The organism is Segatella maculosa OT 289 (assembly GCF_000243015.1).
In the GTDB taxonomy this organism is placed as follows: Bacteria; Bacteroidota; Bacteroidia; order Bacteroidales; family Bacteroidaceae; genus Prevotella; species Prevotella maculosa.
Map to the genome: position 1 here is coordinate 230,687 of NZ_JH594501.1, position 57,671 is coordinate 288,357.

The following is a 57,671-nucleotide window of genomic DNA, read 5'->3' on the forward strand; positions in this document are numbered from 1 at the left end:
TTGCGCCGGCCGTACCTTTTCTGACGAGTGCCTCGGCCTTTGTGAGGAGGATGTCGGCGTAGCGGAAGATGGGAAGGTCGTTGCTTTGGTTGCGGCCGTTCTTGTAATCGTCGTCGATGACGAAGAACTTCACGGAGCGATAGCCCTGCCGCCAGCCTTCAAGGTCGTCGCCGACGTCGAGGTTTTTCCAGTCGAGCGTGGTGTGGGCTGCGTCGGTATAGCGCAGCGTGATGCTCTTTGTGAGGAACAACGGATTGCCTGCTCGGTCTTTTGCCAGCTGACTTGTGGGGAGCAACGTGGTGGGGTCGTAGACGTAGACCTGCCCGCCGATGACGCAGTTGTTGCGCTCGTCGCCGGGAAGCGAGAAGAGATTGGCAAACTCGGGGGTCATGGTCATGTAGGCACCGCCCGAGTTTGAGAGCTTCATTCCATAGTAAGAGGGGTTCAGGCTCTTGATGTCTTTGTAGGAATTGGCGCGGCCGTACTGCATGCCCTGTGCGGTATAGGTGTCGTAGGGCATGGCGTAGATGAAGTCTTCGACGTTGAGCGCGCTGTTATTGGGGCCGAACTTGAAGCGGTAGGGCATGGAGCCGAGGTTGAACTTTCCGCTGTTGATGAGCTCGTCGCACACGCTGATGCAGGCGTCGAGCTTCTCGTTCACGGCCGTTGCCGCGTCGTATTGGTCGACTGAGGCAGCCGTATAGACGGCCCAGTTGATGTAGAGCTTGGCCAAGAGTGCCTGCGCCATGTACTTGTTGGGCTTGCCGTAGTTCTCTCCGCCCACTTCGGTTGAGAGCCGGGGAATGATGTCGAGCAGTTCTTTCTCGATGTAACGGGCCACATCGGCGCGTGGCTGGCGGTCGCGAATGTCGATGCCTTCGACCGTGGGGTCGATGATTGGCGCGTCTCCCCAGCAATCCATCATAATGAACTCGAAGTAGGCGCGCATGGCCCGGGCCGGAGTTTTGTATTTATCATCGGCATTACTGGTGATGACTTCGTTGGCTTTGACACAGCCTTCGCCAAGAACCGTCATCCAATCGATGGTGTTGTCTTCGTAGGTAAAGTTGTGCAGGCTGGGATGGGAGTAAGCTCCCGCGTCGATCCAGCCTCCCGAATAGGAGACGGCAGTCTGTTCGTCGCTCGACAGGCTCATCGCTTCGTAATAACGGCGGCCGAGCATATCGCGCAACTGGTTGTAGATGCCGGCCATCTTGGCCTCGATTGCAATCTTACTGTTTGGATAATGGGTGTATTGCGACTTTACGGGCACGTCCAAGTCCGTGCAACTCGTTGCAAACGCGACCATGCCGGCCGCAACCATAAGCTTTATGTTTGTTTTCATCTTAGAATTCCTTTCGTTATATTAGAAGTTCAGCTTTGCACCCATCATGAAAGTGCGCGTGTGGGGATAGTTGCTCCAACGGTAATCCACGCCGGGATCGATGCCGCCGAGATTCACTTCGGGGTCGAGTCCCTTGTAGCCGGTGAGCGTAAAGACGTTGTTGCAGGTCATGTAGAGCTGCAACGACTGCAGCCACCCGTTGAAGTAGCGGAAGGTATAGCCCAAGGTGAGGCTCTGCAAGCGCAGGTAATCGCCCTTTTCGAGGAAGCGAGTGGACGGCACATTCGAATAGGTATCGGTGTAAGGACGGTCATAAATATATTCCTTCAATACGTTTCTGCCACCCGAGAATACGTCGGGAGCCGTGTAATGTGCCCGCGATCCGTTGTAAATCTTGTTGCCGAAGACACCCGTGAAGAACATCGTCAGCGACCAATCCTTGTAGTTCAGGGTGTTGTTCCAGCCGAGGTTCAGTTTCGGTTGCGCGTTGCCTACGACCGTCCGGTCCTTATATACGGGGGCTGTCGTGACCTCTCCCGTGCGCTCGTTGGTCTTTGCGTCGTGCACATAGTAAGTGGCTTTGCCCGCATCATTGTAGCCGGCGAACTCATACATGTAGAACGTACCGATGGGTTGTCCCTCCATGACACGCTGCGTGTAGCCGTTTGCCGACACACCGGCCACCATCGGGTCGCCTTGCTCGAAGACGTCCGTGTGGTATTTCTCGTTAGACAGTCTGTCTACCTTGTTGCTGTTGTGCGCGAGGTTCAGCGTCGTGTTCCATTCAAAGTCCTTGGTTTTCACGGGAATGGCATTGAGCGTGAACTCCACGCCCTTGTTGGCGATTTCTCCGACGTTGGCCTGAATGCTGCCAAACGGGTAGATGAACGACGAAACAGGGTAGGCCCAAATCAGGTCTTTGGTCTTCTTGTGATAGAACTCCAGCGAACCGTTGAGCCGTCCGCCAAGGACTGCGTAGTCGATACCGAGGTTGAACATGCCCGTTGTCTCCCACTTCAGGTCTTCATTGGCCAATTTCGTGGCACCCAACGACACATAGGTCACGCCATTGCTTTGGAAATAGGAGCCGGTTGCACCATACGTGGCCACGGCCGAGTAGGCTCCGAAGCCCAAGGCATTGCCACTGACACCGTAACCGAGGCGGAGTTTCAGGTTAGAAAAGATGCTTTGGTTTTTCATAAAAGCCTCTTCGGTGATGTTCCATGCCGCACTCACCGAGGGGAAAGTGCCCCAACGGTGGTCTTTACCGAACACGGAAGAGCCGTCACGACGCAGGGTTGCCTGAAGCATATAGCGGCTGTTGAACGAATACCCCGCACGTCCATAGAACGAAATATTGCGCACCGTCTCCTTCGTTCCGCTGTTCACGGCCTTCATTCCGTCTATTTGTCCGGCGTAAGTGAGGTTGTTCCATTTCAGCGTGTCATCGAAGAAGTTGTGCACGGAGAGCCCGAAGCCATCGTTGCTGTTGCGCTCTTCCCACGAATAACCGGCCATCAGGGAGAGCTTGTGTACCTTGTTGAAGGTCTTGTCGTAGTTGGCATAGGTTTCAAAAGTCTGCGAATTGCCGAAGTAGGTGTTGCGGTCGGCCTTGCCATAATAGGCACTCAGGCCCGGCAACTGCGAGTTGTGCGAGTCGTATGCACTGTAAGTGTGTTGGAAGTTGTCATAGGAATAGTTCATGTTCAGGAGTAAGCCGTCGATGATGTGCAGAGTTGCCTTGCCGATGAACTGATTGCGCTTCCAGAAGGTCTCGGAAGTGTCTTCTGAGATGAGCGACATCGGGTTGAAGTTATGCGAGCCCGATCCCCAAGTCCAGTTGCCGTTGGCATCGGTCACCTCGTTTGTCGGGTTAAAATAATTCATTGCATCGAGCACCGAGGCCCCTTCGTTGTCCATCTTCACGCCACGGTGCATGCCATACATCATGTTGGCACCGACAGAAAGGTCAAGCCGGTCTTTCAATACCTTGGTCGAAAGCAGCGAACGAACGTTCAGGCGATACATGTTGCTGCCTTTGATGACACCTTCGCGGTTCATATAGTTCACGCTGCCCATGTAGTTGGTCTTCTTCGACCCGCCGTTGATGGCAACATTGTGGTTGTGACTAAATCCCGTGCGCAGCACTTCTTGCTGCCAATCGGTGTCTCCGCCGCCGTCATAAGCGTAGCTGAGCCCGTTCTTGGTAACGAAATCGCGAATGTCTTGTGCCGAAGCTACGTCCAAAGTCTTCGATATTCGGTCGAAACCTACATAGCCGTTGTAACTCACATTCGTGCGTTCGCCACCGTTCTTTCCGCTCTTTGTGGTGATGATGATGACGCCATTGGCAGCTTTCGAACCGTAGATTGCCGTGGCCGTTGCGTCGCGTAGCACGTCGATGCTCTCGATATCGTCGGGCGCAACCATGGATATGTCCACGCCGGGAATGCCGTCTACCACATAATAGGGCTGCATAGCCGCACCACTACGCAGCGATGAGGCCCCTCGCAGCGTGATACTCGGGCTTCCGTTCGGGTCGCCTGTGGAGGTAACCACCAGACCTGCGACCTTACCTTGCAGCATATTGGCTGCATCGGTGAAGACTCCTTTGTTAAGGTCGTCCGACTTGATGGTCGTAATGGACGAAGTAACGTCTTTACGGCGCATCGTTCCGTAGCCAACCACAACCACTTCGTTCAGTGTCTTGTTGTCTTCTTCGAGCACGACCATTGTCTTATCGCCGGCCCTGACTTCCTTCGGGTTGAAACCCACGTAGGAAATCTTCAAACGTGCCCCGGGTTTCACGTTCAGCGTGTAGTTACCGTTGATGTCGGTAACGGTTCCGTTGCTCGTTCCCACTTCAACCACGCTCACACCTATCAGCGGTTCGCCCCCGGAATCCTTGACGGTGCCCGTGACTTTGCTTTGTGCGAATGCAATGGTACCGATAAACAGAAGCACGACCGCAGCGACAATACGCTTGCAGTTGCTTCGAAATGAATCTTGTACGTTGTGCATAATTGTTAGTTATTAAGTTATAAATATGTTGGTTTCAATGTTTTCACATGTCGAACACGTCCAATCGGCAGTCAGTGACGTTCTCCGTGGCCACCAATTGCCCCCGGTTGTCAAAGAAGGGTGTGTCGCGACACGGGCGAAGGTCGGCTACATTGGTCTTGAAACCGACTTTCAGTCGCACGTTATTGAAGTAAACATGGCTCACTTTTCCCGGCTCATCACCACCCACAAAACAGCCGTTCTCACTCGTGGCTGTGATGTTATTGAAGAAAATACGCTCCACCTTGCCGCACCTTCCCTGCGTCTCGCCCTTCGGAAAACGCCAGTTTGCATCTTTATGATTGCCGTTTGCACGTGGATAAGCAGTCACATAAATGGGCTCGGCCTTGCCCCACCACACGTCACTCCACAGGCGAAGGTCCATCTGAATGTTGCTGAATGTGACGTCACTCACGGTTCCTTCGTCGCGATTCTGAATGCCCAAGCCACGGTTACTGCCCGTGATGATGCAGTTGTCAAAGCTCACATGATGAATGGAATCCATGTTCTCGCTGCCGATTTTGATGGCACACGAGCGTGAACGCATCACGCAATTGGTAACGACAATATCGTGGCAACTGCCATATTCGGCAAACTCGCGCCGGTTTTTCAGGCAGATGCAGTCGTCACCCGACGTGATGTAACAGTTCGAAATGCGTATGTTGCGCGAATGGTCAAGGTCTATTCCGTCGCCGTTCCTTATTTTCAAGTTGTTCAAAAGCTGAATACCATCAATCACGGCTCCGTCACATCCGACAAGATGCACCGTCCAATAAGCCCCTTCTTTAATGGTGACATCACGAATAGTGAGGTGTCTCACGTCGATAAGTGTCAGTACATGGGGTCGTGGGTCGAACGTCGTGACGGGCTTCAAATCGTAACTGTCCGCGAGTTCACGGCCCATGAAGCGAATGCCATTGCCATGGATTGTGCCCTTACCCGTGACGGATAGGTTCACGGCATGCTTGGCCCAAAGCCACAACATGCCCTCGCCTTGGTTCTCGCCAAAGGCACTCAGCCGATAGACATGCGCGTCGGGGCGGGCTTTCAGCACGGCCGTTGCCTCTAAATGCAGGTCGATGTTCGACTTCAGTTCTATGGGACCGGCCATGAATTCATGCCTTCCCGGCAGCACCACCCGACCGCCTCCTTCGGCCGAACAGCGGTCGATGGCCCGCTGAATGGCTGCAGCATCATCGGTGATGCCGTCGCCTTTCGCTCCGAATGCCATCACATTATAGGTCTGTGCATGCAGTGTCAGTACCGACAGCAGTGCGATTGCCAGCATGTTTCGTCTAAGATGCATTATAGGTTTAGTTGATTGTTCAGACCACAAAGATAGCTTTTTTTTGAAACATTCGTCATTTTTCACACAAAAAAGTGTCGCTCGGCCACTTTTAACAGTTGGTTTTGGCACTGCGGAAGGATAATTGGGGGAGGATAAGCAGCCCGTTACCGACAATCCATGCTGTGGTTTTTGGTCCATGTCCCACTTGTTCCCAATCCATTAGCTTTCCCCTGCGTCTTAATATCTTCCAAAATAAAGGATAAAATGCCGGAAAATCATTATCTTTGTCAGCGTTATGACACCGAAAGAATATGCTTTTGACGCGGTAAACCTGCTGAAAACGCTCATCAAAACACCGTCTGTCAGCCGCGAAGAACAGGCTACGGCCGACATCGTTTCCCATGCTATTGAGGACTTGGGCCTCGCAGTTCGTCGTGAAGGAAACAATGTTTGGGCCCTCGATCCGGGCTTTATTGCCTCGCGCCCTACGCTGCTTCTCAATGCGCATCTCGACACCGTGAAGCCCGTCAGCACGTGGCATCGCGACCCGTTCACGCCCGTTTTGGAGGGCGAAAAGCTCTACGGTTTGGGCAGCAACGACTGTGGTGGCGGACTGGTTTCGCTGCTTCAGGTGTTCCGTCACTATGCTTTTCGGCCGCGAAACTTCAACCTTGTCTATCTTGCTTCGGCCGAAGAGGAAGTCTCGGGCAGCAATGGCATCAGCCTTGCCCTGCCGCTTTTGCCCCCGATCTCGGTGGCCATCGTGGGCGAACCCACGGGAATGCAGCCTGCTATTGCCGAGAGAGGGCTCATGGTGCTCGACCTTATTGCCCACGGAAAGAGCGGTCATGCGGCACGAAACGAGGGTATCAACGCCATTAACGAGGCACTCGACGACCTCGTGTGGCTGCGCGATTACCGCTTCGAACGGGTAAGTGAGTTGCTCGGACCGGTGAAAATGACGGTCACAGTGGTCCATTCCGGCACGCAACATAACGTGATTCCCGACCGCTTAACGGCCCTTATTGATGTGCGAACCAACGAACTTTACCGCAATGAAGAGGTGTTTGAGGCCATTCAAAAGCACTGCCGGAGCGAGGTCAAAGCCCATTCCTTCCGACTTCATTCCTCGCATATCGACCCCGAACATCCGCTCGTGCGCCGTTGCATCCGCATGGGAATGACACCCTTCGGCAGCCCCACTTTGAGCGACCAAGCCCTCATGTCGTTTCCCTCTTTCAAGCTCGGACCGGGACAGTCGGCCCGTTCTCATTCGGCCGACGAGTTCATTCTAATCTCCGAAATCGAGCAGGCTATCACGCAATATATCGCATTGTTGGACGGTATTTCCTTTTGACAGGCCTGCAAGGGCAGCCTCGTCAAGAGCCCGACGCTTATTTTCTGCGGATATTCCACATCGGTGTCTCGCCTCCACCAATGAGAACATCGATGTTGGCCCCGTTCTTCTTTTCGATAACATCCCATGCACGGAGCTGTATAAACTGTGCCGGAGAGAGGTTCAGTTCGGTCATATATGCCTTGTCGGCCACTGCTTTATTGCGCTCGGCCTTGGCTCTTGCCAGCTCCATCTCGGCACGTTTCTCCTGTGTTTGCTTGGCTTGAATGCTCGCAGCGGTCTTGTTCATCTCCTCCAACTGCTCTTTATTGGGCATCACCCGGTCGGTAATGACCTGCTGAATGTCTATCGGAAAGTTGGCTTTTCGCGACAATGAGGCGACATACTGGCGCATCGACTGCTTGATTCTATTGTCGAATTCGGCCAGAACTTCGCGATTACTCATCAGATCGAAGGGCGAACAGGAAGACACATACTCGCGAACTTTATTGCGAAAGTAGGGCTCTATGAAGTTTTCGAACCATTGTTCGCCATAGTTTCTCAGCAGGTCGGGAGTCTGACCCTTCTTCACTTGAATGATCATATACATGTTTACATCGAGCGGTGTGTTGTCGTTTGACAGCAAATCATCAAACTGAAACTGCATTTTCTGGGGCAGAATATTGAAATACACGGCCGTTGTCGTGGGCGCAATCAGCGTGATGGCGTTCACAGGTTCATCGTCTACACGTGTGTTGCCAAAGAAGATAGGCTTCATTTTCAAGGCCGCTTCCTCGTCATAAGAGGGGTTTACGAATGAAAAGAAGAAGATGCTCACGATGAGAATGCCTGCGAGTGCCATCGCCGGCAGCCATAGTTTCTTGGGAATGTTCATGTTGTATAAAATCAAGTCGTTACTTCCTTCACGTTGGTTACCGGGTTTTTGTTGCATATTCATAGGGGATAAGCTGTTGATATTGGTTTTCTTTTCATGTTAGCGGCTGCGGTTCGTCTCCGCATCTTCCTGCAAATATAATGATTTCTCACAACATCTGCAACGAATTCTCGCAAAACCGTGTTTTTCCTTTCCAGCCTGATAAATCCTTTATTCCCCAATCGGTCATTTTAGAAAAGGATAATGGCACGATTGCCAATGACGAATGGGGGATTAAACACCGTTTTTTTCGACCGTTTTTTTGCCTGATTTTTTGTTCAAATGTCGTGTAAATTAATGTTAAACAATAAAAAGTTTAAATTAATTAACAAATGGAGAGCTTGATAATCAGTTGGTTATGTTTCTAAAGAACAAAGAACAAGAAAAAAGAAAGACGAAGAAAAAGAAGTAGAAAGCGTCGCCGTCGTCGCCGTTTTTCCTCAAGTTGATTTTTATTTTCGTCGCCGTCGGCATTTCTGCTTTTGGCTGTAAGAAACATTGCCGGCCGTATCGGTCAAAAAAAAATCCGCGAAAGTCTTGCAATCGCTTGCAGAATTTTGTATCTTTGCATGCAGACGGAACCGAAAAACATTTTCTTGGGGTCGTATGCAAGGTCGGTCGGGAGAAACAAGACAGCGCAAGCGAGCCAATAAGGCTGAGATAGCAAACTTAAATGGCTGAATTTGCAGCGTAAAATGGCTGAGATTACGTTGCAAAATAGCTGAAACAATGCTGCGAAATGACTGATATTGCACAGTCGGTGAACGGTTGAACTCGCACCAAGGTCGCCGGACAGCACGGTCACGCCACAAAATTGCAGCAAGATGGTCGGTTTATTTGTGCCCAAAAACACCAATGCAGAAAAGAACACCAAGAACAACGACCGCAAGACAGACCGTCATGGTGAAGACCGAAGCCACGGAATGCTCGCTGATGAGCCTCAATAGGGGTGCCCAATGAATGTTTGCCATCAGTAGATTTTGCATGATGAGAAGACAAAGATAGCAAAAAAGATAGAAACTCTTGCCTATTCGCCCCTTTTGCACTATCTTTGCAGAAGATAGGCTGCACTCGGCAATCCGAAAGCAAGCTTCCATTGCACTCGTTTGTACTATCTTTGCAACGCAATAAGCATCATGGCAGAAGATTTCGACATAAGAGAAGAAACGCTATCCACGGCCGAAAAGGAATTTGAGAACGCGCTTCGACCGCTGAGATTCAAGGATTTCAACGGACAGAAAAATGTGGTTGAGAACCTTGAAATATTCGTCGAAGCAGCAAAATACCGCGGCGAACCCCTCGACCACACGCTACTTTACGGTCCGCCGGGGCTGGGGAAAACCACGTTGAGCAACATCATTGCCAACGAACTCGGTGTGGGTTTCAAGATTACCAGCGGTCCCGTGCTCGACAAACCGGGCGACCTTGCGGGCATATTGACCTCGCTCGAACCCAATGATGTGCTCTTTATCGATGAGATTCATCGCCTTTCTCCCGTCGTGGAAGAGTATCTTTACTCCGCCATGGAGGACTATCGCATCGACATTATGATTGACAAAGGCCCCTCGGCACGGTCGATTCAGCTTGATTTGAACCCCTTTACGCTTGTCGGAGCCACAACACGTAGCGGCATGCTTACGGCTCCGTTGCGAGCCCGTTTCGGCATCAATATGCACTTGGAATACTATGATCCCGAAACATTGAAGCGCATTATCCGACGCTCGGCCATGCTTTTAAAAGTGCCGGTTGAGGAGGATGCCGCCATCGAAATCAGCAGACGGAGTCGCGGAACGCCCCGTATTGCCAACGCATTGCTGCGCCGTGTGCGCGATTTTGCACAGGTAAAGGGCAACGGAACCATCACGAATGAGATTGCACACATCGGACTTCAGTCGCTCAACATCGATCAATACGGCCTCGATGAGATTGACAATAAAATCCTACTCACGATTATCGATAAGTTCAGAGGGGGGCCTGTGGGCGTCAGTACCATTGCAACAGCCATCGGAGAAGATGCCGGTACCGTCGAAGAAGTCTACGAACCGTTCCTCATCATGGAGGGTTTCATCAAGCGAACCCCACGCGGTCGCATGGCAACCCCATTGGCCTACGAGCATCTTGGCCGTAATTCTTATGCGGGAAACGTGATGCAGCCCGACTTGTTTGAGCAATAAAAGCCCCCAAAGCCTCTCCCCCAACTCCTCCCCAAAGAGGGAGGGGAGTAAAAAGCCTTGGAAATTGGAGACTGATAGGCTAAATCTGAATATTATTCAGCATATGTAGGGCGATAATTTTATGGGTCATAGAATATAATATATCTGTATATAAATGATAATACACATGTAAATGACTCACAGTAGTGGATATAAGAGGAAAATATATCACTCCCCTCTCTCTTCGGAGAGGGGTTGGGGGTGAGGCTTTTCCTTGCATTTTTCAATCTAATTGCGTAACTTACGCAACGTAAAATCCGCAATATCACTGAAATGAAGACCATCAATAACCCCTTTATCACCTATGGATACAAAGGTAGCCGCTACTTTTGTGACCGCGAGAACGAGAGCCGTCAGCTTATCGAAGCACTGCAGAATGAGCGCAATGTGACCCTGATTGCACCGCGACGCGTAGGGAAGACGGGCCTCATCAAGCATGTTTTCGATCAGATAGAGCGGCAGGACAAGCACGCAAAATGCTTTTATATCGACATTTTCGCTACGAAAAACCTCGAACAAATGGTGCAACTCATGGCGCGAAACATTCTCGGAAGGCTCGACACTACGTCGCAATCGGCACTCAAAAGGCTGCAAACGTTCTTCGGAAGCCTGCGCCCCACGGTGAGTTTCGACCAACTTACCGGGCTTCCCACGGTGTCTCTTGATATCCGACCCAATGAAGAAGCGCAGACCCTGAAGCGTATTTTCGACTATATGCAGCAGTCGAACCACCGCTGTTACGTGGCTATTGACGAGTTTCAACAGATACTTTCCTACAATCATCAAGGCATCGAGGCCACCTTGCGCTCGTATATTCAGTTCCTACCCAATGTTTATTTCATCTTTGCGGGCAGCATGCAGCACCTCATGGAAGAGATGTTCACCTCGGCCAACCGCCCGTTCTTCCAGAGTTCGCAAATCATGTTGCTCCGCAATGTGCCTACCGAGAAATACCTTTCCTTTACCAATCGCTTTCTAAAAGCACAGAAACGGACCGTCAGCAAAGCGGATTTTGATTACCTATATCATAAGGTAGACGGCATCACATGGTATGTCCAAGCCATCTTGAACCGGGCTTATCAATACCAAGAAACGGCGATTTCGGCCGATTTCATCGATAAAATCATCTATGAACTCGTTAACGAACAAGAGTCGGTCTACGAAAATTACTATGCCTCGCTGACCGAAATACAAGCCAAACTCATTGCTGCTGTGGCCAAGGAGGATATTGTTGCGGCCCCGCTTGCCCATGAATTCATTGCCAAATATGGGTTGAAGGCCACGAGTTCGGTGCGCACGGCCCTGAATGCACTCATCGATCGGCAGTTCATCTACCGCAAACCCGAAGGTTATATGGTCTACGACAGGTTCTTCGGCCTGTGGCTTGCGCGGTTATAGAAGCCTCACCCCAGCCCCTCTCCAAGGAGAGGGGAGTAAATCGTCTGCAAATTGTAGTTTTAATTGACTGTAACGCGTATGAAAAAAATGTTTTATAGTCTGGCAATGATAGGGCTGTTCTTTGTCAGTAGTTGTGGTTCAATTCAGCAAAGTGAGGGAATAGGGAAGGCCGATTCTATTCATGTGGAATACTGTGGAATGGGAGGAACAACACGATATGTCATTGATCACAGCGACACGCTCACGATATTGCATGGTGTTTTCTTTCATGATACCCTTGGGAACGATTGCCCTCATCTCTTTGAACCTGTCAGAAAGGTTGCTCCTAACGATATTCCGGTCATTCAACGATTGGCGCGTCAGCTCTTTGTGGAATGCTCAAAGCCAGATACTTTGTGGACAAAACCCTACAAATATGGTAGTACTGACTGGCCCATTCTCTCCGTTCATGTGTTTAAGAAAGGGAAGGAAAAGGTTTATTATTACGAAACCGGCGAGGAAAAAGATGGCATTGTCTATTCTACATCAGTGCAAATCAAATATTCTCCGGCCTTCCTTGAATTCACACATCGGCTGAACAAGAGCTTTCAACCATGAGACTGCAAGAACAACGGTCTTAGTCGGTCCATCTCTTCAGTAATCTTGCCAACTGATTTTCCCCATTTTGCGCATCAATTTTGCCATGACGGTATGTAGGGACGCACGGTCCGTGCGTCCGCTCAAGGTGAATTGGAAGCAAACATGCAGGGTTATCGGGGCGGACGCACGAGCCGTGCGTCCCTACATGCCACGCAACAATCAACTTGTCCACTTGTTTACTCGTCAACTGTCAACTATAACATGAGTGGACACACGGGCCGTGGGTCCCTACCAGCATTCAACTGAAAATCAACGGCTTGCAGACTGCATTTCAATCTCACCCATTTTAGCGTGCAAAATAGGTGAGATTAGCGTCTAATAGGGCTGAGATTGCACGGTGAAATGGGCGAGATTGGACAATCAACCCACCACCATCACAGTGTTCAGGCGCAGATAGTCTTCGCTAAGGTAGAGGAAACCACCGAAACGGTTGGCCGTTCCCCATGCATTCTTCGCGATAAAATAGCGTCGGCCCTGCTTATCGTGGGCCAATCCCACGAGTTCAAGGGCGTGGTCGTCGGTAGTTTGCAGGCTTTCGAAGGCTTGTTGGCGTTGTTGTTGCGTGACAGGATGCCCTACTTCGGCCGTTCCGGCAGCGAAATCGAAGCCGGGCGAGGTGATATCTCCCTCCCAATAGACGGCTCTTCCGCTGCGCAAGCGACCCACAATGAACTGTATCAGCGTGTCGAGCGGCAGGTTGAGCACGCGGTCGGCATTGAGGTTGTCGGGCACTTCGAGCACAAATTGAGTGCCAAAAGCATGGTGGGTGAAACTCGTTATGGCCTGATATTCACCGCTACGGCACACACTATGTGCGAATTCCCGGGGCGTATAGTCGGCCCCAAGCATGTGAACTTGCTTGCCGGGAAGGTAACCTATGGCGGCATCGAGAATGGCATTGGCCCTTTGATCGAGGGCCGTAAGCGAACGAGAAGCACGGGCGGCCTGCTCCAATCGGCGGACAATGACGTTGTAGTTGGCCGATTCGGCATGATAGGAGTCGTAGGGACAGGCGCCATAAGTCTCCAGCAAGGCGAGCAGACGGGTGCCCATGCCACGCAGGTTGATGGGACTCGTGCCACGTGACAGGTAAGAACGGCGCACGCTCTCGGTGAGCAAGCAGCGTGCCATGTAGTCGATGCTTAGATTGACCGAGTCGCCTTGCTTCAGATGATTGGTCTCGATGGTGGCCAACATGGCGTAAGCCCAGCAGAGCGGACTGCGGTCTTGCTGCTTCACGGGCGTGGTTTTGAGCAGCAAGTCGGTCGTGAACGGGTTACCGGTTGCGCTTTCCAAGTGGCTCGCTTCGGCCTTCCGGGGTCGCGAACAGGCCGAAACGAGCAGGCAGGCGCCTATCGAGAGGACAAGAATTTTCTTCATATCCCGCAAAGTTACAAAGAAATTGATTAATTTTGCAGCCATGAAAGGGAATTTATCCGATTATGAGGTGATGGCTCCGGTGGGCTCCCGGGAGAGCCTTATGGCAGCCATTCAGGCCGGAGCCGACTCCGTTTACTTCGGAATAGGCCGGTTGAACATGCGTTCGCACTCGGCCAACCACTTCACCATCGCCGATTTGCGCGAGATAGCGGCCACTTGCAGCGCGCAAAATATCAAGACTTATCTGACGGTGAACACCGTTATCTATGACAACGACATGGCCGCGATGCGCGAAATCATCGATGCGGCCAAAGAAGCAGGCATCACGGCGGTCATTGCCAGCGATGTTGCCGTGATGGTCTACTGCAACGAGGTGGGAGAAGAGGTGCACCTCTCCACACAACTCAACATTTCGAACGTTGAAGCCCTGAAGTTCTACAGCCGATTTGCCGATGTGAGCGTGCTTGCCCGCGAGCTGAACATGGACCAAGTGAAGGAAATTCACGAGCAAATCGGGCGACAACACATCTGCGGCCCTATGGGAAAGCCCGTTCGTATTGAGATGTTCTGCCACGGAGCACTGTGTATGGCCGTGAGCGGGAAGTGCTATTTGAGTCTTGCCGACGCCAATCGGTCGGCTAACCGCGGCGAATGTGTGCAGATATGTCGCCGCTCTTACACGGTGACCGACACCGAAACGGGCAACCAATTAGAGGTGGACAACAAATATATCATGAGTCCGAAGGATTTGAAGACCGTGCGTTTCATCGATAAGATGATGGAAGCGGGCGTCAGGGTGTTCAAGATTGAGGGCCGTGCACGTGGACCGGAATATGTATATACCGTTGTTCGATGCTACAAAGAGGCCATCGAAGCGGTGCTCAATGGCTCGTTCACCGAGGCGAAAAAGGACGAATGGGACGCTCGTTTGGCCACCGTTTTCAACCGTGGCTTCTGGGATGGCTACTATCAAGGACAGAAACTGGGCGAGTGGAACAAGCATTACGGTAGCGTGGCCACTGAAAAGAAGGTGCTCGTCGGCAAGATCGTGAAGTATTTCTCAAAGCTCAATGTGGCCGAAGTGGCCGTTGAAGCAACCCATTTTAATAAAGGAGAGAAGTTACTTATCACGGGGCCGACCACGGGCGTGATGTATCTCACGGCCGATGAAATCCGTTTCGACCTTCAACCCGTTGAGAAAGCGGAGCAAGGCACAAGGGTTTCGATTCCGGTTACGGGGAAAGTGAGGCCGAATGACAAGATTTTTAAACTAAAACAAACCACGCAAGCATGACACCCCCAACAGCCTCTCCCCCAACCCCTCCCCGAAGAGGGAGGGGAGTAGAATGACTTACGTTCGCGGTAAGTTGTAAATAGAGATATTAAAACGATTAAATTAAATAATAAAAGAACGGTTTTCTCCTTTCAAGGCATATTACTCTCCTCCCTCTTCGGGGAGGGATTGGGAGAGAGGCTGCCGGGGTTTGGCTTTCAATTTAATTTTTATGACGATCAACGAAGCACAAGATGAAGTAATAGAACAGTTCGACGAGTTCACAGATTGGATGGACAAGTATCAGATGCTCATCGATTTGGGCAACGAACTGCAACCGCTCGACGAGCAATATAAGAACGACAGCAACCTCATAGACGGCTGCCAGAGTCGTGTTTGGATACAGTGTGACATGAAAGATGGGCTGCTTTGCTTCACGGCCGACAGCGATGCACTCATCGTGAAAGGCATCATTGCCCTGCTGATACAGGTGCTCAGCGGGCATACCGCACAGGAAATCCTCGATGCCGACCTGTATTTTATCGACCGAATAGGGCTGCGCGAGCACCTCAGTCCCACGCGTAGCAACGGACTATTGGCCATGGTGAAGCGCATCAAGGCCTATGCTTTGGTGTATAACCAATGAGAAAGCTGCGCACGATAGAGATGAACAGGCTCTCACCGGCCGAGTTCAAGCAAGCAAAAAAGCTGCCGTTGGTGGTCGTTCTGGACGATGTTCGCAGCCTGTATAACGTGGGAAGCGTGTTCCGTTCGGGTGATGCTTTCCGCATAGAAGGCCTATATCTCTGTGGAATTACAGCCACTCCACCGAACGCAGAGATACATAAAACGGCGTTAGGAGGCGAGGATAGCGTTGCATGGCGATATTTCCAGCGCACCGAAGAGGCTGTCCTTGCTTTGAAAGCTGACGGTTATTTTGTCTATAGTGTAGAGCAAGTGGAGGGCAGTATGATGTTGCAAGACCTCACGATTGACCCGAAGTTGGGTGCCAAGGGCTATGCCGTTATCTTGGGAAATGAGGTGAAAGGCGTTAAACAAGAGGTGGTTGACATGAGCGACGGCTGCCTTGAAATCCCGCAGTTCGGCACAAAACACAGCCTCAACGTGAGCACCACGGCCGGCATTGTCATGTGGGAATTCGCACGAAAGATGCTGATGGGGAGGGTGTGAAGGCTTTTTCAAGAGCCAAGTGTTGTATGCTCTCGCTTAAAAGAAAGTGAAAAAGAATTAAGAGAGAGCGTTGTTTGTGGTAATATGTTGCTTATATTTGTCTTTTTGTGTAAGTTTGCAGATACCCCAAAAGATGACCCTATGGAACTCTCTCATATCTCACAAGATTATTTGTTGGCTGTAAAAGACATCAAGAAAGCCATTTTGAAAAGCCGATATCAGGCTGCCAAACATGCCAACAAGGAACTTCTGACCCTTTATTATTCGGTTGGCGGTTACATTTCAATGCATAGTAGGGAGGCCTGTTGGGGGAGTAATGCCATCAATACGATTGCATCTGACGATTTGGTAGGCTTGATAGATGGCTGTTTTAACAAATTCCGTCAGACAGTATCTGACGATTTTCCTCTTGAAGCGTTCTTCATGGTCGGCTTTTCCCACCATATTGCCATTTTGGCGAACGTAAAACAAGTTGATGAACGCCTGTTTTATATTCGTAAATGTGCAGAAGAATTCTGGAGTTTTCGTACGCTTAAATATAAATTGACAGAAGAACTTTACCGCAAAAAGGGTTCCATTAGACAGACAAACTTTGAGGATACGCTTCGTGATGAGGACTTTAAGCAACGGGCTTTACGCTCATTCAAGGATGAATATCTGCTTGATTTCATTAATATAGAGGAGCCTGAAGAACCCGATGAGCGTGTTATAGAGAACGAAATCATATTAAATATCAAGAACTTCATCATGGCTTTCGGGAGTGATTTTGCCTTTATCGGCAACCAATATCACATAGAGGTGGACGGTCACGACTACTATATTGATTTGCTTTTCTACTCACGAAAGTTGCGAAGTCTCATTGCCTTTGAACTGAAACGTGGGGCTTTTAGGCCCGAATATACAGGGAAGTTGAACTTTTATTTATCTGCCTTAGACGAGTATGTGAAGTTACCCGATGAGAATCCGTCTATAGGTATCGTTCTTTGTAAGTCAAAAAGCGAGAAGATCGTAGAACTTTCATTTCGTGATACGTCTAAACCTATGGGCGTAGCCAGCTTCCGTACCTCTAAAGAACTGCCGAGAATGCTGCGTGAAGTCTTGCCGGATATGGAAGAAATCAGAAGACTTTTATAGCTACGAACTTTCATATCAATATACAAGGAAGATGAAAGTTACTATTCTACCCCTAAAAACAAGCACAATGAAAAAGATGAATTTACTACCGTTGTGGGCAGCATTGCTCCTCTTCTCTTGCCACAGCAACGGACAAACTGAAACGAAAAACAAAGCAATGTCTATGGAAATCAACGACACCACCCGCTATGTGAGGCCCGATGATGCGCGGCTTCGCACGATGCTTACGCAAGAACAATATGACGTGACGCAGCATGCTGCCACCGAACGGCCCTTTACCAATGCCTACGATCACGAGTTCCGACCGGGCATTTACGTGGATATCACCACGGGACAGCCCCTCTTCATCTCTACCGATAAATATGATTCGGGTTGCGGTTGGCCTGCTTTTTCGCGGCCGATAGATGAGAACCTGCTTACGATGCACGTCGATCAGACGCATGGCATGACGCGTACTGAAGTGCGAAGCAAGCTTGGTAATGCGCATTTGGGACACGTCTTCAACGACGGACCGCGTGAGAAAGGCGGCCAACGCTATTGCATCAACAGTGCTTCCCTGCGCTTCGTGCCCGAGGAACAGATGCAGAAAGCGGGCTATGGTGCCTACTTGAAGATGCTTCACCCGCTGAAGGAAATCTATCTTGCGGGTGGTTGTTTTTGGGGAACAGAGCACTATTTCAAGCAAGTTGAGGGCATTAAGGAAACCGAAGTGGGCTATGCCAACGGTCATACCGAGCGTCCTTCATACGAAGAAGTATGCACAGATGGAACGGGATTCGCTGAAACTGTCCATGTGAAATACGACCCAAAGGTCATCAGTTTGGCTTTTCTTCTCGACCTTTATTTCAAAGCTATCGACCCAACATCATTGAACAAGCAAGGCAACGACCGCGGAACACAATACCGAACAGGCATCTATTACGTCGATAAAAACGACCTCCCGACCATCAATAAAGTGTTTATTGAGCAGCAAAAGAAGTTCGGTAGTCCGATAAGAGTCGAGGTAAAGCCGCTCAAGAACTTCTATACGGCCGAGGAATATCATCAGGATTATCTCGATAAACACCCCAGTGGCTATTGCCATCTGCCTCAAAAATTGTTCGAAGAAGCCCGTAAAGCAAAGATGAAAAAATAAAAAACAGGGGCCGGGATGGCAACCGGAAGAGGCCTGCTCCTTGCTTTATTCCACTTCATTTCCTACATGTGAGGAGGAAAGCCCTAAAAGAAGATAAAAAAGAACAAATCCTTATGCCATTCCAAAAGATTGAACTACTTTTGCAGGATAAATCGAATTACGAAGCATGAGTCTGACAAATATCGTAGGAAAGCTCTTCCTTCCGCGACAAAAGGATTTGGAACGCTATGCCAATGAGAGCGTGAGTATGCAGCAAAAGGTGCTGAGACGACTCGTTGAACATGGCAGGCAGACCGAATACGGACGCAGGTTCGGCATGCAAACCGGCAATTATGATGATTTTGCACGCCGCATTCCCCTGAACACTTACGAGGAACTTAAAGGCGACATTGACCGCATGCGCCACGGAGAAGCCAACGTGTTGTGGCCGGGACGCGTGAGATGGTTTGCCAAATCTTCAGGAACAACCAACGATAAAAGCAAGTTTATCCCCATTACAAAGGCCGGATTGGACCACATACACTATGCAGGAGGCATGGATGTTGTGGCGCTTTACCTGCGCAATACCCCTGAAAGTCGTCTCTTTGATGGGCGAAGTTTAATCCTTGGGGGCAGCCATTCTCCGAACTATAATGTGGCAGATTCGCTCGTTGGAGACTTGAGTTCGATACTCATAGAACATATAAATCCGTTGGCAAATCTCGTGAGAGTGCCAAAGAAAAAGACTGCCCTCTTGAGCGATTTCGAACTGAAACGCGACCGCATCGCACGTGAATGTCTTCACAAAAACGTTACGAATATCTCGGGAGTCCCCAGTTGGATGCTGAGCGTTTTGGTGCGTATCATGGAGCTATCTGGCAAGAAACACCTTGAAGAAGTGTGGCCCAACCTCGAAGTTTTCTTCCATGGAGGCATCGCTTTTACGCCTTATCGGTCGCAATACGAACAGCTGATTACGAGCCCAAAGATGCATTATATGGAGACATATAACGCCAGTGAAGGGTTCTTCGGCATTCAAAACGACCCGCAAGACAAGAGCCTTTTGCTCATGTCGGACTATGATGTGTTCTATGAATTCATTCCCATGGACACGTTCGACAGCAAGCATCCGACGGTCGTTCCGCTGGAAGGCGTGCAGAAAGGCGTCAACTATGCGATGGTCATCACGACAAGTTGCGGCCTGTGGCGCTATGTTATCGGCGATACCGTGCGCTTCACGAGCACGAATCCCTATAAGTTTGTCATCACAGGGCGCACGAAATACTTCATCAATGCCTTTGGCGAGGAACTCATCATGGACAATGCAGAGCAGGGATTAGCCTATGCTTGCCACGCAACAGGGGCCGAAATCAGCGACTATACGGCTGCACCTGTCTACATGGATAGCCGTGCCAAGTGTCGCCATCAATGGCTCATTGAGTTCGCAAAGGAGCCGGATTCAATCGAAAGATTTGCAGCATTGCTTGATAAAAGACTGCAGGAAGTGAACAGCGATTATGAGGCCAAGCGTTTCCATGACATCACCTTGCAGCCTCTCGAGGTCATCAAAGCACGGCCGGGGCAGTTCAACGACTGGCTGAAAGCCAAGGGAAAGCTTGGCGGACAGCATAAGATTCCGAGGTTGAGTAACAGCCGGAAGGTGATAGAAGAGGTGATGGAGGCCTCCCACAGCCCCTCCAAAGGAAGGGAACGCCTATCGGATTGAGACTTATCTCACGAAAGAAAACAAGAGAGATATGTGGAAATACATAAAGAAAATAACGCTGTCAGTAAACCGTTTGCTATTCAATTCCATTGCTATAGCAAGGGTTAAGGAACCCCAAAACGCAGCCCGAGTAAACCGTTCGCTGTTTATTCTCCCCTCCTTGAGAGGGATTGGGGGAGGCTTCTCCTTGGTTTTGGGATTTGTTTTGATGGTTTTCTCCTCTTGCGCCCGCATGGGCAATCCCGACGGAGGCTGGTATGACGAGAAACCGCCAAGGGTTATCGGAGCAAGTCCGGCCGACAAGGGCGTAAATGTAGGCACACGGAAAGTGAAAATCAACTTCGATGAGTTCATCAAAATAGACAATGCGAGCGAGAATGTCATTGTTTCTCCACCGCAATTACAGGCACCTGAGATCAAAGCCGCAGGCAAAAATATCGAAATAAAGCTGCTGGATTCGCTCAAAGCCAACACCACTTATACGATTGATTTCAGCGATGCCATCAGCGACAATAATGAAGGTAACCCGCTCGGCAACTACACTTACAGCTTCTCTACGGGTGCAGTAATCGACACGATGGAGGTGTCTGGCTACGTTGTTGCAGCCGAAAACCTCGAACCGGTCAAGGGCATTCTCGTGGGACTTTATGCAAACACGGCCGATTCGGCATTCCAAAAGCAACCCATGTTGCGTGTCGGAAGGACCGACAGTCGCGGACATTTCGTCATCAAAGGCGTGAAACAAGGCAGCTATCGCGTGTATGCTTTGAAGGATATGGACGGAAATTATCGCTTTAGTCAGAAGGGTGAGACCATCGGTTTCAGCCATGATATCATCACAACGTCGGTGAAAGACGACACAAGACAGGACACCTTGTGGACCGATTCCCTGCATATTGCCGACATCAAGCGCGTGGGTTACAAGCATTTCCTGCCCGATGACGTGACGCTTTGTGCCTTTACCGAGACGCTCACCAACCGCTATTTGCAAGGCGTCACCCGCAATGAAGCCAATCATTTCACTGTGAAATTCAGCTATGGTAACGCCGAATTGCCTCGCATAAAGGGCCTGAATTTCAATGAAAACAATGCATTCGTGGTCATTCCGAACGTCAGAAAAGACAGCATCGACTATTGGTTGCGCGACACGGCGTTGGTCAATCAAGACACGTTGCGCATGGAACTGTCTTACCTGATGACCGATTCTTTGGGCCAACTCGTGCAGCATACCGACACGATGGAGGTGCTTTCAAAGCAGCCCTACGAGCGAAGAATGAAACAACAGAAGGCCGCTTACGAGAAATGGCAGAAGAAACAGGAGAAAGCCAAGAAGAAAGGAGACCCTTTTGAGACGGAGATGCCACGCGAACCTTTGGCCATCAACGTCAAATCTTCAACCGATTTCGACCCCGACAAGAACGTGCAGATACAGTTCAACACGCCACTTGCCACCGCAGACACAACCAAGATACACCTCTATACAAAGGTAGATACCCTCTGGTATAGGGCACGTTACCGTTTCCAACCCGTTGCCCGACGCGATGACGAGGGCCGACTTGTGCGCAGCAAGACGCTCGAACACGGCATGAACTACGAGCTTTTGGGCGAATGGAAACCCGGCCGGGAGTATAGTCTTGAGGCAGATAGCGCTGCTTTTACGGACATCTATGGGGCCGTGACCAAGAAGTTCAAACAGGGATTGAAGGTGAAGAGCAACGATGAATACGGCACCTTGCTCGTCACCCTCAATGGTATGGACAGTCTGTCTTGCGTCGTTCAGCTGCTCGACCGCAACGACAACGTGGTCAAAGAGGCTCAAACTGCAAACGGACAGGCCGAGTTTTTCTATCTGAAACCCGACACTTACTACCTCCGTCTCTTTGTAGATAGCAACCATAATGGCCTTTGGGACACGGGAGACTACGCTGCAGACCGCCAACCGGAGGCTGTTTTTTACTATCCGGGAAAGATAGAATGCAAGGCCAAATGGGACATGACGGAAACTTGGAACCCGAAGGCTACGCCACTTTACAGGCAGAAACCCACCGAAATCACCAAGCAGAAGGCCGACAAACAGAAGACTATTCAGCGCCGGAATGCCGAGCGTGCCCGACAATTGGGCATCACCTACACCCCTTGAACGACCATTTTAATCCCCAAAATATATGATGAACGTAATGAAATCCTTTGGAATGCACGGTCTTATGGCCCATCATAAGACCCTCGCGCTTAGGTGTTGCTGTTTTGCGGCACTGCTGTTGTGGAGAGTTTTGCCCGCCATGGCAGGCGAAGGAAGCGATTGTACGTTCCGGAACACAGCCTTTAAGTCGGGCGAACAACTGTCCTATAACCTCTATTATAACTGGAAATTCCTGTGGGTAAAGGCGGGAACGGCCGGCATGTACACCGTTCAGAGTCGCTATGAGGGTAAGCCTGCCTACCGTTGCAGCCTTACCACACGCGGAAACGGCCGACTTGACAACTTCTTTGTGCTGCGTGACACGCTACTTTGCTACAATAGCCTCGAAATGGAGCCGCTTTACTTCCGCAAAGGAGCCCGCGAAGGGAAGCGTTACACCGTCGACGAAGTGTTCTATAGCTACAGTGGCGGCAAATGCCATGTGCGTCAGCACCGAATGCACAACGATGGCACGCATTCGTGGGCAAGAAACAGCTACAACGACTGTGTCTACGACATGATGAGCATTTTTATGCGGGCCCGTTCCTTTAATCCTGCCAACTGGAAAGAGGGTTTCGTGGTCAATTTCCCTATTGTTGACGGCGATGACCGCACGCCGGCGCAGATCCGTTTCGATGGAAGAACAACGGTAAAAGCCGACAATGGAACGAAATACCAATGTCTTCGGCTGGCTTATCTTGAGCTCGAAGACAAGAAATATAAGCGTATTGTCGACTTTTATGTGACTGATGACGACAATCATATCCCCATTCGGCTCGACATGTTCCTGCGTTTCGGCTCGGCCAAAGCGTTCCTTTACGACATGAAAGGCCAGCGCAATTGATGCCCCGGAAGGCATATTGCTCCGCCATTTCGGCCTTCCCGTAATTTCGTCCACTTGTTTACCCGTTTGTTTGTCTGTATCAAGCGGAACGAATCCCTTGTTTTCGTTGTTTCATTCGGTTGCTTGGGAGGAACGAAGCCTTGCTCTTGTTATCTCATTCGGTTGTTTGAGCGGACGTATGCCTTGCTTTTATTGTCTCATTCGATTACCTGGGCGGACGCACGCCTTACTTTTGTTTTTTCATTCGGTTGTTTAAGCGGACGCACGAGCCGTGCGTCCCTACATGCTTATAGCGTTTTCCATGTAAAGGCGAGTGAAGTGCGGGGAAATATGGGTACGCAACCAACAAACCACATGGCGGTTTCGTTGTTTATAGGGCAGGGTTGGCGTGCAACGTCAACCCTGTCACCAAGCGACGGGCAAGAGATCAACGCCAAGGGTGTTGCGTTTTCTTCCGATAAATGCCTTTCATAACTCCCGATGAAAGTCTTTTATCCCCTAACCGCAAGCGACATATAAAAAACGCCAGAGAATATATAAAAGAAAATAAACCCTATTGATTTATAAAATATGTTTGGATATTCTACGATTTTCATCAATATACCGTTTGCGGTTAGGAGAATAAAAATCCAAGGCCTTTGATATTGGAAATCAACAACTTATATCCTGCATTCCTATTCCAGCCATTTTACCGCGCAATGTCAGCCATATTACACGCTAAAAGGGCTGAGATTACCGCGCAATATGGTTGAGATTGCAAACCGTTCGAATGCATGTAAGGACCTTGACTTTGAACTTTGAACATTGACCATTGACTTTTATGATTAGCGAAATGATAAGATAAACTGTTGACAAGAGGCATGTAGGGACGCACGGTCCGTGCGTCCGCTCCGTTTTCCAGCTGACCAGTTAACGAGTAAACGGGGAACAAGCTGATTGTTTACGCGCATGTAGGGACGCACGGCTTGTGCGTCCGTTCTAACAATCGTGCATTTGTATTTCATTCTCCTTGAGCGGACGCACGGACCGTGCGTCCCTACATGCAATCCCGACCATATTGCGAGGTAAAGTGACGGAGATTGAAATTGCCTGAAGGCCAATCTGCCGGGTTAACGTCCTTTAATTCCGGCATTCGCATCCCACTGTTACGCCGGAAATGTGCAAGGTGGACGAGTTAATGTTCTTTAATTTCAGAGAAAGACAACGTTGATTTTATCGGAAATACGTATATTTGTGTATTGGTTTTTCATGGATATAACGACGTGAAACCGATACCCTGAACGAATGAAAACAGTGAAAACACGCATCAATGGTTTTGAAAGATGAAACGATGGCTTAGGATATTGCTGCTCATTTATAGCCTCCACGTGACCTTGTCCTTGCAGGCCGACACGGTGGAAGGCATTGTTGTGGACGCCGAAACACGCCGGCCGCTGGTCGGAGTCAGCGTCAAAGCCGAAACAAAGAGCGACGATTGGAGCAGTATTAGGATGGGCGAGACCGACAGCCTCGGGCATTTCAAATTCGAGATGTGGCGCGAAGGGCGCACTGTCTTCACGTTTTCGTTCATTGGTTATCGGCTGCATCGCAGCGTGGAATACGCATATGGCATGGAAAGCAAGGACACTTTGAACATCGGAACGATAGCTCTTCGACCCACAGCCATCATGCTTCAGAAGGTCGAAGTGAGTGCAAAGATGCCGCGAATCACGATGGTTGGCGATACAGTTGTGTTTCATCCGGAGGCCTTCAAGCTGAAAGATGGCGACCGACTCGACGTACTTATCCGCAAACTTCCGGGCGTTGAGCAACGCGACGGCAAGCTTTTTTGGAACGGAAAGCCCATTCGTTTGATGATGAACGGCAAGGATCTTTTCGGCGGAAGCAGCCTTGTGGGCCAGTTACCTGCCGAGGTTGCCGAGAAGATAAAGCTGTATGACAAGCAGTCGGAGCTGGCCAAACACACGCAAAATGATGACGGTAACGCCGAACAAGTGCTCGATATACAAGTGAAGCCGGGCTTCCTTGACAAGTGGTATGGCTATGCCATTGGCAATGTCCGCACCAAACGGGAGTATAAACTCGAGGCCCGTGCGTTCCAATTGAGCGACAAGAACCCCGTGATGTTATTCGGAAACCTGAACAATGAGAACTTAGCTACCGAACTGGGACACGAATGGTACACGGCATGGGACATCGATCACTATGGTCGGAACCAGTATGCCACGGCCAATTATCAGCATAATTGGGAGACGAAAGGCACCGATGAGGGGACGAACAACTATGTGAACGTGGGGCCGAGTATGGCACATCGCGACGGTTGGGGGACCGATTTCGAAAGCACCGACTACTTTCTTCCGGGGCAAGAGCGGTCGTTTTCGCTCTCCCGCAACAGTTATGACAGCCACGAACTGGCCCCAAAACTGCTCTCGGAAGGCTTCTTTTACACCGATTCTATCAATCAATTTGAATACTCGGCAGCCGTAGGTTACACCAAAACCGACCGTCACAGCGAGACGCTCCGGGCGCGCTTCGACACCAATCCCTACCGTTTCGGCGACTTTCCCATTGAAGAAAGCTTTGCTGCAGCGCCCGGTTCAGACCTCTACCACCATCTTGTGATGCGCGACCGCAGCTATCAATCGTCTATAAAAGAGCAGGGCGATGTCCAGCTGGACCTGCATTGGACGCACTTCATGGGCCAGAAAGGAAGCTACGGCGTGCAGGCTACGACTAATTTTGCCCATGCATTGAGCCGCGAACACTATAACCGGAGCATTTGGCAACAGGGAAATGAGACGCAGTTGTGGCAATATGGCCGTAAACCCGACACCGAATGGAAGTCGCATCTCACGGCTTCGCTCTCCTATTGGCTTGGGGAAAAGCTTCTTGTAGACCTCTCTAACAGCGTCGGTTATGACGATTTGAACCATCGGAACGACTTCTATGCCGACACCAACGCCGCGAAACTACGGGGCGACGTGCCCACGACGGTCGACGAAACCAACTCGCTCCGTGAGCGTACCCACGCGTGGAACAACACGATGAAGCTTGGAACCACCGTCAGTCTCTCCGAGCGTTTGAAGCTGAAACCCCTGCTTTCGTGGACCGAAACGAGCGAAAAGACGACCTATCACCGCGGACGTCTCGACACCGTGGCCCGCAGAACGAGCAGCGTTTTCAGCCCCGAAGTGAAACTGCTATGGAAGAACGGGCGCAAAGAAGGGCTTGATTTGAGTTGGAACTACACGACGACCTTGCCTGCATTATTGTCCACTTTGGCCTACGAAGACACCACCGATCCGCTCTATATCAGCTACGGTAACGCCGCTTTGAAGCGTCAGCATGACCATTTGTTCGGCCTGAAATACCATCGAATGTTCCCACGGCAGCAACTCAATCTCCTGTTTTCTTTCGACTACAAGCACACGGTCAATCCGCTGACTACGGCCTTTTCGTATGACGATGCCACGGGCGTTTACCGTGCCAAACCCATGAATGTGCGGGGTGGAAACAGCTATAAAGCAGGTTTGGATTACGACCAAGGCCTCGGCGTTTACTGGCGGGTGCACAACAACGTGGCTGTGGAGTGGGCGAAAGGTCACGGCTATCTGCTCGCCAAAGACTTCAGCCGGCCGCTTCAACTCAACCCCATTCATCGCCTTTCGTTCACGGATAAGTTGGAAGTGACCTATGAAAGCGAGCACTGGATCATTCGTCCTTACGCCGAATACTATTATAATCGCTATCGCTACCCGGTGGCTTCGGCCAACAATTCCTATTCGATAAGGAGTTTCTATGGCTTGGAAACGACCGTGAAAGCGGGGCAGTTCCGTTTGATATCCAACCTGATTGATGTCTATCGCGCGGGCAATGTGGCCGGTTTCGACGGGCATCGCCTGCTTTGGACGGTGAAGACGGCCTATAGTTTCCTGAAAAACAAGGCCACAATTGCCTTGGAAATGGCTGACATTTTCAACCGGGAAGTCAACTTCATGAGCCGTTCTGAAGCCTATAGCCGCACGGAAAAGTGGTATGAAACCAATCACCATTACCTCTCGCTCTCGTTTGGTTATCAATTAGACCCCAAGCCGAAGAGGTGAAACGCGCCTCCGGAGCGGCTTATTTCCACGCTGGTTTCAATGCAGCTGTTATCCCTTTTCCCATCAGAGGGGGCTCTCTTTTCAATTACATCCCCCTCTCGCGCTGGCGAGACCCGGGTCTCACGCTCGTGACATCCCCCTCTCAGCGAAACGATACTCCCCTCTCAGCGAAATATTTACGCCACGGGATTTATCGAGGGCACCAATATCAGGCAAGGAATATGCCGCATTTGAACATCTGAAAAGCCTTTGTTCTGTCGTCGACACGCCTGTCCGCTAACCAAAAACTTATCAACGATGTCGCAGGGGAAACGGAATAAAAAACTGTTTTCCTTTGCGGTTTCGCTCAATTCTGCTATCTTTGCATCATTAAAAGAGTATCTTGCTATGCAAACAAAATGTCATCTTTCGGTGTTGATACATGAGCAAGCCAAGAAATACGGGGAGCGTGACGCGCTTACCTTCCGCAATTTCGGTAGCTTGGAGTGGAAGACTGTATCGTGGAATCAGTTCTCCTTGCGTGTGAAACAGGTCAGCAACGCCCTCTTGAACCTTGGGGTTAAGCCGCAAGAGAACATTGCTGTGTTTGCACAAAACTGCATTCAGTATCTCTATACCGACTTCGGAGCCTACGGTGTTCGCGTGGTTTCGATTCCTTTCTATGCCACAACGAGCGAGCAACAGATACAATATATGGTCAATGATGCGCAGGTTCGCTTCCTTTTCGTGGGTGAACAAGAGCAGTACGACAAGGCCCATCGCATCTTTGCACTGTGCCCTTCGCTCGAAAGAATCATCATCTTCGACCCCAGTGTGCGCATCAGTACGCACGACCCTCACGCACTTTATTTCGATGATTTCATTGCCTTGGGCGAGAAGTTGCCCCGGCAAAGCGAGGTGGAGCAGCTATGGGGGCAGGCTAATGACGAGGATATATGCAACATTCTCTATACAAGTGGGACGACAGGTGACAGCAAAGGTGTGATATTGAGCTACGGACAGTATCACGCAGCCATGGAAGCTAATGACAAATGTGTGCCTGTGGGCGAGCAAGACCGTGTGATCAGCTTCCTCCCATTGACGCATATTTTCGAGCGAGGTTGGGCATATCTGTCACTAACGGAGGGCGCACAGCTCATCATCAACACTTATCCGAACGAGATACAGCAAAGCATGCGCGAGACACATCCAACGAGTATGAGTGCCGTTCCGCGCTTTTGGGAGAAGGTATATATTGCAGTCAAGTCAAGAATTGACGAGGCCAATGCCGTTCAACGCAAGGTTTTTCAGCACGCATTGAGCATAGGAAGGAAGCGAAACATCGAATATTTGAGTCGCGGAAAGCGTGTTCCGCTGGCCTTGGAACTTGAATATCAGCTCGTCAACAAGACCATTTTGAGTCTTGTGCGCAAGCAGATTGGCTTGGAAAACCCCAATATCTTTCCCACGGCGGGAGCTTATGTGTCGCCCGAAGTGGAAGAGTTTGTCCACTCGGTCGGCATCTGTATGATCGTTGGTTACGGTCTGACGGAGAGTCTTGCCACCGTTTCTTGCGACCATAAAGGCGAGCCTTACACGATTGGGTCGGTGGGAAGGCCCATCGAAGGACTTGAAATCAAGATCGGAGATAACGACGAAGTGTTGCTCAAAGGCCCCACGATTACGCGCGGATATTACCACCGTGACCAGATAAATGCAGAGGCTTTCGATGCCGACGGCTTCTTTCATACGGGCGATGCCGGCTATCTCAAGAACGGAGAACTCTTCTTGAAAGAACGCATCAAAGACCTTTTTAAAACGTCGAATGGCAAGTATGTGGCCCCACAGATGGTGGAATCGCTGCTCCTTGTGGATAAGTATATCGATCAGGTTGCCGTAGTTGCCGACCAAAGAAAGTTCGTTTCGGCTCTCATTGTGCCCGAGTTTCGATTGCTTGAAGACTGGGCTCGCGAGCGGAATATCCCTTTCTCGAGTCGCGAAGACCTGTGCGACAGTGAGGCTATCCACGCCATGATGCAAGACCGTATCGAGACTTTGCAACAGCAACTGGCCTCATATGAGCAAATCAAACGCTTCACTTTGCTGTCTCATCACTTCTCGATGGAGAGCGGAGAACTGACGAATACGCTCAAATTGCGGCGGCCTGTAATCTATAAAAACTATGCTGAGAAGATTGATAAAATGTACGAAGAAGTATGATTACAGCAGATCAGTTGAAAGATATCGTTGAACGTACCGACGCATTGCGGCGATATTTGAACATCGACCAAAAGAAAATAGAATTCGAAGAGGAGCAGTTGCGCACGCAAGCTCCCGACTTTTGGGACGATCCCAAGCGTGCCGAAGCGCAGATGAAAAAGGTAAAAGGCATTGAGAAATGGCTGAAAGAGTATGCCCATTGCCGTGAGTTGACCGACGAACTTCAGCTGGCTTTCGACTTCTATAAGGACGAAATGGTGACCGAAGAAGAGGTGGATGCCGACTATGCCAAGGCCATTAAGGCCGTCGAGGACTTGGAGTTGAGGAACATGTTGCGCCAAGAAGAGGACGCTATGGACGCGGTATTGAAAATCAATTCGGGCGCGGGTGGCACCGAAAGTCAGGATTGGGCCGAGATGTTGATGCGCATGTATCAGCGTTGGAGCGAGGCCCACGGCTACACAGTGAAGATAACTGACATTCAAGATGGCGACGAAGCCGGCATTAAAAGCGTCACTATGACCATCGAAGGCGGCGATGCTTACGGCTATCTCAAGTGTGAGAACGGCGTTCATCGCTTGGTGAGGGTCTCGCCCTACAATGCGCAGGGGAAGAGAATGACCAGTTTTGCGAGCGTGTTTGTTACACCTTTGGTCGATGATTCTATCGAAGTGTATGTCGATCCGGCCAAGGTGAGCTGGGATACGTTCCGCTCTGGCGGTGCAGGAGGGCAGAATGTGAACAAGGTAGAGTCTGGAGTTCGCCTGCGATATCAGTATGAAGACCCCGATACAGGGGAGCATGAAGAGATCTTGATTGAGAATACCGAGACGCGAGACCAGCCGAAGAACCGTGCAAAAGCCATGCTTCTGTTGAAGTCGCAGCTCTATGATAGGGCGCTGAAAAGGAAGCAAGCGGAGCAAGCAAAGGTGGAAGCAGGGAAGAAAAAGATTGAGTGGGGCAGCCAAATCCGCAGCTATGTGTTCGATGATCGGCGTGTAAAAGACCACAGAACCGGCTATCAAACGTCTGATGTTGACGGCGTAATGGATGGCAAAATAGATGGTTTCATCAAGGCATATCTGATGGAATTCGCGGCAACCGACGCCGAAAAGGAAGCGTAGAGATGGAGAAACAAATAAAATAATAATCTAAAAGACTGACACGATGAGTAATAACAAAACATTGAGAAAGGCAAAACGCGAAGCCTATCAGAAGAAACAAGAGTCGGAAGGCAAGAATATCGTCAACTGGATATTCATTGGTTTGATTGCTCTTGCCGTCCTTTATCTGATTATTATGGTTGCCATGCAATGAGCAGCGGGCTGGAAATAGAACGCAAGTTCCTTGTCAAGAAAGGCGGAAACTATAGAGATGTCGCTTTCAACTGTGTGCACATCAAGCAAGGTTACATTCCTGCTGAGGGCGCAACCGTGCGCATTCGGCTTCGAGGTGACAAGGCTTTTCTGACTATCAAGAGCCGTTCTACCGACAACGGACTGTCACGTTACGAGTTCGAAAAGGAGATTTCAGTCGACGAAGCAGCCCATCTGATGATGCTTTGTAAGGGCGGTGTGATCGATAAACACCGCTATTTGGTGAAGTGCGGCAGCCATACGTTCGAGGTGGATGAGTTCCATGGGGACAATGAGGGGCTCGTTATGGCCGAAGTGGAACTGCAAAACGCTGAAGAACCTTACGAGAAACCCGACTTCATCGGCATGGAAGTGACGGGCGACAAACGCTTCTATAACTCGCACATGCTGCATTATCCTTTCAAACTATGGCGCGAGTCGCTGCCCGAAGCATACCGATAGGCTTATGAATATAGAAGAAATCCGCACCTATGTCCTATCGCTTCACCCCGAAGTTACCGAAGACCTGTTTGCCGGCGACTGGCTTTCTTTCCGCATACATGGCAAATGGTTCGTACTGATTTGGCTCGAATCGCCTGAGCCACGCATAGCCGTCAACATACAACCCGACACGGCTCGCGAGCTGAGAGAACGCTATGACGCTATCCAGCCGGCCTATCACATGAACAAAGAACATTGGAGCGACCTCTTTATTGAACGGCTTGACGACGGATTGGTCAGGCAACTCATTCGCCAATCTTATGTGAACATCGTTGGAAAACTGCCCAAGAAAGCCCGCGAAAACCTGTCGTTGGCCGACTGATGGGACACGGTTTGCCATCTCACATAATATGATTGAACGTTATCCTGCAATGATAAACAGCAACAAAAAGGCAATATATTCTTTCTATTATACCGTAAAAGCGGAATATTTTTTATAAATTTGTCGTCAGTATTCCATCAAACCATGATGAAATGTCAGAAGAAAGAGTAAACTTCGGGAGCAAGATTGGCGTGATATTGGCCACGGCCGGGTCGGCTGTAGGGCTTGGAAACATTTGGCGTTTCCCCTATATGACGGGCGAAAATGGCGGAGCTGCGTTCATTATCATCTATATATTGTGCGTCATTGTGCTTGGAATTCCCTGCATGATTGGCGAGTTTATCATCGGCCGTCACGGTGCTTCTAACACGGCAAGAGCCTACACTCGCCTCGCAAAAGGGACGAGATGGAAGTGGATCGGCTACTTGGAAGTGCTCACAGGTTTCCTGATTACGGGTTATTATGCAGTCGTTTCGGGTTGGTGTCTCAACTATATCTATGCCGCTTTGATGGGCGAATTGAAAGGCGATCCGGCCTTTATTACGGCCTATTTTGAGGCTTTTTCCAACGATCCGATACGTCCCGTGGTCTGGACAATCATTATCTTTGGCATCACACATTTCGTGATTGTGCATGGCGTTCGCAATGGCATTGAGAAGGCTTCCAAGCTGATGATGCCCACGCTTTTTGTGCTTTTGCTCGTCATTGTGGTTGCCGCCTGCCTGCTACCCGGAGCATCCAAGGGTATGGACTTCTTGCTGAAGCCCGACTTTTCCAAGCTCACGGGCGACGTTTTCCTTGGGGCTTTGGGCCAATGTTTCTATTCTTTGAGCATCGCCATGGGCTGCCTGTGCACCTATGCCAGCTATTTCAGCCGACAGACCAACATCAGCAAGGCGGCCGTTCAAATCGGATTGATTGACTTGTTGGTGGCCGTTCTGGCCGGATTGATGATATTTCCCGCGGCTTTTTCGGTCGGAATCAGTCCCGACAGCGGTCCTTCGCTCATCTTCATCACGCTGCCCAACGTCTTCAATCAAGCCTTTTCGGGCTTCCCGGTCATTGGTTGGCTCGTGGCATTGATGTTTTATGCACTGCTTTCGCTGGCCGCTTTGACCTCTTTGATATCCCTTCACGAGGTCAACACCGCTTTCTTTTATGAAGAACTGCACATCTCCCGCAAGACAGGCGCATGGATTGTGACCGTCGCCTGCTGCCTGATTGGGGCGGTATGTTCGGTGTCTATCGGACAGAAAGCCCACATGTCGCTCTTCGGAATGGACCTTTTCGACCTCTTCGACTTTGTGACCGGACAGCTGATGTTGCCCGTCTGTGGCATGTTAATGTGCCTTTTCATGGGCTGGTATGTGCCGAAACAAATCATCAAAGACGAGCTGACGAACTGGGGAACGCTGCGTTTCAGCTGTTATCATCTGTTCATTTTCGCCATGCGTTTCGTCTGTCCGCTGTGCATTCTGGCCATCGTGTTGCATCAATTCCACTTGATTTGATGGCCATGAACAAGAGCGAAAACGTCCCATACCCCTTGAAACGCATCTGATGGCATGAAACTCAAGGAATTCTTCTATTTCAACCGCTCCGATCGCCAAGCTATTCTCTTCCTGCTTGCGCTGGCCGTGGCCGCAATCACTGCGTTCTTCCTCTTCGACGACAAGACGGTCACCACGGAAAATGGCTGCCGGTCGCAACCTCAGAAGGGTAGAGTGGACGGCAAAACCGGTCGACCACTATATTATAAGGTGGAAGAACGGACGCCCGAACTGTTCACGTTCGACCCGAATACGGCCGACAGTACCGCCCTGTTGAGCTTGGGGCTGCGCCCATGGCAGGTGCGTAACATCTATAAATACCGCAGCAAGGGCGGCATCTATCGCTGTCCGGCTGACTTTGCCCGCCTTTATGGGCTCACACAAAAGCAGTATCTTGCCCTGAAACCCTATATCCGCATCGGCAAAGCGTACCAACCTGCCGCGCTTCTTCCCGAGGCCCAAGAGCGCAAAGCACGCCATGACAGCCTCGTGGCACACTATACACCGAAGCTGAAAGCGGGAGAACACATCGAGTTGAACGCTGCCGACACCTCGCTTTTGCAGCATGTTCCGGGCATAGGACCCTATTATGCGCGTCAGATTGTGCGCTATCGTGACCGCTTGGGTGGCTTCGTCAATCCCGCACAGTTGCTGGAAATCGACGGCTTTCCGGCTACTTCTCTGAACTATTTCAGCGTGAATGCCGCCCTTGTTTCAAGGCTGAATGTCAATCAACTCACGCTTTCTCAACTGCGACATCACCCTTATATCGACTTCTATATGGCCCGCGATATCGTGGATTATCGCCGACTTCGCGGTCCGTTGAAGCGGCTTGACGACCTCCGGCTCCTCAAGTCTTTTCCCCCGGAAGCCCTCGAACGCCTTCGTCCCTACATCACCTTTTGAGATATAGAAGCCCACCCCCGGCCCCTCCCGAGGGAGGGGAGAGACGCAACTACAACTTCCTTATTGACGTTTTCTTGAGAAGTACTCTTCTTCAAAAGGGAGGGGAGAGCAGCAAGCCGGTCCGTTTCGATTTGCAATAAAGTCCACCCCGGCCCCTCCCGAGGGAGGGGAGAGATGCAAGTGCGCCTGTTCCGGTTGGCAAAGTCAGTTATATTGCGCGGTAAAATGGCTGCGGTTAGCGTGCAATATGGCTGACTTTGCACCGCAAAATGGGCCATATTGGAAGCCTGTGTCCAACAGGTTGTTTTCCAAAGGCTTACAGATGGGACGGCAGACGATGAATGGAAGAATGCCGATGGCTTGATTTCAGTCCGGCAGATACATCATAAGGGGCGAACAAGTAGGCTTTTTTAATGGACAAATAACATGACGATGATAGTAATGCTTCATGCGTTTCGACGAAGATGCAGGGTTTTTAATGGCCGACCCCCATGGAGTTTGTTCACGGCATGGGGCATGTTCGCTCCCTCGTTTTGTCAAGTGGCCGCACTTCAATACATTTACTGCCAACCCGCTTGCCTGTTAACTCGTCAACTTGTCAGTTATAAAGCGGGCGGACGCACGAGCCGTGCGTCCCTACATGCGTGCAAGTGGTTTGCTGCATCAGCTGTTTTGCACATGAATAGGAGCGAGAAGGAGATGTAGGGACGCACGGCTCGTGCGTCCGCTCAGGATGAATTGTAAGTGAATGCACATGATTGTTGGAATGGACGCACGAGCCGTGCGTCCCTACATGCGCATGAACAATCAACTTGTCCACCCGTCTACTTGTCTGCTGTTAACCAAAATGTGAGTGGACGCACAGGCCGTGCGTCCCTACTTAGCCCGCAATCTCGCTCTCCCCTCCTTTGGAGGGGTTGGGGGAGGCTCCTTTTTTCCCCTCAACATACCTGCGCAAGCCTTCATCTCCCAGCACTTCGATGTCGTCATAAAGCCCGAGTATGAAGCGACCAATGCCCAGATAACTCATCATATCGGCTTCGAAGAGCCAGTGATGCTCGTCTTCGGGCGTGAAAAACCCCGACGAAATGGGATACTCTTCAAGCATAAGATTGTAGGAAAGTTGGCCCATGCGCAGCCGGACACGGTAGCTTTGCTCGCCCGAAAAGCCGAACATGTCGGTGAAAACACGCTTATGAAGGTCGGCATGTATCCAAGGTGCGTCGTAGATTTCAACCTTTCCGATGCGCGCCAGCTTGAATGTTTTGTTCATTCCCGATGCAAATTCGTAGCAACGCACGTCTTGATGGTCGTTCAAAAAGAGGAAAGGTTCGACCACACGGTCGCTGAATGAATGGCTATGAGGCGAGGAATAACGGTGCAAACAGACTACCCTTCGGTTGTTGATGGCCGTGGTGAGGTCGTCGAGATTACGAAGTTGCTTCTTTCGATAGCGTGAGTCGGTGAAGCAACGCAGGTCGTAGGCGCAGGCTAACTTACGCTTAATAGAGGCTACGGTGGGGTTCTTGGCGTCGGCACCGTCGGCAAGTTGAAAGAGCAAAGCAGCCTCCGTGGCTGTGAAATTCACCGAAGAAGCGATGCGTTGAAAGAACGGTGAATTGGGATCAAGACGGTAACAGTTTCCGTTACGCAGCACTTTGAAACCGTAATCACGCAGGAATTGAAGATAGTAATATAGGTTGCGACGCGTGCAATTCAGGTGCTTACACAAGTCTTGTGCAGTGTAATCGGTACCATCGGTCATTAAAAGTATGAGCGAAAGCTCGTTGCCTAATTTCTTCATAGAGGCCTCCCCCCGCCCCTCCGAAGGAGGGGTGAACCCCTTGCGGCAGGGCTATTAATGTTATATTATTCTCTTTTCTTATCCCGTTACAAGTATATTTTCTCACCATTCCAATATTCAAATGGATTTGGCCTGCCCATCCAACCTAACTAAAACGCTCATTTGTCAAACTCAAACTCGCCCTCCGCAAACGTATGCTCCTCTCCTTTGGAGGGGCAGGGGGAGGCTCTTAATTGATAACTCCTCCTATGCAACTCGCTAATCCCGTGCTCCTCAATTCCCTGATAATGCTTTTTGGTGGGATAGCCCTTGTTGCTTTCCCAGTCATAAAAGGGGTGGAGGCGGGCCTGTTCCACCATGTAATCATCGCGATAGGTCTTGGCCAAGATGGCGGCGGCGGCAATACTTTGGTATTTTCCGTCGCCCTTGACGATGCAAGTATGGGGCAATTGCCTGCCGGCATCGGGCAGTTTCGCGCCAACGACATAGGGATCGAAGTGGTTCCCGTCGATAATCAGAGCCTCGGGGCGCACTTTCAGTTGGTCAAGTGCACGGTGCATGGCCAAGAAACTGGCGTGGAGAATGTTGATTTCGTCAATCTCTTGGGGCGTAGCAATGCCCACGGCCCACGCCAAAGCATCATGTTCAATCTGTTCGCGCAAGGCGTAACGCTTCTTGGACGAAAGCTGTTTGCTGTCGTTCAGGGCCGGATTGTCATAGTCGGGAGGCAGAATGACCGCCGCAGCATAGACACTTCCGGCCAGACAACCGCGGCCGGCTTCGTCACAACCGGCCTCGACAAGGCCGTGATAATAATGTGGAAGAAGCATATAAGCTATTTTTTATCATGCAAACACGAGGCTGATGCAAAGCCGAGCAGGCAGACATGCAACGCATTTTACTTGTTAACATGTCAGCTTGTCAACTGAAGTGCGAGCGAACGCACGAGCCGTTCGGTTCCTACATGCTGAAAAGCACACAATTTGTTCACTCGTTTGCCGTCAACTTGACCACTTCAAAACATCGTGTTGATGCGTTTAATGGCCGCAATGAGGGCATCGACTTCCTCGAAAGTGTTGTAAAGTGCGAAGCTGATGCGCGAAGTTCCGAGCACACCCAAGCGGTCCATGAGCGGTTGGGCACAGTGATGGCCCGTGCGAATGGCTATACCGAGGCGGTCGAGCAGCGTACCCATGTCCATATGATGAATGTCGCGGAGCTGAAAACTGATGACGGCATCGTGGCGTAAAGGCGAAGAAGCATCGTCGGGCACGCCATAAAGCTTCATTCCTTCAATCGTTCGCAGTTGCCGGATAGCATAACGCGTGAGTTCTTCCTCATGCTTTTGAATGGCCTCCATGCCCAAATCAGACACATAATCCAGGGCTTTTGCAAGCCCGGTCGTGGCGATATAGTCGGGTGTTCCAGCCTCGAACTTCAGCGGCGGACGCTCAAAAGTGGTCTTGTCGAAGCTGACATGCGAAATCATCTCGCCACCACCCTGATAAGGGGGCAGCCGGTCGAGCCAATCTTCCTTGCCATACAGCACGCCGATGCCCGTGGGGCCGTAGACCTTATGTCCGCTGAACACGAAGAAATCGCAATCAAGTTGCTGCACGTCGACCTTGAAATGGGGTGCACTCTGGGCCCCATCTATGACGACCGGAACGTTATGTTCATGTGCAATACGAATGATTTCTGCTACCGGATTGATGGTCCCCAAGACGTTGCTGACATGAGAAACGCTCACAATCTTGGTCTTTTCGCCAAGCATACACTCAAAGGCTTTGAGGTCGAGAACGCCGTTATCGTCCATCGGAATGACCTTCAGAACAATGCCTTTTCGGGCTTGTTGAAGTTGCCAAGGAACAATATTAGAATGGTGTTCAACGGTGGAAATGATGACTTCGTCGCCTTCTTGCATGAAAGCTTCACAGAAACTCGACGCGATGAGATTGAGTCCTTCGGTGGTTCCGCGGGTGAAAACAATCTCATTTGCGGTTCTTGCATGAATGAATCTGCGCACCGTTTCGCGCGCTCCCTCATGCAGTTCTGTAGCTTGCTGGCTGAGCCAATGCACCCCACGATGCACGTTGGCATTGACATTCACGTATTCTTCACGCATCGTATCCAGCACACAGAGTGGCTTCTGCGTGGTGGCCGCGTTGTCGAAATAGACAAGTGGGCGGTCATAAACGGTGCGCGAGAGAATGGGGAAATCCTTTCTTATCCGGTTTAATTCGTAATCCTTCATTTAAAATTCATCATTATGATTGGTTTGCAAGCCTGACCTCTCCTCTTTTCAGCGGTTTCTTTTCGCCTCAAGATGAGGAGCCGTAATTGACGAAAGTATAAGTTGTGCCTTACAAAAGTATAAGTTGTCAAAAACACCTCCATGGAGTGAAGCGGTCACTTGCACAAATCGCAGCCCTCACACTTGTCCAGTTCGCCGCGGAAACGCTTCTCGACAAGGTGGTGCAAACGGTCGCGCAGCGGTTCAAGTTCCATCTTGTCGATGACCTCATTGATGAAAGCGAACTCCAAGAGCAGCTTGGCTTCCTTCTTGCTGATGCCGCGTTGCTGCATATAGAACATGGCCGCATCGTTCAATTGTCCCACCGTTGAGCCGTGGGCACACTTCACGTCGTCGGCATAAATCTCCAACATGGGCTGCGTGTACATGTGGGCGGTCTTCGTGGCGCAGAGGTTTTGGTTGGTTTCCTGACTGATGGTCTTCTGCGCTTCCTGCCTGACGAGCACGCGACCAGCAAAGGCTCCCACCGCATTGTCGTCGAGAACGTATTTATAAAGCTCGTTGCTTGTGCAATGCGGGGCCTGATGATCGATGAGCGTATTGTTGTCTACGTGTTGTTCCTTATCGGCCACCACGCAGCCGTTGCAATGGCATTCGGCCCCTTCGCCCTTGAGAACGAGGTCGAGGCGATTGCGCGTTACGCCGTTATGCAGGGTGATGACGTTGTGATTGACGCGACTGTTGGCCTGCTGTTCGATGTAGACATTGCTCAAACGTGTGTTCTTCAGATGCGTTTCCTCTAAGCAGTTGAGTTCCAAACTTGCATTCTCGGCCACATAAGCCTCGATGACTTGTGTGGAAAGAAACTTGCGGTTGTCGGCTGCATGGTCGCAAAATAGGAACTTGGCTTCGGCACCTTGTTCCATAACGATGAGCACACGGCGGTTGACCATGAGGTCTACATCGGCACGAAGGATATTGATGACCTGAATAGCACGGTCTATCTTGACATGCTTCGGCACGTAGACAAAGAGGCCATCTTGGGCGAACATCGTGTTCAAAGCCGTGATGGCATCTTCTCGGGTATCGGCAATCCGGGCATAATATTCAGCGATGAGGCCCGGCTTCTGAGTGGCTACGTGCCCCAAGGAGTCAACGATGACGCCCTCGGGCAGGCCTGCTTGCGGCAGCATCTTGTTATAAAAGCTGTCGTTGACAACGAAGTAAAGGGACGTACTGAGGTTAGGTACGTCGCATTTGAACGTGTCGTAAGGGTTCAACGGTATCTCCAAACGATTGAGATTCAAGCCATAATCCGGTGCAAACAAGGCCGGAATGTCGGTGTATTTGTAGCGTTCTACCTTGCGTGTCGGGAAACCTTGTGCCTTGAAATCGGCAAAGGCACGGTCGCGAACGGCGTTGAGCACGTCGGCAGCATGGCGCTTAAGCATGTCCGAAGCCTCGTTGTAGAGATCGATATATTGTTGTTCACTGTTCATCATCAGCCACTTTGTTAGTCATCATATCGGGCATCAGCCTCTTCTTTGATCCAATCATAACCGTGTTGTTCGATTTCCTTGGCCAGTTCGGGGCCGGAAGTCTTGACGATTCTTCCTTTGTAAAGCACGTGAACCAAGTTAGGTTTGATCATGTCCAGCAGGCGTTCGTAATGCGTAATGACGATGGCCGAGGTCTTTGCCGTGTGCATTTTGTTCACACCGTCGGCCACAATGCGCATCGCATCAACGTCAAGTCCCGAGTCAGTTTCGTCGAGAATGCTGAGCGTCGGCTCCAACATTGCCATCTGAAAGATTTCATTTCGCTTCTTCTCTCCGCCCGAAAAGCCTTCGTTGACCGAGCGATGTGCCAGCTTACTATCCAAATCTACCAGCTTTCTCTTCTCGCGCATGAGCTTCAAAAAGTCGGCGGCATTCAGCGGTTCCCGGCCTTCATACTCGCGTTTGGCATTGATGGCGGCCCGCATGAAATTGGTCATTGACACGCCGGGTATCTCAACCGGATATTGGAACGAAAGGAACAAGCCTGCCCGCGCCCGGTCCTCGGGCTTCATCTCAAGCAGGTTCTGACCGTTAAAGACGGCTTCTCCCTCGGTAACCGTATAGAGCGGGTTTCCTGTGAGCACTGCACTCAGCGTTGATTTTCCCGAGCCATTGGGGCCCATAATCGCATGAATCTCTCCGTCATTGACCGTGAGGTCGATGCCTCTTAATATTTCTTTGCCGGCAATCTCGGCATGCAAGTTTCTTACTTCTAACATTTTCTTACTTCAAAATCGTTATTATTCCTTTATCCTACAGTTCCTTCAAGACTCACACTCAACAGCTTCTGGGCCTCAACGGCAAACTCCATGGGCAGCTTGTTGAGCACTTCTTTGGCATAACCATTGACAATCAGCCCCACGGCCTGCTCGGTTGGGATGCCACGTTGGTTGCAATAGAAGAGTTGGTCTTCGGATATTTTGGAGGTAGTGGCCTCATGTTCCACCACAGCCGTGTCGTTATGGATATCCATATAAGGGAAGGTATGGGCGCCACAATTGCTGCCCAACAGCAGAGAATCACACGAACTGTAGTTCCGGGCATTGTCTGCATGGGGCGTCGCACGCACAAGTCCGCGATAAGAATTCTGGCTGTGACCGGCCGAAATGCCCTTGGATATGATGGTAGATTTGGTGTTCTTGCCCATGTGAATCATCTTTGTTCCGGTGTCGGCCTCTTGATAATGATTGGTAACAGCAACACTGTAGAACTCTGCAACGGCGTTGTCACCACGCAAAATACACGAAGGATACTTCCAAGTAATGGCCGAACCTGTTTCGACCTGCGTCCAACTCAGCTTCGAATTGACACCACGCAGGTCGCCTCTTTTGGTCACAAGGTTCAGCACACCGCCCTTTCCTTGCTCGTCACCGGGGTACCAATTCTGCACGGTCGAGTATTTCACCTCGGCATTATCCTTGACAATGATTTCCACAATGGCTGCATGAAGCTGGTTCTCATCACGCATCGGGGCCGTACAACCCTCCAGATAGCTCACGTAGGAATTGTCTTCTGCGACGATTAATGTGCGTTCGAACTGACCAGTGTTGCGTGCATTGATACGGAAATAACTGCTGAGTTCCATCGGACAACGCACGCCTTTGGGAATATAAACAAACGAACCATCGCTGAAAACCGCACTGTTGAGCGCCGCAAAATAGTTGTCACGATAGGGCACAACGCTTCCCAAATACTCCTTAACCAAGTCGGAATGCTCCTTAACGGCCTCGCCGATACTACAGAAGATGATACCTTTCTCGCGCAATTTCTCCTTGAACGTGGTCTTCACCGACACCGAATCCATGATGGCATCGACGGCCGTTCCGCTCAAAGCCAAGCGTTCTTCCAAAGGAATCCCCAGCTTGTCGAAAGTCTTTTCCAGCTCCGGATCGATCTCTTTGTTCTTCGGTTTCTTGGCCAAAGGGTCTGCATAATAGGAGATAGCCTGATAATCTATCTCGGGAAGATGTACATGTCCCCAAGTAGGTTGCTTGAGATGACTCCAATATTCATAGGCTTTCAGGCGGAAATCAAGTAGCCATTCAGGTTCTCCTTTCTTGTGCGAGATAAGGCGAACAACGTCTTCGTTGAGCCCTTTCTCTATGATATCGGTCTGTACATCAGTGGTAAAGCCGAACTCATACTTCTTTTCTGCCACCTGTTTTACAAACTCATTCTTTTCCTTTTCTGCCATTTTACAACTGTCTGTATGAATATGACTGACAAATAGTGTACCATTTCCAATATGGTCACATTTGTTATTAATTACAATAGTGACACCCTGTCATTGCCGAAGAGTGCCACTACCTTATATATGCCTGCAAATGCCGAGACGGCTGAAAGCAACTTCTCTTCAGGTCTATGCAGTCGCCGGCATACGGCAAGAGCCGAGGCGCATTTCCCACATGGCGAGTTCTCCCATACACTTCCAAAACATTCCCATCGGGATGAAACACACAGTTCCAGGGGGTTGGAACACACAGTTCCACGGGGGTGGAACGCACAGTTCCACGGGGGTGGAACGCACAGTTCCACGGGGATGAAACACATGGCCTCTCCGAGAGGTAATTGGTTTTCAGCCACCGGGCTGTTCTGCGCGACCGCTTTGGTGTGCCGTTTGTTTCCGATATTTGCAGATTGCTGATGAGTGGCAGGTCGGCTTTGCCTCCATCTGGAAGCAAAGCTGATGCACGCTTATAGTTTCTGTTCTACCTCGATCTCGGTGAAGGTTTCAATGATATCGCCCTCCACGATGTCGTTATAGTTGACAAGACTCAGGCCACATTCCATTCCCATCGGAACTTCCTTGACATCGTCCTTGTAGCGTTTCAGCGCATTGATATCAGCCGTATGGATGACGATACCGTCACGAACAACGCGGGCTTTATCCTTGGCATGCACCTTACCCTCGGTGACCAAACCGCCGGCAATGGTCCCGACTTTGGAGATTTTGAACACCTGTTGCACCTCAATCTGGCCAGTAACGATTTCCTTTTTCACCTTATCCAGCATACCCACCATGGCACTCTTGATGTCGTCAATGGCATCGTAGATAATCGAATAGGTGTTGATTTCAACGCCTTCACGGTCGGCCAATCGGCGCGCATCAGAAGAAGGACGAACTTGGAAGCCTACGATGACAGCATCAGAAGCACTGGCCAACATGACATCGTTCTCGCTAATCTGGCCCACGGCCTTGCTGATGACGTTCACCTGTACCTTCTCCGTGGAGAGTTTAATGAACGAATCACTCAAAGCCTCAATGGAACCGTCGGTATCACCCTTTACAATGATATTCAATTCATGGAACTCTCCGCGGGCAATGCGGTGTGAAATATCGCCAAGCGTAAGGCGCTTCTGTGTTCGCAAGCCTTGTTCACGCTGTAACTGTTCGCGCTTGTTGGCAATCTCGCGTGCCTCTTGTTCCGATTCCAATACATGGAATTGGTCACCCGCAGTAGGTGCCCCATTGAGACCAAGGATAATTGCCGGCTCTGAAGGCCCGGCTTGCTCGATACGTTGGTTGCGCTCGTTGAACATCGCTTTGATACGACCCCAGCTTGTGCCTGCAATCACAACGTCGCCAATCTTCATCGTGCCATTACTTACAAGAACTGTACTTACGTAACCGCGCCCCTTATCAAGTGAGGACTCGATAATCGTACCCGTAGCCTTCCGGTTTGGGTTGGCTTTGAGGTCAAGTAGTTCGGCCTCAAGCAACACCTTGTCCAACAAAGCATCTACACCAACACCTTTCTTTGCACTGATTTCCTGACATTGATACTTGCCGCCCCACTCTTCAACGAGCAAATTCATGTTGGCTAAGTCCTCACGTATCTTATCCGGATTGGCTCCGGGCTTGTCAATCTTGTTGATAGCGAACACCATGGGCACGCCGGCTGCCTGCGCATGGGCGATAGCTTCCTTGGTTGTAGGCATCACCGAGTCGTCAGCTGCAATGATAATGATGGCGATATCCGTCACCTGTGCACCACGAGCACGCATCGCTGTAAAGGCTTCATGGCCCGGGGTATCGAGGAAAGTGACCTTTTGTCCGTTCTTTAATGTGACACTATATGCGCCGATATGCTGTGTAATGCCGCCAGCCTCACCGGCAATGACGTTAGTATTGCGGATATGGTCGAGCAAGGAAGTCTTACCGTGGTCAACATGCCCCATTACCGTAACGATAGGAGCCCGTGGAGCAAGATCATTCTCGTCGTCTACTTCTTCACTGACAGCCTCTTGGACCTCAGCACTGACATATTCCGTCTTAAAGCCGAATTCATCGGCCACCATATTGATGGTCTCGGCGTCAAGTCGCTGGTTGATGGACACCATGATGCCCACGCTCATCAATGTAGAGATGACCTGTGTCACACTGATATTCATCATCGTTGCCAACTCACTGACCGTCACAAACTCGGTCAACTTCAGCACCTTTGACTCGTTTTGTTCGGCACTCGCCTCCTGTTGCAGCTTTTCCTGAATCGCTTCACGCTTTTCCTTGCGATACTTGGCACCCTTCTTGTTCTGGCTTTTGCTCGTCAATCGAGCGAGCGTTTCCTTCACCTGACGTGCCACAGCCTCGTCATCCACCTCCAACGGCTTTTGATTTCGCTTGTTGCGGTTCTTCTTATTCTTGTTTTTCCCGGCGTTATTGCCACCGTTGTTGCCCTGATTCCCGGTATTCTGCTTGGCTTCTGCATTGATGTCCACACGCTCTTTGTTGATGCGTGCACGCTTTTTGCGTTCGCCACCGTTCTGTGTGGCCGCCTTTTCCTCACGCTCCTTGCGCTTTTCTTCCTTGGATTTCTTCTTCGGACGTGTGCTTTGATTCAGCGTGTCGAGGTCTATCTTGCCCAGCACATTCACTTTTGGTGTGTTGAGAATCTGCTGCTCGCTCTTCAGCGTAAAGATGCCTTCGTCGGCCTTTTCTACTGTAACTTCGGGTTCCTTCGGCTGTTCCGGCTCCTCAACCGGTTGCTTTTCAACCGGCTTTTCTGCCTTTAACTCCTCCTTAGGGGCTTCAGGTTCTGGCACTTTTTCTTCCTTTTTGGGCTCCGGACTGACGGCAGCAGCCTTTGTTTCGGGAGCTTTTTCTTCAGGAGCAGCAGACTTTCGGGCCGAAGCCTTCTTGCCGACGCTGTCAAGGTCGATTTTTCCGACCTGCTTATAGACCTGTTGATTTGACGATTCCAGCAGACTTTCGGCACGATTCTCCTTCACTTCGGGTGCGCGCTTCTTCTCTTTTGGTTTCTTCTGAAAGAGCTTTTCCGCCTCACTGCGCACGGCAGCGTCCTGCTTGAAAGCCTCTACGAGTGCCTGATATTGGGCATCGTTGAGCTTGAAGCTCAGGTCGTCCTTCACCTCTCCCAGTTCACTTTTCTTTTGAAGGAAGTCAACTGCCGTTTGACGTCCTATGTTCAATTCGCGTAATGCTTTGTTTAATCTGATGCTCATGTATGTATCTTACTCCTTTTTCTTTATTAGGGTGTTTCTGTTTTCTGATGGTGTTGCCTCCCCACGTGCCTACTGTTCGAACTCGGTCCGCAGCACATTGAGCACATGGTCAACGGTTTCTTCCTCAAGATCGGCTTTCTCTACGAGCATTTCACGCGGTGCATTGAGCACAGCCTTGGCCGTATCCAGCCCGATACTCTTGATGGCATCAATCACCCATTGGTCGATTTCGTCGGAGAATTCGTCCAAATAGATGTCCTCATCGGCCTCACCTTCGGGCACTTCACGGAACACATCGATGGTGAACTCGGTCAACATCGAGGCCAACTTGATGTTCATTCCCCCGCGACCGATGGCCAAACTGACTTCTTCGGGCTGCAAATAAACCTCGGCTTTGTGGTTCTCTTCATCGATATTAATGCTGCTTACGTGGGCCGGACTCAATGCACGTTGAATGAAAAGTTTGATGTTTGAGGTGTAGTTCACCACGTCGATGTTCTCGTTACACAGCTCACGAACGATGCCATATACGCGACTTCCCTTCACTCCCACACATGCCCCAACGGGGTCAATGCGGTCATCGAAGCTCTCAACGGCAACCTTTGCACGCTCTCCCGGCATGCGGGCTATCTTGCGAATGGCTATAAGTCCGTCGCCAATCTCAGGCACTTCGGCCTCCAATAAACGCTCCAAGAACATGGAATTTGTGCGCGAAAGGATAATCTTGGGATTGTTGTTCTCATTGTCAACGCGTAAGATGACGGCACGAATCGTCTCACCTTTGCGGTAAATATCAGCCGGAATCTGCTCGCTTTTCGGCAGAATCAGCTCGTTATTTTCATCGTCTACGATGAGCACTTCACGCTTCCAAACCTGATAAACTTCGCCAGAAACGATCTGTCCCACGCGGTCCTTATACTTGTTATACAGCGTGTCATGCTCCAATTCCAACACCTTTGAGGCCAACGTTTGCCGCAAGTTCAGAATGGCACGACGCCCGAATTTCGCGAAATTCACCTGTTCCGAGACTTCTTCTCCCACCTCATAATCGGGCTCAATCTTTTGAGCTTCCTTCAGTGCTATCTGTTTGTTCTCGTCTTCAACCTCTCCGTCGGGCACGACCATGCGGTTCCGATAGATCTCAAAGTCGCCCTTGTCGGGGTTCACAATGACGTCGAAATTCTCGTCACTGCCGAATAGTTTGGCAAGCACATTGCGGAAACTCTCTTCCAAAACGCTCACCAATGTCGTGCGATCGATATTCTTTGTTTCCTTAAACTCACGGAAAGTGTCGATCATGCTGACCTGATTCTCATCAATCTTTTTTGCTGCCATAGCTTTATTTGAAACTTATTAAGTATTTAGTATATTTCACATTGTTCATCTTGAAAGCATGGTCAACGTCCATCAGTTGCGGACGTTTCTTGCCTTCCACTTTCACCTTCTCATTCACGGTGACCACAAAATCATTGCCATCAACGCTTTTCAGCACGCCTTGATACTTCTTTCCGTCGGCATCCATCACCTCGACTTCCTTGCCAACAAAGTTCATATACTGCTGAACCACCTTGAAAGGCTGACCCAATCCGGCTGAACCTACCTCCAATTCATAGTCTTCTTCGTCGCGACTGAGACGCTCTTCGATATACCTACTCAGCGCAACACAGTCTTCAATCCAAACGCCATCGGCGTGGTCGATCTCAACAACAATCTTGTCATCCGGGCTGATTTCGATGCCAACAAGGAAGTATTCCTTGTCCGACAGCCACTCGTCTACGAATTTCTTTACGACGTTTTTGTCAATCATACACGTTATATTAAACTAAAATGAGGAACTCTCTCGGAGCTCCTCATTCCACTGAACGCTGCAAAATTACGACTTTATTCTGTAGTATGCAAACTTTTCGCCGTTTAATTTCAATCGAGCAGCAATATACTTTCTATTCTTCAGCCCCTCAATCCGGACCATCGGGCATGCCGAAACGCTTTGGATAAACGGAAACACACAAGCTGTTCCTTCCTACTTCGGGTATACAAGCATCGGGAACAAGTGGTTCATACCGTATCAGCGCTGTAAGCCTTGCACATTTTATGCCCCTTTTAGGATTGCTCGAAGCATTATATGAAATTCCTTTACAAGTAGCCTCGCATAACTTGCGTATTCAAAACGAAAACGATTCCTTAGCCGAAATATACGCATTTTAAGTCAATCCATAACCCGTTGTCAGTCAATTGATTGCACAATTCTTGGAAAATAGCGACACAATGTCAGCCATTTCTCTCGGTCGTCCTGTTCATTTTGCTTTCTAATATCGCCCATTCCGGCGCGGGAAATGAGTGAGATAGCTAAGCAAAATGACAGATGTTGAGAGGAAAAATGACTGAAACTATCCCGCAATCCGATTTTCATTATCTCGTAAAATCGATTTCCATGGTTTTTCTTCTCCAGATGGTGACGACCGAATACCCCTGTTTTCAATGAATAAATTTTACAAAATAAGTATTTAAGACCATTGAACGGAAATGATAATACATTGATATTACGGCACAAAACAGTGATAGAATGGCATTAAGAACATTTTTCATACGTTATTATTCTTTTTGTCGTTTTCTTTGTTTAATTCAAAAATTATATATACCTTTGTGATGTTACATTAAATTTTAACTTAAAACCTTACAGAAATGAAACACTTTTTGGTAGTAGCTATGCTGATGGTGAGCGCTTCATGCGCAGCGTTTAGTCTTCAACCAAACAAAGCTGTTGAGTCTTTTAGCTGGAAATGGAATTGGATTCAACATGAAAATGAAACAAGTCCTATGTTTAATCTAATTTGCCCAAGATGTGGTCATTCTGATTTTGTAGGTACACCCACTAAGGAAGATGAAACCATTTGGGTGTTTCAGTGCACAAATTGCCCTTTTTCCATTAAGGCTAAACAAGTGGGAACCATGACGGGCAAAATAGACAAAGATAAACAGAAGAAAGACGCACCCTAATCTATCTTTCTCGTATCTGTCAGCTATTTTGCTGACGGATACGAGATGAAAAATATCAAGAAAAGACGATGTCTAATTACTAATTCATTATATGCTTTGCTCCTCAAAGAGTGGAAGCACATAAAAATTCCATGTTATGAAAAATATAAAGAGGGCTTTTCTCGCTGTTTTATTGTTGTTTGCTTTGACGGCAAATGCACAAAATGGACGTGACAGCCTTTGTGCCATAAACGGCCGCATCACCGACAATAACGATAAACCGCTGCCAAACGTCTCCGTGTTGCTGCTGAATTTGGCCGACACCACCAAGCGACAAGCGGCGACAACCAACGAAAACGGACAATTCAAGAGCCTGCTTCCCGCAGGCTCTTATCGTCTGCGGCTGAGCAACATCGGCTATGCGCCACTCTCAACCGCAGTGAGCGTGAAGCACAACATGACGCTGCCGGCCATCCGAATGCAGCCCAACAGCACGGCTTTGCCGGAGGTTTCGGTGGTTGCTAAGCGCACGGTTTACGACTTGGATGGCTACACTACGAAGATAAACACCGACGAAATGTTTCGCAAACGCAGTGCCGATGAGATATTGCCTTTCCTTCCCGGCGTCAGCAAAAGCGGCGATTCGTACAGTGTTTACGACCATCTTGTCACCGCCATCTACATAGATGGGAAGCGTATCAACATGGATGGGAGCATTGCCAGCAGCATTCTCTTCGGCTTGTCGGGCAAAAGAATCGAGCAAATCCGTATCAACAACAACGTTGGTGTGGAGGGTGGAAGTAGCTTGATGGGTAAGGCTGTGATTTATATCACGACGGTTAAAGTGAGCAACGGCGGAAATCTTTCGTTGGGCGACCGTATGGTGATCGGAAAACAGCTCCGTAACAACGCCCCCAGTATTGACTTGAGATGGAACCATGGGAAGGTATCGGTCAACCTCTCTGTTTTTGACTGGATGGTATGGGGAAAACACCGGCCCGAATATTCGGGTACAACCTTTTACGACACCCATCTGCAGACCGAAAGTGTCCGGAAAAGCCTGCTAAAAATGAAGCATTCGCCTGATGTAGACCTCAGTGTGTTCTACGATTTCACGAAAAACGACAAGCTATCCGTCGAAGTCACGGGCCATCATATCACCAATCAAAGCGACTGGAACAGCCTGACCACCATCGCTGAAGGATCGAATAAAGGCGTATCGATGGCCACCGCAGACACCACGCGCCTCAATTCAAACAGCATAGCAGGCTATTTGGACTTCCTCCATCGGTGGAAGAAAGGCTATTGGTGCATCTATTCGGAACTGAAATACGACTACCGTCGCAGCAACAACTGGGCTTTGATGACCGACTACACGGGCACCCTAAGCGACCGTTCCAATATGAATCGGACGCGAACGACGGCTGTGGACGCCGGACTTTACGGCATGCAGCGGCTCGGGCAAGGCATCATGCTGCGCTATGGGGCCGGTTATGTGCGGATGTCGGGCCGTTTCAGAACGCAACGAACGGAAAACAATACGCCCGAACGCGACGATTACGACTACACCGAAAACCAATTCAGCGCCTACGGTCGCTACAGCCACAGCGTGAACAAACGATTTGAATATTCCATAGGGCTGCGCTACGAATACACGCAGGCCACGCCAAACTCCTTGACGAGCAGTATTGAGGTACACAACAACTATGGTGAATGGCTGGGGCAGGCAAAATGGCGCTATGTTTTGAATCCCCGGCGCGGCCACAGCCTATCAATGAGTTACAACCGCAACATTTCCCGCCCCCACATGTTCTATCTGAACCCGGCAAAAGAGTGGAAAAGCGACCAATCCTACACGACCGGCAATCCCTATCTGCGTGCCATGACCTCCGGCGAAGCTGAAGCTGCCCTCTCACTTTTTGAAGATTATCGGTTATCCGTGCGCTACAGCAACAGTAAAGGCATTACAAATGTCTACGAAAAGGTGGTGGGCGAGAATGTCTACCGCTATATTCCCACCTATGGTTCGCGTAACAACGGCTTCGGTGCGTCATTCTATGCGCCGATCAGGCTGAGCAAGAAGGTCAGAATGACCAGCAGTATGGGCTATTCGTTCTCTCACGACCAAATGAACGGCCTTTCTGCCTACAGCAACAGCTTCAGAATAAGCGGCAGCATGATGGCCGATTTGCCTTGGGACATCAAATCTTCGTTCGGTGCAGGCTATTATAGCCCTTCGAAAGGCGTTTACAGCCGCACATCAGGTAGCGGGAGAATGGAAATGAGCCTGAGTCGGTCGTTTGGTCCATTCAGAGTGAACCTCAATGGCGATTATACCACGCTTAAAATCACCCGCCTTCGCATGGCAGGAATAGAGAATTGGTCGCGTCCCGACCGCTTCGACTGGCTCAGAGTCACCATCGGAGCAAGCTATTCGATAGGTTGGGGAAAGCTTGAACAATACAATTTCAAAGGCAAAGTGAGCAACGAACTCAACCGATTCTGACCGTTCTCGGAAACAGTTTGACTGAGATTTGACTAAAGACATGATGTGTCTGTGAAAAAAACGGGCGCAACTTCTTTGTTTTCTCGCCCGATTACACTAACTTTGCAGGACACAGGATATTAGATTTTAAGTTTATTAGATTATGGGAAAGAAAGCTTTATTGATGATTCTCGATGGATGGGGAATCGGAAAACATGGACGAGGCGACGTGATTTACAACACACCGACTCCTTTTTTGGACTATCTGAATGCGGTTTCTGCGCATTCTCAGTTGCTCACTTCGGGCGAAGACGTGGGTCTTCCGCATGGCCAGATGGGCAATTCTGAGGTAGGTCACCTCAATATCGGGGCCGGACGGATTGTCTATCAAGACTTGGTGAAAATCAACAAAGCCTGCGAAAGCGGTGCGATATTGAAGAACCCGGGCATCGTAGAAGCCTATTCTTACGCGCAAAAGACTGGTAAGAAGCTTCACTTGATGGGCCTTACTTCGACGGGAGGTGTGCACTCTTCGCTCGCTCATCTCTTCAAATTGATCGAGATCGGCAAGGAGTATGGCACCAAAACTTACGTGCATTGCTTCATGGACGGCCGTGATACCGACCCGAGGAGCGGTAAAGGTTTCATCGAAGAGGTGCAGGATTGTTGCGAAAAGAACGGCGCCCATGTCGCAAGTATCGTAGGGCGGTTCTACGCAATGGACCGCGATAAGCGTTGGAACCGCGTGAAAGAAGCCTACGATTTGCTGGTGAAAGGCGAGGGAAAACAGGCAGACGACATGGTGAAAGCCATGCAGGAAAGTTACGACGAGGGCGTGACCGACGAGTTCATCAAGCCTATCAACAACAGCAAGGTCGACGGAACGATTGGCGAGGGCGACGTCGTTATCTTCATCAACTACCGCAATGACCGTGCTAAAGAGCTGACACAAGTACTCACGCAACAGGATATGCCCGAGGAAGGTATGGCTACTGTGAAGGGCTTAATGTACTATTGTATGACGCCATACGACCCAAATTTCAAGGACGTAAAGGTGCTTTTCCCGAAAGAAAACGTGAAGGATACGTTGGGAGAATACCTATCAAGGCTCGGCAAAAAGCAGCTTCACACGGCTGAAACCGAGAAGTATGCCCACGTAACGTTCTTCTTTAACGGCGGACGTGAGGCTCCTTTCGAGGGCGAAGACCGCATTCTTGTGCCCTCACCTAAGGTGGCTACCTATGACTTAAAGCCCGAAATGAGTGCCTTTGAAGTGAAAGATAAGCTCATTGCTGCCATCAATAAGAACATCTATGACTTCATTGTTGTCAACTTTGCCAATGGAGATATGGTCGGTCACACGGGCGTTTACCACGCTATTGCCAAGGCCGTTTGGGCCATAGACCACTGTGTGAAGGAGGTCATCGAGGCTGCCAAGGCTAACGATTATGAGGCACTTATCATCGCTGATCACGGCAATGCGGACAATGCTATCAATGAAGATGGAACGCCAAACACGGCACATTCGCTCAATCCCGTGCCGTTCATCTATGTCACCGACAATAATTCTGCGACCGTGAAAAGCGGCCGTTTGGCTGATGTTGCGCCGTCTATCCTGCACATCATGGGCTTGGAACAGCCGTCGGACATGACAGGTGAATGTTTGATTTCAGATAATAAATAAGCCAATGGTAAAGATTGAAGAGAGTTGGAGTAGGTATCTTGGTGAAGAATTCAACAAGCCTTACTTTGCAAACCTTGCGAAAGCGGTTCACGAAGAATACCGACGTGGCACGTGTTATCCGCCGGGAGAGCTGGTTTTTAACGCCTTCAACCTCTGTCCTTTCGATGAAGTGAAGGTGGTAATCATTGGGCAAGACCCCTATCATGGGCCCGGGCAGGCCATGGGTTTGAGCTTTTCTGTGCCCGAAGGTGTGTCGATGCCGCCCTCACTTATCAATATATTTAAGGAGATAGAGGCCGACCTTGGCAAGCCGATGCCGCCGAATGGCGACCTGACACGGTGGGCCAAGCAAGGCGTTTTGCTCTTGAATGCCACACTGACCGTGCGTGCACACGAGGCCAACAGCCATCAACAATTGGGCTGGACCACCTTTACTGATGCAGCTATCAAGGCCTTGAACGACCACAAGAACGGCCTTGTTTTCATGCTATGGGGCAGATTTGCCCAAGGGAAAAAGTATCTTATCGACCACAATAAGCATTGCATTTTAGAGTCAGTTCACCCTTCTCCACGCTCAGCAAGACTCGGTGGGTGGTTCGGAAATCATCATTTTTCGCAGTGTAATGCATATTTAAGGGAACGAGGAGAGCAGGAAATAGCTTGGTAAAAGCCTACCCCGGGGTCTCCAGATACCTCTCCATGGCCCTCCCCCAAGGGGAGGGAGTGTGGGATAGTGGGCTATATTGTCGTATTCCGCACGCCTCGTGCGGAATATTCTATATGCAATAAGCCCTCAAAGCAACAAAAGACATTATGAAAAAAGAGGATTTGCACATCATACAGATAGGCAGCGTGCTGGTCTCTCCCGATGTGATTACGGAGAAATTCTGCTGCGACCTCGACAAATGCAGGGGAGCTTGCTGCGTAGAAGGCGATGCCGGGGCTCCTGTTACGCTGGAGGAAATCAACGAAATCGAGGAGACTTTGGACGCTGTTTGGGCCGATATGAGTGCCTCGGCACAGGCCGTTGTCGATAAACAAGGCGTGGCTTATGCCGATATAGAGGGCGATTTGGTGACGAGTATCGTGGGCGGTAAGGACTGTGTCTTCACATGTTACGAGGACGGATGCTGCCTTTGTGCACTCGAACGCGCCCATCGCGCAGGCAAGACACGCTTTGTGAAGCCCGCTTCCTGTGCGCTTTATCCTATCCGCACCAAGGAATTTGGCCACGGACTTGTGGGCATCAACTATCACAAATGGGCTATTTGCAAGGACGCAGTCGCAAAAGGTGAGGCTCTCAACCTGCCTGTTTACAAGTTCTTGAAAGGTCCTCTTGTCCGCCGTTTCGGCGAAGATTGGTATGCAGAATTGTGCGAAGCGGCCAAGGAAATAGAGGAAATGATAGACAAATAAAAGCCTTTAAAGCCTCCCTCTCCCCCGCCGAAGGAGGAAAGCCAGAGGAAGCTGCATCTCATTTAAGGCTCCATGACTATAGTTATGCGCACAATTAAAACCTAATCATAGGGAAATTATGCCGCTGTATGCCTGTGATTTGTTTGCTTTCTTAGAAAGCTATGTCAATACCGGCATCGACAGTGGTATAATCTTTGCGTATGGGAACGATGGGAGATGTGTCATAAATGATGCGATAAGTACCACGAATGCCTATCTTTGGCGTGATATGATAAGCCAAATCCACAGCACCACCGAACCGGGCACACTTGGTATAGCTGTCAGGTTTAGCCTGATGGATAGCCGTGGTGGTCAGTTCCCAATGTTCTCCGATTGAATGTCTGAAACTAAGTGACAGGTGACTCTTCACACTGCGGCTGTAAGCGTGGTCGCTGATGCCTACGGGTGGGTCGGGATATTCCCATTTTTCGAATTCATAGAACACGCCTATGGCTGCGAACATGAGGCAATGCGCGGAGTTCACCAGCCGGTAACGCGATTGCAACCCTGAAGATACCTTGAAAGTCATACCGCGACTGCCTGCCCATTGCGACTCAACATAGGGGTAAACCTCGAAAGCATGATGAAGCAGGTAGCGATATTCGGCATGCACATAGCCTCCGCTCACCGTGATTTTCTTGCCATAAGTAGAGAATTCGAGCTTATTGATGAGGTTTACTACGCGGTTTCGGTTGATCAACAGGTTGAGATTAGCCGTATTTTTAAGAGTGAGCACATTCTCTTTCTCTGTTTTGAAGTCGACAACCGGCTGTAGTGAGCCTTGTATGGTCTTTGTACTGTCGATAGCCATCGTCATGTTTTCCGAGAAAAGCATCTGGGCTTGTGTCGGAAGTGCAATAATGAGCCCAATAAACAGGTAGAAAAGTCTGCTGACATGGCTGTTCTTACGGGCATGAAGTCCTTTCCCTTTTTCCTGAACCATCTTTTTATTCATGTTATCATTCGTCTTTTTCAGTTTTGGGTTGCAAAGGTAAGGATAATATTTCAAACAGATGGGGCCCTAAGTCTGTTTTTTACGTCTTCCTATATTGTGACGGCGACATGCCGACATGCTCCTTGAAATACTTTCCCATAAAGCTTTGGTTGGAGAAATGCAGCTCGTTGGCAATCTCTTTGATGCTCTTTGCGGTGTTCTTTAGCATCACCCGCATTTCAAGCGTCACGTAATAGTCAATCCAAGCATTGGGGGTTCGGCGGCTGATGGCCTTTACCGACTCCGAAAGATACTTCGCTGTGATATTCAATTGCGCTGCATACCAGCCCACACGCCGTTCATGTCGGAAGTTACGTTCAACGAGTTCGATGTAGTCGAAGAATATCTTTTCGCTGCGAGAGTGCTTGTGTTTCTCGCTGTTTTGAATGCGATAGATGGCATTACTGATGTCATAAATGAGCGTTTGAAGCAGAGATTTCACCGTTTCCACACGGAAATGGTGGTCGCTATTATCGACTTTTTGCTTCAACAAATGGAAGTAATTGCTAAGCATTTCGACCTCTTCTGGCCGGAGTTCGCATACAGGATGGTTCTTTGAAAACAAGAAAAGAGACGACAATTCGTGTATGCCTGAGATGCTTTCCCTAAAGAAACGGTCGGACAACATGAGCCCTATTCCGTTGCAATCTTCGCTTAAATCGTAGTCATCCGTAACTTGTCCGGGGCTGATAATGATGATATCTTTGGGGCGAACCACATGTTGTATGGTGTCAACAGTGTAGCGAGCCGTGCCCGAAGTGCACAGCGCCAGCAACAGACATCCCATTCTTCTGGGCTCTTCGGGCAGTGGAAGTGCGGCCAAAGCGTCCAATAAAAGGAGGTCATTCTCTATGTGGCTGCCCTTGTGAAGCTGTAGGGCTGAGGCCACGGTTATCTCTTTCATATCCGTCATAGCACTCGTCTTTGTTTGCAAAAGTAATAAAAATAGGAATATCTTCGGCCATTTTCGGCAAAAAGAAGCGGGGTTATTGCCAACCGAAGTGCAGGTATGAGCGCGTCTCGATGCCCTCGATACGCTCGATACGACTACTTCTAAACGGACCGTCACCCGTGGCCCAAACCCGCCGGAACAGTCCTCTTGTGAACTTCCGATAGGCCTGTTCGTCCGTTTCTCCACGGCATTGATAGCGCAGACCGTTGATGTTCAGCCACGAGTCCCTATGGGCATTGCGCAGCGTCGCCCTCACATAGCCGTAGAAACCTGTCTGAAATTCATAGCAGACCGTGTCGCCTTCCACGACACGATAGGCCGGAATAAGAACCTTTGCGACGCGTTCGGCAGGATAACACACCTCGCGGTAATCCGTTTTTCGCGTGCAATCGGGAGGCCGACAAGTAGCCCCTTGCCAGCAGGCAGGGGCAAAATCAGAGCCGTTCCACCCTCTCTGACAGGCATCGGGCGCACGGAATACCTCGCCACCCACGCTGTCAAGGCCGATATACGCCTTGCGACAAAGCCAGTTCTCATCTGCCGTGAAACTGAAGAAACGGTCGTCGTGCCCCCTTCCGAAATAGGAAACGGCCACCTGTCGCGGCTGAACATGCGGATAAGACGGGCCATACCACAGGGCAATCGTATTGCTGTCGGGGCGCAAAAAGCGCGTCACATCGAAGCGAAGGCATATCGGCTGGTCGTCTTTTTCCTGCGGTCTGAACGGCATACGGCTGTCGGTCGACACATTATAGCCGTTCACATAAAGATCGAAAAAGCCTGTGGTCGTGACCTCAATCGCGGCAAAACGCGGTCTTCCCGCGCAGAGATAGGTATGCCGAAACCATAGTTCCGAGGTGGAATCCGGCTCGGCACAGCCTATCCATCGGGGCAGAAAGCCTTGCGAATGCAGGGCCGTTGCCTGTAAGAAGAACACAAAACCGAAAAGCCATTTAACCATAACAAGGAACAAAAATAAATATGTAACGAGGCCGTCACATTGGTTTTTGCACTCAGAGGGGGCTCTTTTTTCAATTACATCCCCCTCTCTTTTCAATTACATCCCCCTCTTTTTTGAATTACATCCCCCTCTCGCGTCCGTGAGACCCGGGTCTCACGCTCGTGACATCCCCGTCTCGCGTTCACGAGACCCGGGTCTCACGCTCATGACATCCCTATCTCTTTTCATTCAGAGGCGGATATTTAAAATCAAAGGAGGCTGTGTCGGCTTGACACACCCTCCCGACAAATAGCAGGTTTGACCGGTCTTACGCGTCGATATTGGCGTAGGTGGCGTTCTGTTCGATGAATTCGCGGCGCGGTTCCACGTCGTCGCCCATCAGCATTGAGAAGATTTCGTCGGCTTCGGCCGCATTCTGTATCGTCACTTGCTTCAGAAGACGCGACGAGGGGTCCATGGTTGTCTCCCAAAGTTGCTCGGGATTCATCTCTCCGAGACCTTTGTAGCGTTGCGTATGCAGTGCTTTGTCGTCCTCTTTTCCCTCAACATACTTGTCAATAAAGGCTTGACGCTGCTGCTCGGTGTAGCAATATTCGCTCACTTTCTTATAGGAACACTTATACAAAGGCGGCGTGGCAATATAGAGATGTCCGTCTTCTATGACCTTTGGCATGAAGCGATAGAAGAGCGTCATGATGAGCGTATCGATGTGAGAGCCGTCAACATCGGCATCGGTCATAATGATAATCTTGTCGTAACGCAGCTTGTCGATGTTGGCTTCGCGGTCATCTTCGCCCTCAACACCAAAGCGAACGCCGATGCTTTGTATGATATTCATCACGGATTCTGCCTCGAAAACGCGATGCCATTGCACCTTTTCTACGTTCAAAATCTTGCCTCTTAGCGGAAGAATGGCCTGTGTATAGCGGTCGCGACCTTGCTTGGCTGAGCCTCCCGCAGAGTCGCCCTCGACAAGGAATATCTCGCATTCTTTCGGGTCTTTGTTGGAACAATCGGCCAGTTTTCCTGGCAAACCGCCACCCGACATCACGCTTTTTCGCTGCACACTCTCGCGGGCTTTGCGCGCAGCGATG

General features: G+C 50.1%; 44 protein-coding genes (2 of these 44 running past the window's edge). 26 read left to right on the forward strand and 18 right to left on the reverse strand.

Features of this window, described 5'->3' with window-relative positions; genetic code table 11:
- The 3 genes in view from HMPREF9944_RS03155 to HMPREF9944_RS03165 are tightly spaced (at most 43 nt apart) and all read right to left on the reverse strand, a layout consistent with a single transcriptional unit that may run on beyond the window.
- Window positions 1-1,345, reverse strand: partial view of a RagB/SusD family nutrient uptake outer membrane protein gene (locus HMPREF9944_RS03155; protein WP_044113283.1) — the 5' portion only. It extends 296 nt beyond the left edge of the window; 1,345 of the gene's 1,641 nt are visible here — the first part of the coding sequence; it begins with the start codon at window positions 1,343-1,345; its stop codon lies beyond the left edge, outside the window.
- A gap of 21 nt (window positions 1,346-1,366) precedes the next feature.
- Window positions 1,367-4,366, reverse strand: a complete 3,000-nt coding sequence (locus HMPREF9944_RS03160) for a SusC/RagA family TonB-linked outer membrane protein (protein ID WP_008564402.1) — start codon at window positions 4,364-4,366, stop codon at window positions 1,367-1,369.
- 43 nt (window positions 4,367-4,409) lie between these two features.
- Window positions 4,410-5,711, reverse strand: coding sequence for a glycoside hydrolase family 28 protein (locus HMPREF9944_RS03165; protein ID WP_008564403.1), 1,302 nt, complete (start codon window positions 5,709-5,711; stop codon window positions 4,410-4,412).
- 277 nt (window positions 5,712-5,988) lie between these two features.
- On the opposite strand from HMPREF9944_RS03165, the gene HMPREF9944_RS03170 reads away from it, so the two are divergent.
- Window positions 5,989-7,050, forward strand: coding sequence for a M20 family metallo-hydrolase (locus tag HMPREF9944_RS03170; RefSeq protein ID WP_008564404.1), 1,062 nt, complete (start codon window positions 5,989-5,991; stop codon window positions 7,048-7,050).
- A 37-nt stretch (window positions 7,051-7,087) separates the two neighbouring features.
- Here the strand turns inward: HMPREF9944_RS03170 and HMPREF9944_RS03175 are convergent, their stop codons facing one another.
- Complete coding sequence (locus HMPREF9944_RS03175; RefSeq protein ID WP_008564405.1) at window positions 7,088-7,987, reverse strand: SPFH domain-containing protein; 900 nt, start codon at window positions 7,985-7,987, stop codon at window positions 7,088-7,090.
- A gap of 800 nt (window positions 7,988-8,787) precedes the next feature.
- Between HMPREF9944_RS03175 and HMPREF9944_RS13420 the strand changes: the two genes are divergently transcribed.
- From HMPREF9944_RS13420 to HMPREF9944_RS03195, 4 genes are all read left to right on the forward strand, one after another.
- A complete protein-coding gene (locus HMPREF9944_RS13420) occupies window positions 8,788-8,910 on the forward strand; it encodes a hypothetical protein (RefSeq protein WP_280513063.1) in 123 nt (40 codons plus the stop codon).
- 189 nt (window positions 8,911-9,099) lie between these two features.
- Window positions 9,100-10,137 (forward strand): Holliday junction branch migration DNA helicase RuvB, encoded by a 1,038-nt coding sequence (gene ruvB, locus HMPREF9944_RS03185; protein ID WP_008564408.1) that lies wholly within the window; start codon window positions 9,100-9,102, stop codon window positions 10,135-10,137.
- 312 nt (window positions 10,138-10,449) lie between these two features.
- Window positions 10,450-11,574, forward strand: coding sequence for an AAA family ATPase (locus HMPREF9944_RS03190; RefSeq protein WP_008564409.1), 1,125 nt, complete (start codon window positions 10,450-10,452; stop codon window positions 11,572-11,574).
- 78 nt (window positions 11,575-11,652) lie between these two features.
- Window positions 11,653-12,171, forward strand: coding sequence for a hypothetical protein (locus tag HMPREF9944_RS03195; protein ID WP_044113287.1), 519 nt, complete (start codon window positions 11,653-11,655; stop codon window positions 12,169-12,171).
- 402 nt (window positions 12,172-12,573) lie between these two features.
- On the opposite strand, the gene HMPREF9944_RS03200 is transcribed toward HMPREF9944_RS03195, so the two are convergent.
- On the reverse strand, window positions 12,574-13,593 hold the full coding sequence (locus HMPREF9944_RS03200; protein ID WP_008564411.1) for a C1 family peptidase: 1,020 nt from the start codon (window positions 13,591-13,593) through the stop codon (window positions 12,574-12,576).
- A 40-nt stretch (window positions 13,594-13,633) separates the two neighbouring features.
- On the opposite strand from HMPREF9944_RS03200, the gene HMPREF9944_RS03205 reads away from it, so the two are divergent.
- From HMPREF9944_RS03205 to HMPREF9944_RS03280, 16 genes are all read left to right on the forward strand, one after another.
- Window positions 13,634-14,887, forward strand: coding sequence for a peptidase U32 family protein (locus HMPREF9944_RS03205; RefSeq protein WP_044113289.1), 1,254 nt, complete (start codon window positions 13,634-13,636; stop codon window positions 14,885-14,887).
- A gap of 211 nt (window positions 14,888-15,098) precedes the next feature.
- Window positions 15,099-15,512: a SufE family protein gene (locus HMPREF9944_RS03210; protein WP_008564413.1), complete on the forward strand. Its 414-nt coding sequence runs from the start codon at window positions 15,099-15,101 to the stop codon at window positions 15,510-15,512.
- Complete coding sequence (locus HMPREF9944_RS03215; protein WP_008564414.1) at window positions 15,509-16,057, forward strand: RNA methyltransferase; 549 nt, start codon at window positions 15,509-15,511, stop codon at window positions 16,055-16,057. Before HMPREF9944_RS03210 ends, HMPREF9944_RS03215 begins: the two co-directional genes overlap by 4 nt.
- A gap of 141 nt (window positions 16,058-16,198) precedes the next feature.
- Window positions 16,199-17,191, forward strand: a complete 993-nt coding sequence (locus HMPREF9944_RS03220) for a PDDEXK nuclease domain-containing protein (RefSeq protein WP_008564415.1) — start codon at window positions 16,199-16,201, stop codon at window positions 17,189-17,191.
- Between the two features lie 67 nt (window positions 17,192-17,258).
- Window positions 17,259-18,326, forward strand: a complete 1,068-nt coding sequence (locus tag HMPREF9944_RS03225) for a bifunctional methionine sulfoxide reductase B/A protein (RefSeq protein ID WP_008564416.1) — start codon at window positions 17,259-17,261, stop codon at window positions 18,324-18,326.
- Window positions 18,327-18,492: 166 nt separating this feature from the next.
- Window positions 18,493-20,031: a GH3 auxin-responsive promoter family protein gene (locus HMPREF9944_RS03230; RefSeq protein WP_008564417.1), complete on the forward strand. Its 1,539-nt coding sequence runs from the start codon at window positions 18,493-18,495 to the stop codon at window positions 20,029-20,031.
- A 31-nt stretch (window positions 20,032-20,062) separates the two neighbouring features.
- On the forward strand, window positions 20,063-22,171 hold the full coding sequence (locus tag HMPREF9944_RS03235) for an Ig-like domain-containing domain (RefSeq protein ID WP_008564418.1): 2,109 nt from the start codon (window positions 20,063-20,065) through the stop codon (window positions 22,169-22,171).
- A 139-nt stretch (window positions 22,172-22,310) separates the two neighbouring features.
- Window positions 22,311-23,054, forward strand: coding sequence for a DUF3108 domain-containing protein (locus HMPREF9944_RS03240; protein WP_155814607.1), 744 nt, complete (start codon window positions 22,311-22,313; stop codon window positions 23,052-23,054).
- Window positions 23,055-24,376: 1,322 nt separating this feature from the next.
- Entirely contained in the window at window positions 24,377-27,157 is a 2,781-nt protein-coding gene (locus tag HMPREF9944_RS03245; protein WP_044113291.1) for an outer membrane beta-barrel protein, read from the forward strand.
- A gap of 387 nt (window positions 27,158-27,544) precedes the next feature.
- Window positions 27,545-29,356: an AMP-dependent synthetase/ligase gene (locus HMPREF9944_RS03250; protein WP_044113292.1), complete on the forward strand. Its 1,812-nt coding sequence runs from the start codon at window positions 27,545-27,547 to the stop codon at window positions 29,354-29,356.
- Entirely contained in the window at window positions 29,353-30,480 is a 1,128-nt protein-coding gene (gene prfB / locus HMPREF9944_RS03255; RefSeq protein ID WP_008564422.1) for a peptide chain release factor 2, read from the forward strand. The genes HMPREF9944_RS03250 and prfB overlap by 4 nt, the downstream gene beginning before the upstream one ends.
- A gap of 43 nt (window positions 30,481-30,523) precedes the next feature.
- Window positions 30,524-30,673 carry a hypothetical protein gene (locus tag HMPREF9944_RS13105; protein ID WP_008564423.1) on the forward strand — a complete coding sequence of 50 codons (150 nt, stop codon included), beginning with the start codon at window positions 30,524-30,526 and terminating at the stop codon, window positions 30,671-30,673.
- Window positions 30,670-31,173, forward strand: coding sequence for a CYTH domain-containing protein (locus HMPREF9944_RS03265; protein WP_008564424.1), 504 nt, complete (start codon window positions 30,670-30,672; stop codon window positions 31,171-31,173). Before HMPREF9944_RS13105 ends, HMPREF9944_RS03265 begins: the two co-directional genes overlap by 4 nt.
- Window positions 31,174-31,177: 4 nt before the next feature.
- The gene (locus tag HMPREF9944_RS03270; RefSeq protein WP_008564426.1) at window positions 31,178-31,534 is read left to right on the forward strand and encodes an MmcQ/YjbR family DNA-binding protein; all 357 of its coding nucleotides are present in this window, start codon (window positions 31,178-31,180) and stop codon (window positions 31,532-31,534) included.
- 152 nt (window positions 31,535-31,686) lie between these two features.
- Window positions 31,687-33,045, forward strand: a complete 1,359-nt coding sequence (locus HMPREF9944_RS03275; protein WP_008564427.1) for a sodium-dependent transporter — start codon at window positions 31,687-31,689, stop codon at window positions 33,043-33,045.
- Between the two features lie 54 nt (window positions 33,046-33,099).
- Window positions 33,100-33,990: a helix-hairpin-helix domain-containing protein gene (locus tag HMPREF9944_RS03280; RefSeq protein WP_008564428.1), complete on the forward strand. Its 891-nt coding sequence runs from the start codon at window positions 33,100-33,102 to the stop codon at window positions 33,988-33,990.
- A gap of 880 nt (window positions 33,991-34,870) precedes the next feature.
- On the opposite strand, the gene HMPREF9944_RS03290 is transcribed toward HMPREF9944_RS03280, so the two are convergent.
- The 9 genes from HMPREF9944_RS03290 to rimP form a co-directional block, all read right to left on the reverse strand.
- Window positions 34,871-35,794 (reverse strand): helix-turn-helix transcriptional regulator, encoded by a 924-nt coding sequence (locus HMPREF9944_RS03290; RefSeq protein WP_008564429.1) that lies wholly within the window; start codon window positions 35,792-35,794, stop codon window positions 34,871-34,873.
- A 158-nt stretch (window positions 35,795-35,952) separates the two neighbouring features.
- Window positions 35,953-36,624 (reverse strand): ribonuclease HII, encoded by a 672-nt coding sequence (locus HMPREF9944_RS03295; protein ID WP_008564430.1) that lies wholly within the window; start codon window positions 36,622-36,624, stop codon window positions 35,953-35,955.
- A 185-nt stretch (window positions 36,625-36,809) separates the two neighbouring features.
- Entirely contained in the window at window positions 36,810-38,048 is a 1,239-nt protein-coding gene (locus HMPREF9944_RS03300) for an aminotransferase class V-fold PLP-dependent enzyme (RefSeq protein ID WP_008564431.1), read from the reverse strand.
- Window positions 38,049-38,203: 155 nt separating this feature from the next.
- Window positions 38,204-39,547: a Fe-S cluster assembly protein SufD gene (sufD, locus tag HMPREF9944_RS03305; RefSeq protein ID WP_008564432.1), complete on the reverse strand. Its 1,344-nt coding sequence runs from the start codon at window positions 39,545-39,547 to the stop codon at window positions 38,204-38,206.
- Window positions 39,548-39,561: 14 nt separating this feature from the next.
- Window positions 39,562-40,326, reverse strand: a complete 765-nt coding sequence (gene sufC / locus HMPREF9944_RS03310) for a Fe-S cluster assembly ATPase SufC (RefSeq protein ID WP_008564433.1) — start codon at window positions 40,324-40,326, stop codon at window positions 39,562-39,564.
- 29 nt (window positions 40,327-40,355) lie between these two features.
- On the reverse strand, window positions 40,356-41,801 hold the full coding sequence (sufB, locus tag HMPREF9944_RS03315) for a Fe-S cluster assembly protein SufB (RefSeq protein ID WP_008564434.1): 1,446 nt from the start codon (window positions 41,799-41,801) through the stop codon (window positions 40,356-40,358).
- 500 nt (window positions 41,802-42,301) lie between these two features.
- Window positions 42,302-45,070 carry a translation initiation factor IF-2 gene (gene infB, locus HMPREF9944_RS03320; protein ID WP_008564435.1) on the reverse strand — a complete coding sequence of 923 codons (2,769 nt, stop codon included), beginning with the start codon at window positions 45,068-45,070 and terminating at the stop codon, window positions 42,302-42,304.
- Between the two features lie 69 nt (window positions 45,071-45,139).
- Window positions 45,140-46,405 carry a transcription termination factor NusA gene (gene nusA, locus HMPREF9944_RS03325; RefSeq protein ID WP_008564436.1) on the reverse strand — a complete coding sequence of 422 codons (1,266 nt, stop codon included), beginning with the start codon at window positions 46,403-46,405 and terminating at the stop codon, window positions 45,140-45,142.
- A 4-nt stretch (window positions 46,406-46,409) separates the two neighbouring features.
- Window positions 46,410-46,877 carry a ribosome assembly cofactor RimP gene (gene rimP, locus HMPREF9944_RS03330; protein ID WP_008564438.1) on the reverse strand — a complete coding sequence of 156 codons (468 nt, stop codon included), beginning with the start codon at window positions 46,875-46,877 and terminating at the stop codon, window positions 46,410-46,412.
- An 875-nt stretch (window positions 46,878-47,752) separates the two neighbouring features.
- On the opposite strand from rimP, the gene HMPREF9944_RS03335 reads away from it, so the two are divergent.
- The 5 genes from HMPREF9944_RS03335 to HMPREF9944_RS03355 all read left to right on the forward strand — a co-directional run bounded on the left by HMPREF9944_RS03335 (window position 47,753) and on the right by HMPREF9944_RS03355 (window position 53,631).
- The gene (locus HMPREF9944_RS03335) at window positions 47,753-48,067 is read left to right on the forward strand and encodes a hypothetical protein (RefSeq protein ID WP_008564441.1); all 315 of its coding nucleotides are present in this window, start codon (window positions 47,753-47,755) and stop codon (window positions 48,065-48,067) included.
- 136 nt (window positions 48,068-48,203) lie between these two features.
- Window positions 48,204-50,552, forward strand: a complete 2,349-nt coding sequence (locus tag HMPREF9944_RS03340) for an outer membrane beta-barrel family protein (protein ID WP_008564442.1) — start codon at window positions 48,204-48,206, stop codon at window positions 50,550-50,552.
- Between the two features lie 142 nt (window positions 50,553-50,694).
- Entirely contained in the window at window positions 50,695-52,215 is a 1,521-nt protein-coding gene (gpmI, locus tag HMPREF9944_RS03345) for a 2,3-bisphosphoglycerate-independent phosphoglycerate mutase (RefSeq protein ID WP_044113295.1), read from the forward strand.
- A 4-nt stretch (window positions 52,216-52,219) separates the two neighbouring features.
- Window positions 52,220-52,882, forward strand: a complete 663-nt coding sequence (ung, locus tag HMPREF9944_RS03350) for a uracil-DNA glycosylase (RefSeq protein ID WP_008564444.1) — start codon at window positions 52,220-52,222, stop codon at window positions 52,880-52,882.
- A gap of 146 nt (window positions 52,883-53,028) precedes the next feature.
- Window positions 53,029-53,631, forward strand: coding sequence for a DUF3109 family protein (locus tag HMPREF9944_RS03355; RefSeq protein ID WP_008564445.1), 603 nt, complete (start codon window positions 53,029-53,031; stop codon window positions 53,629-53,631).
- 151 nt (window positions 53,632-53,782) lie between these two features.
- Here HMPREF9944_RS03355 and HMPREF9944_RS03360 read toward each other — a convergent pair whose 3' ends face one another.
- The 4 genes from HMPREF9944_RS03360 to gyrB all read right to left on the reverse strand — a co-directional run.
- Complete coding sequence (locus tag HMPREF9944_RS03360; protein ID WP_044113296.1) at window positions 53,783-54,625, reverse strand: DUF481 domain-containing protein; 843 nt, start codon at window positions 54,623-54,625, stop codon at window positions 53,783-53,785.
- 79 nt (window positions 54,626-54,704) lie between these two features.
- Entirely contained in the window at window positions 54,705-55,577 is an 873-nt protein-coding gene (locus HMPREF9944_RS03365; RefSeq protein WP_008564447.1) for an AraC family transcriptional regulator, read from the reverse strand.
- A 73-nt stretch (window positions 55,578-55,650) separates the two neighbouring features.
- Entirely contained in the window at window positions 55,651-56,577 is a 927-nt protein-coding gene (locus HMPREF9944_RS03370; RefSeq protein WP_044113297.1) for an alpha-L-rhamnosidase, read from the reverse strand.
- A gap of 307 nt (window positions 56,578-56,884) precedes the next feature.
- Window positions 56,885-57,671: the end of a DNA topoisomerase (ATP-hydrolyzing) subunit B gene (gyrB, locus tag HMPREF9944_RS03375; protein WP_008564449.1), read on the reverse strand. Its footprint extends 1,184 nt past the window's final position; 787 of the gene's 1,971 nt are visible here — the last part of the coding sequence; its start codon lies beyond the right edge, outside the window; it ends in the stop codon at window positions 56,885-56,887.

Coding starts and splice junctions, on each gene's coding strand:
- HMPREF9944_RS03220 (WP_008564415.1), top strand. CDS start 16,199: ATGGAACTCTCTCATATCTCACAAGATTATTTGTTGGCTGTAAAAGAC.
- nusA (WP_008564436.1), bottom strand. CDS start 46,405: ATGGCAGCAAAAAAGATTGATGAGAATCAGGTCAGCATGATCGACACT.
- gpmI (WP_044113295.1), top strand. CDS start 50,695: ATGGGAAAGAAAGCTTTATTGATGATTCTCGATGGATGGGGAATCGGA.
- ung (WP_008564444.1), top strand. CDS start 52,220: ATGGTAAAGATTGAAGAGAGTTGGAGTAGGTATCTTGGTGAAGAATTC.
- infB (WP_008564435.1), bottom strand. CDS start 45,070: ATGAGCATCAGATTAAACAAAGCATTACGCGAATTGAACATAGGACGT.
- HMPREF9944_RS03190 (WP_008564409.1), top strand. CDS start 10,450: ATGAAGACCATCAATAACCCCTTTATCACCTATGGATACAAAGGTAGC.
- HMPREF9944_RS03360 (WP_044113296.1), bottom strand. CDS start 54,625: ATGAATAAAAAGATGGTTCAGGAAAAAGGGAAAGGACTTCATGCCCGT.
- HMPREF9944_RS03245 (WP_044113291.1), top strand. CDS start 24,377: ATGAAACGATGGCTTAGGATATTGCTGCTCATTTATAGCCTCCACGTG.
- HMPREF9944_RS03355 (WP_008564445.1), top strand. CDS start 53,029: ATGAAAAAAGAGGATTTGCACATCATACAGATAGGCAGCGTGCTGGTC.
- HMPREF9944_RS13105 (WP_008564423.1), top strand. CDS start 30,524: ATGAGTAATAACAAAACATTGAGAAAGGCAAAACGCGAAGCCTATCAG.
- HMPREF9944_RS03250 (WP_044113292.1), top strand. CDS start 27,545: ATGCAAACAAAATGTCATCTTTCGGTGTTGATACATGAGCAAGCCAAG.
- prfB (WP_008564422.1), top strand. CDS start 29,353: ATGATTACAGCAGATCAGTTGAAAGATATCGTTGAACGTACCGACGCA.
- HMPREF9944_RS03295 (WP_008564430.1), bottom strand. CDS start 36,624: ATGCTTCTTCCACATTATTATCACGGCCTTGTCGAGGCCGGTTGTGAC.
- HMPREF9944_RS03370 (WP_044113297.1), bottom strand. CDS start 56,577: ATGGTTAAATGGCTTTTCGGTTTTGTGTTCTTCTTACAGGCAACGGCC.
- HMPREF9944_RS03280 (WP_008564428.1), top strand. CDS start 33,100: ATGAAACTCAAGGAATTCTTCTATTTCAACCGCTCCGATCGCCAAGCT.
- ruvB (WP_008564408.1), top strand. CDS start 9,100: ATGGCAGAAGATTTCGACATAAGAGAAGAAACGCTATCCACGGCCGAA.
- HMPREF9944_RS03300 (WP_008564431.1), bottom strand. CDS start 38,048: ATGAAGGATTACGAATTAAACCGGATAAGAAAGGATTTCCCCATTCTC.
- sufB (WP_008564434.1), bottom strand. CDS start 41,801: ATGGCAGAAAAGGAAAAGAATGAGTTTGTAAAACAGGTGGCAGAAAAG.
- HMPREF9944_RS03235 (WP_008564418.1), top strand. CDS start 20,063: ATGTGGAAATACATAAAGAAAATAACGCTGTCAGTAAACCGTTTGCTA.
- HMPREF9944_RS03195 (WP_044113287.1), top strand. CDS start 11,653: ATGAAAAAAATGTTTTATAGTCTGGCAATGATAGGGCTGTTCTTTGTC.
- HMPREF9944_RS03230 (WP_008564417.1), top strand. CDS start 18,493: ATGAGTCTGACAAATATCGTAGGAAAGCTCTTCCTTCCGCGACAAAAG.
- HMPREF9944_RS03335 (WP_008564441.1), top strand. CDS start 47,753: ATGAAACACTTTTTGGTAGTAGCTATGCTGATGGTGAGCGCTTCATGC.
- HMPREF9944_RS03215 (WP_008564414.1), top strand. CDS start 15,509: ATGAGAAAGCTGCGCACGATAGAGATGAACAGGCTCTCACCGGCCGAG.
- HMPREF9944_RS03170 (WP_008564404.1), top strand. CDS start 5,989: ATGACACCGAAAGAATATGCTTTTGACGCGGTAAACCTGCTGAAAACG.
- HMPREF9944_RS03225 (WP_008564416.1), top strand. CDS start 17,259: ATGAAAAAGATGAATTTACTACCGTTGTGGGCAGCATTGCTCCTCTTC.
- HMPREF9944_RS03365 (WP_008564447.1), bottom strand. CDS start 55,577: ATGACGGATATGAAAGAGATAACCGTGGCCTCAGCCCTACAGCTTCAC.
- HMPREF9944_RS03165 (WP_008564403.1), bottom strand. CDS start 5,711: ATGCATCTTAGACGAAACATGCTGGCAATCGCACTGCTGTCGGTACTG.
- HMPREF9944_RS03200 (WP_008564411.1), bottom strand. CDS start 13,593: ATGAAGAAAATTCTTGTCCTCTCGATAGGCGCCTGCCTGCTCGTTTCG.
- HMPREF9944_RS03340 (WP_008564442.1), top strand. CDS start 48,204: ATGAAAAATATAAAGAGGGCTTTTCTCGCTGTTTTATTGTTGTTTGCT.
- HMPREF9944_RS13420 (WP_280513063.1), top strand. CDS start 8,788: ATGGTCGGTTTATTTGTGCCCAAAAACACCAATGCAGAAAAGAACACC.
- HMPREF9944_RS03160 (WP_008564402.1), bottom strand. CDS start 4,366: ATGCACAACGTACAAGATTCATTTCGAAGCAACTGCAAGCGTATTGTC.
- HMPREF9944_RS03290 (WP_008564429.1), bottom strand. CDS start 35,794: ATGAAGAAATTAGGCAACGAGCTTTCGCTCATACTTTTAATGACCGAT.
- sufD (WP_008564432.1), bottom strand. CDS start 39,547: ATGAACAGTGAACAACAATATATCGATCTCTACAACGAGGCTTCGGAC.
- HMPREF9944_RS03265 (WP_008564424.1), top strand. CDS start 30,670: ATGAGCAGCGGGCTGGAAATAGAACGCAAGTTCCTTGTCAAGAAAGGC.
- HMPREF9944_RS03210 (WP_008564413.1), top strand. CDS start 15,099: ATGACGATCAACGAAGCACAAGATGAAGTAATAGAACAGTTCGACGAG.
- HMPREF9944_RS03175 (WP_008564405.1), bottom strand. CDS start 7,987: ATGAATATGCAACAAAAACCCGGTAACCAACGTGAAGGAAGTAACGAC.
- HMPREF9944_RS03275 (WP_008564427.1), top strand. CDS start 31,687: ATGTCAGAAGAAAGAGTAAACTTCGGGAGCAAGATTGGCGTGATATTG.
- HMPREF9944_RS03205 (WP_044113289.1), top strand. CDS start 13,634: ATGAAAGGGAATTTATCCGATTATGAGGTGATGGCTCCGGTGGGCTCC.
- HMPREF9944_RS03240 (WP_155814607.1), top strand. CDS start 22,311: ATGGCAGGCGAAGGAAGCGATTGTACGTTCCGGAACACAGCCTTTAAG.
- sufC (WP_008564433.1), bottom strand. CDS start 40,326: ATGTTAGAAGTAAGAAACTTGCATGCCGAGATTGCCGGCAAAGAAATA.
- HMPREF9944_RS03270 (WP_008564426.1), top strand. CDS start 31,178: ATGAATATAGAAGAAATCCGCACCTATGTCCTATCGCTTCACCCCGAA.
- rimP (WP_008564438.1), bottom strand. CDS start 46,877: ATGATTGACAAAAACGTCGTAAAGAAATTCGTAGACGAGTGGCTGTCG.